General features: G+C 62.7%; 40 protein-coding genes and 1 pseudogene. 16 read left to right on the top strand and 25 right to left on the bottom strand.

All coding sequences use genetic code 11. The features are described 5' to 3' along the window. Positions 1-664: 664 nt before the first annotated feature. From EC919_RS26705 to EC919_RS26650, 12 genes are all read right to left on the bottom strand, one after another. Positions 665-1756: a tartrate dehydrogenase gene (locus EC919_RS26705; RefSeq protein WP_133777358.1), complete on the bottom strand. Its 1092-nt coding sequence runs from the start codon at positions 1754-1756 to the stop codon at positions 665-667. Positions 1757-1776: 20 nt separating this feature from the next. Next, the gene (locus tag EC919_RS26700) at positions 1777-3237 is read right to left on the bottom strand and encodes an NAD-dependent succinate-semialdehyde dehydrogenase (protein WP_133777356.1); all 1461 of its coding nucleotides are present in this window, start codon (positions 3235-3237) and stop codon (positions 1777-1779) included. A 117-nt stretch (positions 3238-3354) separates the two neighbouring features. Further along, positions 3355-4524: an acetylornithine deacetylase gene (gene argE / locus EC919_RS26695; protein ID WP_133777354.1), complete on the bottom strand. Its 1170-nt coding sequence runs from the start codon at positions 4522-4524 to the stop codon at positions 3355-3357. Then, positions 4521-5675, bottom strand: coding sequence for an NAD(P)/FAD-dependent oxidoreductase (locus EC919_RS26690; protein ID WP_133777352.1), 1155 nt, complete (start codon positions 5673-5675; stop codon positions 4521-4523). The genes argE and EC919_RS26690 overlap by 4 nt, the downstream gene beginning before the upstream one ends. Beyond that, a complete protein-coding gene (locus tag EC919_RS26685) occupies positions 5672-7063 on the bottom strand; it encodes an NAD(P)/FAD-dependent oxidoreductase (protein WP_133777349.1) in 1392 nt (463 codons plus the stop codon). The genes EC919_RS26690 and EC919_RS26685 overlap by 4 nt, the downstream gene beginning before the upstream one ends. Then, positions 7045-7353: a (2Fe-2S)-binding protein gene (locus EC919_RS26680; protein WP_133777347.1), complete on the bottom strand. Its 309-nt coding sequence runs from the start codon at positions 7351-7353 to the stop codon at positions 7045-7047. Before EC919_RS26680 ends, EC919_RS26685 begins: the two co-directional genes overlap by 19 nt. After that, a complete protein-coding gene (locus EC919_RS26675) occupies positions 7350-9191 on the bottom strand; it encodes an ABC transporter ATP-binding protein (protein ID WP_133777345.1) in 1842 nt (613 codons plus the stop codon). Before EC919_RS26675 ends, EC919_RS26680 begins: the two co-directional genes overlap by 4 nt. A gap of 1 nt (position 9192) precedes the next feature. Further along, positions 9193-10068 carry an ABC transporter permease gene (locus EC919_RS26670; protein ID WP_108123039.1) on the bottom strand — a complete coding sequence of 292 codons (876 nt, stop codon included), beginning with the start codon at positions 10066-10068 and terminating at the stop codon, positions 9193-9195. Further along, on the bottom strand, positions 10065-11021 hold the full coding sequence (locus tag EC919_RS26665) for an ABC transporter permease (RefSeq protein ID WP_122624287.1): 957 nt from the start codon (positions 11019-11021) through the stop codon (positions 10065-10067). The genes EC919_RS26670 and EC919_RS26665 overlap by 4 nt, the downstream gene beginning before the upstream one ends. Positions 11022-11033: 12 nt before the next feature. Continuing rightward, positions 11034-12671, bottom strand: coding sequence for an ABC transporter substrate-binding protein (locus EC919_RS26660; RefSeq protein WP_133777343.1), 1638 nt, complete (start codon positions 12669-12671; stop codon positions 11034-11036). A gap of 96 nt (positions 12672-12767) precedes the next feature. Beyond that, positions 12768-14042, bottom strand: a complete 1275-nt coding sequence (locus EC919_RS26655; protein ID WP_133777341.1) for an NAD(P)/FAD-dependent oxidoreductase — start codon at positions 14040-14042, stop codon at positions 12768-12770. Between the two features lie 54 nt (positions 14043-14096). After that, positions 14097-14765, bottom strand: a complete 669-nt coding sequence (locus tag EC919_RS26650) for a haloacid dehalogenase type II (protein ID WP_133777339.1) — start codon at positions 14763-14765, stop codon at positions 14097-14099. A 611-nt stretch (positions 14766-15376) separates the two neighbouring features. Here EC919_RS26650 and EC919_RS26640 point away from each other — a divergent pair. After that, entirely contained in the window at positions 15377-16228 is an 852-nt protein-coding gene (locus EC919_RS26640; RefSeq protein ID WP_133777335.1) for a GNAT family N-acetyltransferase, read from the top strand. Between the two features lie 21 nt (positions 16229-16249). Continuing rightward, a complete protein-coding gene (locus tag EC919_RS26635; protein WP_133777333.1) occupies positions 16250-16963 on the top strand; it encodes a cupin domain-containing protein in 714 nt (237 codons plus the stop codon). A 628-nt stretch (positions 16964-17591) separates the two neighbouring features. On the opposite strand, the gene EC919_RS26630 is transcribed toward EC919_RS26635, so the two are convergent. Continuing rightward, the gene (locus EC919_RS26630) at positions 17592-18476 is read right to left on the bottom strand and encodes a LysR family transcriptional regulator (RefSeq protein ID WP_133777331.1); all 885 of its coding nucleotides are present in this window, start codon (positions 18474-18476) and stop codon (positions 17592-17594) included. Between the two features lie 95 nt (positions 18477-18571). Here EC919_RS26630 and EC919_RS26625 point away from each other — a divergent pair, with 95 nt between their 5' ends. From EC919_RS26625 to EC919_RS26605, 5 genes are all read left to right on the top strand, one after another. Next, positions 18572-19708 (top strand): DSD1 family PLP-dependent enzyme, encoded by a 1137-nt coding sequence (locus EC919_RS26625; protein WP_133777329.1) that lies wholly within the window; start codon positions 18572-18574, stop codon positions 19706-19708. Continuing rightward, on the top strand, positions 19698-20132 hold the full coding sequence (locus tag EC919_RS26620; RefSeq protein ID WP_133777327.1) for a RidA family protein: 435 nt from the start codon (positions 19698-19700) through the stop codon (positions 20130-20132). Before EC919_RS26625 ends, EC919_RS26620 begins: the two co-directional genes overlap by 11 nt. After that, complete coding sequence (locus EC919_RS26615; RefSeq protein WP_133777325.1) at positions 20129-21310, top strand: NAD(P)/FAD-dependent oxidoreductase; 1182 nt, start codon at positions 20129-20131, stop codon at positions 21308-21310. Before EC919_RS26620 ends, EC919_RS26615 begins: the two co-directional genes overlap by 4 nt. Next, positions 21307-22149 carry a GNAT family N-acetyltransferase gene (locus EC919_RS26610; protein ID WP_133777323.1) on the top strand — a complete coding sequence of 281 codons (843 nt, stop codon included), beginning with the start codon at positions 21307-21309 and terminating at the stop codon, positions 22147-22149. The genes EC919_RS26615 and EC919_RS26610 overlap by 4 nt, the downstream gene beginning before the upstream one ends. A gap of 444 nt (positions 22150-22593) precedes the next feature. Further along, positions 22594-24057, top strand: a complete 1464-nt coding sequence (locus EC919_RS26605) for an aldehyde dehydrogenase family protein (RefSeq protein ID WP_133777321.1) — start codon at positions 22594-22596, stop codon at positions 24055-24057. Positions 24058-24296: 239 nt separating this feature from the next. Here the strand turns inward: EC919_RS26605 and pepN are convergent, their stop codons facing one another. Genes pepN through EC919_RS26575 form a run of 6 tightly spaced genes read right to left on the bottom strand, consistent with a single transcriptional unit; the run spans position 24297 to position 30870 of the window. Next, positions 24297-26993, bottom strand: coding sequence for an aminopeptidase N (gene pepN, locus EC919_RS26600; RefSeq protein ID WP_133777318.1), 2697 nt, complete (start codon positions 26991-26993; stop codon positions 24297-24299). 29 nt (positions 26994-27022) lie between these two features. Further along, on the bottom strand, positions 27023-27853 hold the full coding sequence (locus EC919_RS26595; protein ID WP_166650641.1) for a DUF2797 domain-containing protein: 831 nt from the start codon (positions 27851-27853) through the stop codon (positions 27023-27025). After that, on the bottom strand, positions 27850-28110 hold the full coding sequence (locus EC919_RS26590; protein WP_065986146.1) for a YeaC family protein: 261 nt from the start codon (positions 28108-28110) through the stop codon (positions 27850-27852). Before EC919_RS26590 ends, EC919_RS26595 begins: the two co-directional genes overlap by 4 nt. Positions 28111-28139: 29 nt before the next feature. Next, positions 28140-29012, bottom strand: a complete 873-nt coding sequence (locus tag EC919_RS26585) for a rhomboid family intramembrane serine protease (RefSeq protein ID WP_133777314.1) — start codon at positions 29010-29012, stop codon at positions 28140-28142. Beyond that, positions 29009-29980 carry a metallophosphoesterase gene (locus EC919_RS26580; RefSeq protein WP_133777312.1) on the bottom strand — a complete coding sequence of 324 codons (972 nt, stop codon included), beginning with the start codon at positions 29978-29980 and terminating at the stop codon, positions 29009-29011. Before EC919_RS26580 ends, EC919_RS26585 begins: the two co-directional genes overlap by 4 nt. Continuing rightward, the gene (locus EC919_RS26575; RefSeq protein ID WP_133777310.1) at positions 29980-30870 is read right to left on the bottom strand and encodes an NAD(+) kinase; all 891 of its coding nucleotides are present in this window, start codon (positions 30868-30870) and stop codon (positions 29980-29982) included. The genes EC919_RS26580 and EC919_RS26575 overlap by 1 nt, the downstream gene beginning before the upstream one ends. A gap of 514 nt (positions 30871-31384) precedes the next feature. On the opposite strand from EC919_RS26575, the gene EC919_RS26570 reads away from it, so the two are divergent. Then, positions 31385-32371 (top strand): DUF1853 family protein, encoded by a 987-nt coding sequence (locus EC919_RS26570; RefSeq protein WP_133777308.1) that lies wholly within the window; start codon positions 31385-31387, stop codon positions 32369-32371. Here EC919_RS26570 and EC919_RS26565 read toward each other — a convergent pair. From EC919_RS26565 to EC919_RS26545, 5 genes are all read right to left on the bottom strand, one after another. After that, the gene (locus EC919_RS26565) at positions 32334-33617 is read right to left on the bottom strand and encodes an arsenic transporter (RefSeq protein WP_133777306.1); all 1284 of its coding nucleotides are present in this window, start codon (positions 33615-33617) and stop codon (positions 32334-32336) included. The two genes, EC919_RS26570 and EC919_RS26565, sit on opposite strands and share 38 nt — an antisense overlap. Further along, positions 33611-34858, bottom strand: coding sequence for an MFS transporter (locus tag EC919_RS26560; protein ID WP_133777303.1), 1248 nt, complete (start codon positions 34856-34858; stop codon positions 33611-33613). The genes EC919_RS26565 and EC919_RS26560 overlap by 7 nt, the downstream gene beginning before the upstream one ends. A 150-nt stretch (positions 34859-35008) precedes the next feature. Continuing rightward, positions 35009-36349: an MFS transporter gene (locus tag EC919_RS26555; protein ID WP_133777301.1), complete on the bottom strand. Its 1341-nt coding sequence runs from the start codon at positions 36347-36349 to the stop codon at positions 35009-35011. 141 nt (positions 36350-36490) lie between these two features. Continuing rightward, the gene (locus tag EC919_RS26550) at positions 36491-37330 is read right to left on the bottom strand and encodes a hypothetical protein (protein WP_133777299.1); all 840 of its coding nucleotides are present in this window, start codon (positions 37328-37330) and stop codon (positions 36491-36493) included. Positions 37331-37345: 15 nt separating this feature from the next. Beyond that, entirely contained in the window at positions 37346-38359 is a 1014-nt protein-coding gene (locus tag EC919_RS26545; RefSeq protein WP_133777297.1) for a 1-aminocyclopropane-1-carboxylate deaminase/D-cysteine desulfhydrase, read from the bottom strand. A 241-nt stretch (positions 38360-38600) separates the two neighbouring features. Between EC919_RS26545 and EC919_RS27550 the strand changes: the two are divergent. The 4 genes and pseudogenes from EC919_RS27550 to EC919_RS26525 form a co-directional block, all read left to right on the top strand. After that, positions 38601-40991 (top strand): annotated as a pseudogene (locus EC919_RS27550) (type VI secretion system Vgr family protein); the annotation flags it as partial. A 72-nt stretch (positions 40992-41063) separates the two neighbouring features. Further along, positions 41064-42626, top strand: a complete 1563-nt coding sequence (locus EC919_RS27545; protein ID WP_347876995.1) for a T6SS phospholipase effector Tle1-like catalytic domain-containing protein — start codon at positions 41064-41066, stop codon at positions 42624-42626. After that, positions 42623-43261: a DUF2931 family protein gene (locus tag EC919_RS26535; RefSeq protein ID WP_133777293.1), complete on the top strand. Its 639-nt coding sequence runs from the start codon at positions 42623-42625 to the stop codon at positions 43259-43261. Before EC919_RS27545 ends, EC919_RS26535 begins: the two co-directional genes overlap by 4 nt. Before the next feature lie 70 nt (positions 43262-43331). Next, positions 43332-44060 carry a DUF2931 family protein gene (locus EC919_RS26525; protein ID WP_243842352.1) on the top strand — a complete coding sequence of 243 codons (729 nt, stop codon included), beginning with the start codon at positions 43332-43334 and terminating at the stop codon, positions 44058-44060. 94 nt (positions 44061-44154) lie between these two features. Here EC919_RS26525 and EC919_RS26520 read toward each other — a convergent pair whose 3' ends face one another. After that, on the bottom strand, positions 44155-46194 hold the full coding sequence (locus EC919_RS26520; protein WP_133777289.1) for an NADPH-dependent 2,4-dienoyl-CoA reductase: 2040 nt from the start codon (positions 46192-46194) through the stop codon (positions 44155-44157). A 285-nt stretch (positions 46195-46479) separates the two neighbouring features. On the opposite strand from EC919_RS26520, the gene EC919_RS26515 reads away from it, so the two are divergent. The 4 genes from EC919_RS26515 to ilvA all read left to right on the top strand — a co-directional run. Further along, entirely contained in the window at positions 46480-48120 is a 1641-nt protein-coding gene (locus EC919_RS26515; protein ID WP_133777286.1) for a methyl-accepting chemotaxis protein, read from the top strand. 209 nt (positions 48121-48329) lie between these two features. Next, a complete protein-coding gene (locus tag EC919_RS26510) occupies positions 48330-49481 on the top strand; it encodes a carbon-nitrogen hydrolase family protein (protein WP_133777284.1) in 1152 nt (383 codons plus the stop codon). 3 nt (positions 49482-49484) lie between these two features. Further along, on the top strand, positions 49485-50525 hold the full coding sequence (locus EC919_RS26505) for an AraC family transcriptional regulator (protein ID WP_133777283.1): 1041 nt from the start codon (positions 49485-49487) through the stop codon (positions 50523-50525). A gap of 767 nt (positions 50526-51292) precedes the next feature. Beyond that, a partial coding sequence (gene ilvA, locus EC919_RS26500; RefSeq protein WP_133777360.1) for a threonine ammonia-lyase, biosynthetic occupies positions 51293-52167 on the top strand: 875 nt, incomplete at its 3' end.

The raw sequence follows: 52167 nt of genomic DNA, 5'->3' as shown, positions 1-52167 counted from the left end.
TCCGACGACGCTCCGTGGGCCCGCGCCGAACGGACATCCATGTCCTGACGGCGCTCTCGCCGCATCCCTGCGGCTCGGCCCACTGCGCGTCGTCTACGTTCGGCCTGCACCCAAGTCGCGATTGGTGTCGTCTGGGCTTTTTGCGTACGGAGATCAAGAGCGAAAGCAAAAGCTTCCCGGCTAAAGCCGGTCCTACTGGGGTCGCCGCCAGTCCCGCTGACTGCATGCATTGTAGGACCGGCTTTAGCCGGGAAGCTTTTGATTTGATCGTTCCCACGCTCCGCGTGGTAATGCCACCCCGGACGCTCTGCGTCATCGATCTCACTCATATACGCGCCCTCATAGTGGGACCGGCTTTAGCCGGGAAGAGGCCCGTGCAACCGCTATCAATTTCTCGGTGTGACAACTGACGCCTTCCCGGCTAGAGCCGGTCCCACTGAGATCAAAAACCTGTCACCGTTGAGCCAGACACGTGCAGATCGTTCCCACGCTCTGCGTGGTAATGCAGCCTCGGACGCTCCGCGTCCCTGTGGGACTGGCTTTAGCCGGGAAGAGGCCCGCGTAATCGATATTAATTTCGCGGTGTGGCCGCTGACGCTTTCCCGGCTAAAGCCGGTCCTACAAACGTCAAAAGCCTGCCCGCGGTGTTCCAGGCAAACTCCCTCTATCGCGTAAAGGCAAACCTCCCCGCAATCGCCGCCCCTACATCTTGCGTCGAGCCCTTCCCGCCCAGGTCGGGGGTAATCGGGCCTTGCGCAATCACGTCTTCAATCGCCTGCAATATCCCGTCGTGAGCCGCCCGGTAGCGTTGGTCGCCGTTGCCGAGGAAGTCGAGCATCAGCGCGCCGGACCAGATCATCGCGATCGGGTTGGCGATGTTCTGTCCGTAGATGTCCGGCGCGGAGCCGTGCACCGGTTCGAACAGCGAGGGGAAGCGCCGTTCCGGGTCGAGGTTGGCCGAGGGGGCGATGCCGATGGTGCCGGCGCACGCCGGGCCGAGGTCCGAGAGGATGTCGCCGAACAGGTTCGATGCCACGACCACGTCAAACCGGTCCGGCTGCAGCACGAAGCGTGCGCACAGGATGTCGATGTGCTGCTTGTCCCACGTCACCTCCGGGTAATTCGCCGCCATCAAGGCCGTGCGTTCGTCCCAGTACGGCATGCTGATGGAGATACCGTTGGATTTGGTCGCCGCCGTCAGGCGTTTGCGCGGGCGGGTTTGGGCCAGTTCGAAGGCGAATTTGAGGATGCGGTCGACGCCACGGCGGGTGAACACCGATTCCTGCAGCACGAACTCGTGTTCGGTGCCTTCGAACATCTTGCCGCCCACCGAGGAATATTCGCCCTCGGTGTTTTCCCGAATCACCACGAAGTCGATATCGCCCGGCTTGCGTCCGGCCAATGGACAGGGCACGCCGGGGAACAGGCGCACCGGGCGGATGTTCACGTACTGGTCGAAGTCACGGCGAAACTTGAGCAACGAACCCCACAGGGAAATGTGGTCCGGCACCTTGTCGGGCCAGCCCACGGCGCCGAAGTAGATCGCGTCATAGCCCTTGAGCTGCTCGAACCAGTCGTCGGGCATCATCTTCCCGTGGGCGAGGTAGTAGTCGCAGTGGGCCCAGTCGAGCACGTCGATGCTCAGGTTGAGTTCCCACTTTTTTGCCGCCTGTTCCAGTACCCGCAGCCCTTCGGGCAGGACTTCCTTGCCGATGCCGTCGCCCGCAATCGCGGCGATTCTGAATGCCTTGCTCATGGTGCGCCCCTCGGGATGAATCAGTTCAAGCCGCCGATGTGGAAGGCTTTGACTTCAAGGTACTCGTCCAAACCGTACTTGCTGCCCTCGCGGCCGAGGCCCGATTGTTTGATGCCGCCGAACGGCGCAACTTCCATCGAGATGATCCCGGTGTTGAGGCCGACCATGCCGAACTCCAGCGCCTCACCAAAGCGCCATGAGCGCTTGAGGTCCTGGGTGAAATAGTAGGCGCCCAAACCGAACGGGGTGGCGTTGGCCAGGGCCAGCGCTTCGGCTTCATCAGTAAAGCGCATCAACGGCGCCACCGGGCCGAAGGTTTCTTCGTTGGCCAGCAACATGCCGGCGTGGGCGTCAGCCAGCACGGTGGGTTGCACGAACTGGCTGTCGCCCGAGGGAATCCCGCCGCAGAGCAGTCTGGCGCCCTGACTCAAGGCATCGTCGATGTGCCGCGCCACCTTGGCGACCGCCGCCGGGTTGATCAGCGGGCCGATGGTCACGCCCTCTTCCAGGCCGTTGCCGACCTTGAGCTTAGCCACCTCCTCCACCAATCGCGCGGCGAATCGGTCGTAGATGCCCGCCTGCACGAGGATGCGGTTGGCGCACACGCAGGTTTGTCCGGCGTTGCGAAACTTGCTGATCATCACTCCGGCCACGGCCTGTTCGAGGTCGGCGTCGTCGAACACCACAAACGGCGCGTTGCCGCCCAGCTCCAGGCTAAGGCGCTTGATGTGCTCGGCGCTCTGGCGCATCAGCAGGCGGCCGACGGCGGTGGAGCCGGTGAAGGAAATCTTGCGCACCGCCGGGTTGCCGGTGAGTTCTTCGCCGATGCCGGCGGGCAGCCCGGTGATGACGTTGAACACCCCAGCCGGAATGCCGACGCGCTCGGCCAGCACTGCCAGAGCGAGGGCCGACAGCGGCGTGAGGTCCGACGGTTTGACGATGATCGGGCAGCCGGCCGCCAGCGCCGGCGCGCATTTGCGGGTGATCATCGCATTGGGGAAATTCCACGGGGTGATCGCGGCGCAGACGCCGACGGGTTGTTTGAGGGTCAGCAGGCGGCGGTCGCCACTGGGGGCCGGCATGGTTTCGCCGTAGACCCGGCGCGCTTCTTCGGCGAACCATTTGACGAAGCCGGCGCCGTAGCGGATTTCGCCCTTGGCCTCGTTCAGCGGCTTGCCCTGCTCGCAGGTCATGATCAGCGCCAGGTCGTCGAGGTGGTCGATCATTGCCTGGAACCAGCGCTCCAGCAGCACCGCCCGTTCTGCCGCCGGGCGCGCGCGCCACGCCGGCCAGGCACGTTCGGCGGCTTCAATGGCGCGGCGGGTGTCCACGGCGTCCATAGCCGGGACCTGCGCAAGCAGTTCGCCGGTGGCGGGGTCGCGGACGTCGAGGGTGGCGCCGCTGTCGGCAGCGATCCACTGGCCGTTGACGTAGGCGCGTTCGGCCAGCAGGCCGGGGTCTTGCAAGCGATTCTTGAGCATGGTCGAGTCCTGATCCGAGACAGATTCCAGTCTAGGGATCTGCCTCGAACGAGGATGCCGAAAGCGTCTTCAAACCAGCGTGCCGTGCTGAAATTCACGTCAGGACGGCAGGCTCTGCTACGCCTTCAGCGAGCCGAGCAGCCCTTGCAAAAAGCGCTCGCCAGCGTCCATCTGGCTGACCTCGATAAACTCGTCCGGCTTGTGCGCCTGCTCAATGGAACCCGGGCCGCACACCACCACCGGTACATCCAGCCGCTGCTTGAACAGGCCGCCTTCGGTGCCGAATGACACCTTATTCATGCCGGTGTCCGGCGCGGCGAATTGCTTGAGGAAGCTCACCGCTTCGACCGTCGGGTGGGTGTCGAGGCCGGGGTAGACGTTGATGGTCTCGATCTCGATGGCCGCGACGCTGGAGAGCTTCTGCGCTTCACGCACGATCACTTCGGCGCGCTCGCGCATCTGCTCGATGAACTGTTCCAGGTTGTCGGCGGGCAGGTTGCGCACCTCGAAATCCAGGGTGCACAGGTTCGGCACGATGTTCAGCGCCTTGCCGCCGCTGATCTGGCCGACGTGCACGGTGCTGTAGGGCACGTCGTAGTCGGTGTCCCGGGCACCGTGATGTTGTAGGTGCTGCTGGCTTTCACGCAGGGAGGCAATGAAGTCGCAGGCCACGTGAATGGCGTTGACCGAGCGCGGTGCCAGGGACGAATGCGCCTCCTGGCCCCGGCAGTAGGTGCGATAGGAGCCCTTGCCCTTGTGGCCCAGCACGAATTGCATGTTGGTCGGCTCGCCGATCACGCACAGAAACGGCCGCACCGGTGCCAGGTGCAGCACGTCGAGCAAACGCCGCACGCCGACGCAACCGATTTCCTCGTCATGGGACAGGGCCAGTTGCAGCGGGCGGTTGAGTGGGCGTGTGAGTGAGTGCTCTGCCGCGTCGAGCATGGCGTCGATGGCCAGCGCAATGAAACCCTTCATGTCGCAGCTGCCGCGCCCATAGATGCGCCCGTCCTGCACGGTGGCGGCGAAGGCCGGAAAGGTCCACGCCTGCCCCGCGGCGGGCACCACGTCGGTGTGCCCGGAGAGCAACACGCCGGGCTGGTCTTTCGGGCCGGTGCTGGCGAACAGGTTGGCCTTCTTGCCACTCTCGTCTTTGACGATCAGCGACTCGATGCCCTTGCTCAGCAGCAGGTCGCGGACGTAGTCGATCAGGGCCATGTTGGACTCCGACGACACCGTTTCGAAGGCCATCAGCCGTTTCAGAATCTCGATAACGCGGGGTTTCATGAGGCGTGGCTCCGTTGCGCGGCAGGAAGGGCAAAACGTGTGATGGAGAATGCCTCGATCGGGGTCGTGGTGCGACCGGTGTCGAGCAGTTCGGCCATCACGTCACCGACGCCGGGGCCGAGCTGAAAGCCGTGGCCGCAGAAACCGAAGGCGTAGAACAGGCCGTCGATGGTGCCGCTGGGGCCCATGATCGGCAGTGAATCCGGCAGGTAGCCTTCGATGCCGCTCCACACGCGGATGATGTTCAGATTGCCGACGCCCGGCAGCAGGCGGCGCATCTGTTCGGCCTGATTGAGGATGCTGCGCGGCTCGACAGCGGCGCGACGGTTGAGCATGTCCGGTTTGCTGCGAAAGCCGCCGCCGATGACGATATTGCCCCGGGGAATCTGGCGGAAATAGATCACCTCTTCGGCGATCTTGGTGTACACGCCGATCACCGTCGGCAACGCGTAGGGCACCGGTTCCGTGACCGCCATCTGCGGGCCGTGGGTGTCCAGCGGCACCGGCTCGCCAAACTGCGCCGAGAGTTTCTGGCCCCAGGCGCCGGCGGTGATCAACAGCTGCGCGGCCTGAAACTGGCGGCCGTCGGTGGTGGTGACATGGAAATCACCGCCGAACTTCTCGACCTCGGCCACTTCAGTGCGCTCCTCGATCTGCGCCCCCAGCCGCCGGGCGGCGCGGGCAAATGCCGGCGCAGCGAGGCGCGGGTTGGCGTGGCCGTCGTGGGGGGCGTAGGAGCCGCCTTTGACGTCCGCGCCGAGAAAGCCAAAACGCCGATGCAGCTCGGCGCCTCGATACACTTTCAGGTCCAGTTGCTCGGCTTCCGGCGCGGCGGCATAGGCCTCCAGCTCGGCGACTTCATCTTCGCGGTAACACACGCGCATGTGCCCGCTGGGAATGAATTCCAGGTCATCGTCGATCAGCTCCGGCAGGCGTTTCCACAGCGCCCACGACCGGTTGGCCAGCGCCAGTTGCCCGAGGAATCGCCCTTGACGGCGCACGTTGCCGAAGTTGACGCCGCTGGCGTACTGGCCGATCTGATCGCGTTCCAGGAGGATCACCGACTGCCCGCGCCGACGCAGAAAAAACGCCGTCGCTGAGCCCATCAAACCGCCACCGACAATCACCACATCTGCTTTTTGCACGCTCATGGCGACACCTCCTCGATGAGCATCGACAACGGTTTGACCGGCGCTTGCCCGCGCTGGCGACCGACTTCCTGCACCTGCACGCCGGCCTCGGCCGCGATCACTTCGGCACCCGCCTGGGAGCAATAACGCCCCTGACAGCGCCCCATGCCGACGCGGCTGAAAGCCTTGGCGCGGTTGACTTCACAGGCGCCCTTCTCGTTGACCGTGCGGCGCAATTCGCCGGCCGTGATCATCTCGCAGCGGCACACGATGGCGCTGTCGGGCAACGCCTTGGCTTGCTCGCCGGGCCAGGGAAACGCTTCGGCCAGGCCCAGACGAAACTGGTCCATCACTGCCAGCGCCTGCTGCTGTTCATCGCGCAGTCCGGCATTGAAGGGTTGCTTGAGGTCTTCGAGCAGTGCCAACGCCACTCGGCGCCCGGCGTGCTCGGCGGCATCGGCGCCGCGAATCTTCGCACCGTCACCGGCGGCATACACGCCGTTCACCGAGGTACGACCGGCCTCGTCCGTCGCCAGCCACCATTGGCTGGAAGCCTGATCGAAGGCCATGGCGCAACCGGCCAGATCACCCAATTGGGTTTCCGGGCGCAAGTGATAACCCAGCGCGACGGCATCCGCCTGCACAGTCACGGCCTTGCCACTGCCGGTGGTGAAGCGCACGCCTGCCACACCATTGGCGCCATCGCCCAGTACCTCTAACGGCTTGACGCCGAAATGCACGGGCACTTTCGCCCGGTACAGCTGCGCCAGAAATTTCATGCCGGTCCACAGCAAACCCGGTCGCGCCAACAGTTTGGGCAGGGCTTTGAGGCGCAGGCTGAAGGGCGAGGTATCGAGGACCGCGGCCACAGTCGCGCCGGCTTTGACGTACTGACTGGCGACCAGGTACAGCAACGGCCCGCTGCCCATGAACACTACGCGATGGCCGATGGAAACCGCCTGATTTTTCAAGGCGATCTGCGCCCCGCCCAGGCTGTAGGTGCCCGCCAGCTGCCAGCCTTCAATGGGCATCAAGCGGTCGGTGGCGCCGGTGCAGAGGATTAGCGCGTCGTAGTCCAGCGTGCTGTGGCGGCCCTGATTGGCGCAGCACAACTGCCCCGGCGTGAGGTTCCACACCAGGGTGTCGGGGCGGTAGTCAATGGCGCCATGGATGCGGTCGAAGGTCTGGTGCAGGTGCCTGGCCTTGTCGGCTTCGCTGCCATACAAGGTGCTGTAATCGCGGGTGAAGCCGTCTGGCTGGCGGCGGTAGATCTGCCCGCCGTCGCGGCGGTTTTCGTCCACCAGAATCGGTTTGATGCCGGCCGCCAGCAAGGTTTCGGCGCAGCGCACGCCGGCAGGTCCCGCACCGACGATGACAACGCGATGAGTGCTCAGCTGTGCAGTGGCCATGTCGCCTCCGGTTGTGTGGTGACGATGTCCAGCCCGTCGCGGACTTCGTTGGAGCAGGCGCGCAGGCGTTCACCGCCGCGGGTCCAGACCCAGCAATCCTGGCACGCGCCCATCAGGCAGAAACCGGCGCGGCGGCCGCTGTCGAATTCCGACTGGCGCAGCGAGGTGCCTTGGGTGAGCAACGCCACCATCAACGTGTCGCCCTGCAACGCTTCGATTGGCGCGCCATCCACGGTCAGGTTGACCGTCGGCCGGCCCTGTTCGGCCAGCCTCACAAAACGCCCTTTCATGCATAGGCTCCAAAGCTTGTGGGGGTAACGCCGCGCTGGGTCGCCAGCAAATCGGCGGCGTCGCGGTGGCAAAGGATTGCGCTGCCATTGTCCAGCGTGCGGCGGTTCGGCGCGGTGCGGTTGCACAGGCCGTCGATGCGCATCGGGCAACGGTTAAGGAAGGTGCACAGTTCCGGCAGATTGGCCCGCTCGCCGATCGGAGGCAGCTCGCCGCTGGTGGCGCCGCAGGTTTCCAGCCAACCCTGACGCAGTTCCGGCACCGAATGAATCAACAGGTCGGTGTACGGGTGATACGGCGCTTCGGCAAAGGACTCGCGGCGGCCGGCATGGACTTTGTGGCCGCTGTACATCACCACGATGTCATCGCACAGCGCGCGCACGGTGGAAATGTCGTGGCTGATGAACAGGTAGGACACGCCCAGTTGCTGACGCAGGTCGCGGAGCAGTTCGAGGATCGCCGCGCCGACCACGGTGTCAAGGGCCGAAGTCACTTCATCGCAGAGGATCAAATCGGGCTTGGCCGCCAGCGCCCGGGCCAGATTGACCCGCTGTTTCTGCCCGCCTGACAGTTCATTGGGACGGCGATCAGCCATGTCTCGCGGCAGGCGCACCAGGTCGAGCAGTTCGCCGATGCGCGCCTGCAACGCCGCGCCCTTGAGGCCGAAATACATTTTCAGCGGACGGCTGAGGATGTTCGCCACGCTGTGCATCGGGTTGAGCGCGGTGTCGGCGTTCTGGAAGACCATCTGAATGCGCCGAAACTGCTCCGGCGTGCGCTCGGACAGGCTGCCGCCCAACGGCTGACCGTCGAAGGTCAGGCCGCCAAGGGCCGGGGTCAACAGCCCCGCCACCACCCGCGCCAAAGTGGACTTGCCCGAGCCCGATTCACCGATCACGCCGATGGCCTGGCCGCGCCGTACGGTCAGGTCGATGTCTTCCAGCACACGGATCGCCGGCATGCCATGCAGGTTCTTGTTGCCGTAGCCGGCAGTCAGGCCGGTGATGGTCAGCAATGGAGTCTCTTCGGCGATACCGCAAGGCGGTCGAATGCGCGTGTCAGGACGCGCGGCCGCCAGCAGGCTGCGGGTGTATTCGTGGGACGGTGCCTTGAGCAGGGGCGCGGTGGCGCTTTGTTCGAGAATCTGCCCGCCGTTGAGCACGACAATCTGGTCGGCCATTTGCGCCACTACGGCGAGGTCGTGGGACACGTAGACCGCCGTGGCGCCCCGTTCACGCACCACACGCTTGAACGCCCGCAGCACGTCGATCTGGGTGGTGACGTCCAGGGCGGTGGTCGGTTCGTCGAGCACCACCAGCAGCGGGTCGCTGATCAGCGCCATGGCGGCCATCACCCGTTGCAGTTGCCCGCCAGAGACCTGGTGCGGATAGCGACGGCCAATGCGCTCGGGGTTTGGCAAAGCCAGGTCGCGGAACAGGCCGATGGCCTTGGCTTCCAGCTCTGCGCGAGTGCCGAGGCCATGGATCAACGGCCCTTCGACCACTTGATCGAGGAGTTTTTTTGCCGGGTTGAACGCCGCCGCCGCGCTCTGGGCAATGTACGAGACGCGATTGCCACGCAGGCCCTGCAGCTGTTTTTCGTTCAGGGCGAGCATGTCGTGTTCGCCGACCTGCACCACGCCGCCGGATAACCGGCAACCCCGCCGCGCATAACCGAGCAAGGCCAGGGCGATCGTGGTTTTGCCGGAGCCGGACTCACCGATCAGCGCCAGCACTTCGCCTTTCTCCAGGGCAAAACTCACGCCCTTGACGATCTCCACTTCGCTGCCCGGATCACCGGCCACCACGCGCAAGTCTTCGACGCGAATCAACTGGGTCATATCAATGGCCTCCCGAGCGTCGACCGCGTCGCGATGACAGGTAGTCGATCAGCAGATTGACGCCGATGGTCAGCGTGCCGATGGCCAGCGCCGGAATGATGATCGCCATCGCGCCCTGATTGAGGCCGCCGATGTTTTCCCGCACCAGCGAGCCAAGGTCGGCGTCCGGCGGCTGCACGCCAAGGCCGAGAAAGCTCATGCCGCTGAGCAACAGCACGATGTAGCCAAAACGCAGGCCCAGGTCGGTGAGCACCGGGTTGAGCATGTTCGGCAGGATTTCCCGGCACGCCACGTACAACTTGCCTTCGCCCCGGGTGCGCGCCACTTGCACGTATTCCAGCGCCTCGATATTGACCGCCATGCTGCGGGCCACTCGGAACGAGCCAGGGATGTAGCTGATCACTGCCGTGCAGATCAGCAGCGTGACCGAGGAGCCGAAGGCCGAGACCATGATCAGCGCAAGCATTTTGCTCGGAATCGAAATGAACGCGTCCATGATCCGGCTGATGATTTCGTCCAGCCACTTGGGCGAAACCACCGACAGCAGCGCGCAGCCGGTGCCGAAGAAGCTGGCCAACAGCGCCGCCACCAGCGACAGGCCAACGGTGAAGCGCGCGCCCACCAGCACCCGGCTGAGCATGTCGCGGCCCAGGTAATCGGTGCCGAACGGGTGCGCCAGGCTGAAGCCTTCGAAGATGTTGTCGGAAATCACTTCCCCGACCGGGTGCGGCGCCAGCCACGGGCCGAACAGCGCCACCAGCAGCCAGATCACGCAGACGGCAGCGCCGACCAATCCCAGCCAGGACGGGTTGCCGGAGACCTTGGCCAGTGCCAGGGCTGAAGACGCAGGCCTGGATTTCGCAATGAGCGGGTTCATTGGTTTCTCAGCCTCGGGTTGGAGAGGATGGCGCAGAGGTCGGCAAGCAACACCAAGGCCAGATAGGCCGCGCAGAACAGCATGGTGCAGGCTTGCACCAGGGCCATGTCGCGGTTGGTCACGGCATCGACCATCAGGCTGGCAATGCCGGGGTAGTTGAAGATGGTCTCGACGATCACCACCCCGCCGAGCAAGTAAGACAGGCTCAGGGCGATGGCGTTGGCAATCGGCCCGATCGCGTTGGGCAAGGCGTGGCGCAACACGATGCGGATCGGGCTGACGCCTTTGAGCCGGGCCATTTCCACGTACGGGCTGTCGAGCTGGTCGATGACGGCGGCGCGGGTCATCCGCGCCATCTGCGCCACGATCACGCAGCACAGGGTCATCACCGGTAACGCGTAGGTGCGCAGAAATTGCAGCGGTGAGGTGATGTCGGTGGCATAGGACAGCGCCGACAGCCAGCCGAGGTTGACCGCGAAAATCAGCACCGCCAGGGTCGCCACCAGAAACTCCGGCACCGCGACCATGGCCAGGGTGATGAAGCTCAGGCAACTGTCGATGCGCCCGCCCCGCCCCATCGCCGAACCGATACCGAGGATCAACGCCAGCGGCACCGACACCAGCGCCGTGGCGCCCGCCAGCATCAGCGTGTTCGGCACCCGGCCCGCCATCAATTCACCCACCGGCATGGCGTTGGACACCGACTGGCCCATGTCGCCGGTGAGCAAATTCATCAACCAGTGCAGATAGCGCAACACGCCGGGTTGATCGAGCCCCAGTTTCAGGCGCAGTGCCGCCACCTGTTCAGGGGTGGCGAACTGGCCGAGGGATTGCTGCGCCGCGTCGCCCGGCAGCACGGCCGTGATCGCGAACACGACCATGGACACGATCAACAGGGTCACGACCCCGGCACCGAGGCGCCGGCAGATCAACCACAGCGTATGGCTATTCATCGCACTGCCTCCTCAAGCGTCCAGCCACACCTGCTCGGCGAACATGTAGCCCATGAAGCCGCCCAACGGGTTGGAGTCGTAGCCCTTGATGCGCTGGTCGACGCCGTCGATGTTGCTGATGAACACCGGCACGCCGATGCCGCAGTGATCGTGCACCAGGGTCTGCATGTCGCCGTACATCTTGGCGCGCTTGGCGTCGTCGGTTTCACCCCGGGCCAGCATCAGCAACTGGTCGAACTGATCGTTCTGCCAGCCGGACTCGTTCCACGGCGCCTTGGACTGGAAGAACTGCGAGAACATCACGTCGGCGTTCGGTCGCGGGTTGATGTTGCCGAAGCTCAACGGGTGCTTTATCCAGTGGTTGGACCAGTAGCCGTCGCTCGGCAGACGGTTCACGTCCAGCTTGAGCCCGGCCTGTTTCGCCGATTGCTGCAGCAGCACGGCGATGTCCACCGAACCTGTCGCGGCAGGCGACGCCATGACCGGCATGGTGATGCTTTCCATGCCGGCTTTCTTCAGCAGGAATTTGGCTTTTTCCGGGTCGTAGACCGTCTGCGGCAGGTCGGTGTTGAAGTAGCGCGAACCTGGCGCAATCGGGTGATCGTTGCCGACCACGGCGAAGCCACGGAAGACCGCGGATTTAACCTGTTCGCGGTCCAGCAGCAGTTTCATGGCCTGGGTGAATTCCGGGCTTTTGCCGGGCAGCTGGTCCTGGCGAATGATCAAGTCAGTGTAGTTGCCCGACGGTGCATCGACGACGCGGTGTTTGGGGCTGGCGGCAATGCGCGTGGTGGAGCGCGGGTTGACCTCGTTGATCATGTGCACGTCGCCGGACAGCAGCGCGTTGACCCGCGACGGCTCGTCGGCAATGGCGATGAATTCGATCTCGTCCAGGTACGGCAGGCCCGGTTTCCAGTAGTTCTTGTTGCGCACGGCCACCGAACGCACACCCGGCTTGAACTCGCCGACGGTGAACGGCCCGGTGCCGATGCCTTTGTTGAAATCGGTGGTGCCCTCGGGAACGATCAACAGGTGCGACACGGCGAGAATGGACGGGAGTTCGGCGTTCGGCGCGCTGAGGCGAATCTGCACTTCGTTCGGGCCGGTGGCCTTGATCTCGGCGAACTGCTCCATCAGCGGCATGACTTTGGAACCGGTGAGCGGGTCCTTGTGCCGGCTGAGGGAAAACACCACGTCGGCGGCGCTGAGGCTCTTGCCGTTGTGGAAGGTCACGTCCTTGCGCAGGGTGATGGTCCACAGCGTGGCGTCAACGTTATCGATGCGCTCGGCCAGTTCCAGCTGCGGCACCAGGTGCTTATCGAAACGGGTCAGGCCGTTGTAGAACATGTAGTGACGGGCATAGTCGGTGGACAGCGCGCCCTTGGCCGGGTCGAGGGTGTCGGCGGTGGAACTGGACATGCCGGCGACGCGGATCTTGCCGCCCGGCTTGCCCTTGCCGCCAGCGGTGGCTTCTTCGGCGAACAGTTTGCCGGCGCTGCCGAACAGGCTGCCCGCCCCCGCTGCTGCGACTCCGGCAAGGCCGAGCATCTGCAGGGCGTTGCGCCGCGACATGCCGCGATTGAGGCCTTCGAATACCCGCAGGCTGTCTGGGCCGGAGATAAGCTCGGGGGTGTCTTTGTGGTCAGTCATGTCAAGGCTACCTGTCGATGATCGGGATATTCGAGTGCTCACGGATGTCCGGAGCGTCCTGGAAACGCAGACGACGGTGACGCTACAGCGGGCGGCTCAGTGCAAATAGTCCTGCAAGCGGTAATACGCGCCCACGAACGGCAGAAACCATGGCTTGCCGAAGTGACCGGGGATCGCCGGCCACTCCAGTTCACGCCAGGGGTTGGCCGCCGCGTTGCCGGCCATGACCTCGGCCATAACCTGGCCCATGTGCACGGACATCTGCACGCCATGGCCGCTGTAGCCCATGGAATGGAACACGCCGCCGTGCTGGCCGGCGCGGGGCAGACGGTCGGACGTCATGTCCACCAGACCGCCCCAGCAGTAATCGATTTTCACGTGGGCCAACTGCGGGAACATGTTCAGCATTGCCGCCTGCAGCACCTTGCCGCTCTTGGCGTCGGAGACGCCGTCGGACATGGCAAACCGCGCACGCCCGCCAAACAGAAGGCGGTTGTCCGGGGTCAGGCGGAAGTAGTTGCCGATCATGCGGCTGGTCACGTATGCCCGATGCTGCGGCAATAACTCGTCGATCAGCGCCTGGGGCAAGACTTCGGTGGCGATGACAAAACTGCCCACCGGCACGATCCGCCGGCGGTACCAGCCGAGGTCGCCGTGCTGGCAAGCGCCGGTCGCCAGCAGCACTTGCCCGGCGTGCAGCGAACCCTTGGCGGTGTTGACCTGATAACCCCCTGCCTCGGGCTTCCAGTCCTTGACCGCGGTGTGTTGGTAAATCATGGCGCCGCGCCGGGCAGCCGCTTCCGCCAGACCGACACCGAAGCGGCCGACGTGCATCTGCACGCCGTTGCGCTGCAACAAGGCGCCATGGAACTGCGCCGAGTTGACTTCGTCGCGGGTCTGCTCGGCATTCAGCAGCTCGACGTCGGCGTCCACCTCTTGGCGGATCAGCTCGCAGGTGCGGGCCAGGCCGTCGTAATGCAGGGGTTTGGCGGCCAGTTTGAGCTTGCCGTTGCGCACCAGATCGCAGGCGATCCTCTCCTGCTCGACCAACGAAACCACCGTCTGTACCGCGCTTTCATAGGCCTGGTAATAGGCACGCGCTTTGGCTGCACCGAGGCTGGCATGCAGCCCGGCGTAATCCTGCGCCACGCCGGTGTTGCACTGCCCGCCATTGCGACCTGAGGCTTCGCCGATGACCCGGCCGGCGTCCAGCACCACCACGCTGGCACCCTTGAGCGCCAAGGCCCGCGCCGCCGACAGGCCGGTGAATCCACCGCCGATCACGGCCACGTCGACCTGCCCGGGCAAGCCGCCGAGTTGGGCACCGGTGAACGCCGGTGCGGTGTCGAGCCAGTAGGATTCACTGCCCATCTTTAACCCCTTGTGTCCAAACCTGCGTGGCGGAACCGCTAGACGGCGTTTGAGTTACAGGCCCACGAGCGCCGGCAGTCCGCCGATGTCGGTGATCTGCTGGTACTCGAAGAACGCATTCGCCGGCACTTCATGACCGCGGGCGACGAAGGCCTTGTGCTTGATCTTCATGTCGTGGGCCGACATCAGGTCGTAACGGAAGCTCGAAGACACATGCAAGATGTCTTCCGGGCCGCAGCCGAGGTTGTCGAGCATGAATTCAAAAGCCGCCAGGCGTGGCTTGTAGGCCTGGGCCTGTTCGGCGGTGAAGACCTTGTGGAACGGCGCGCCGAGTTTGTCGACGTTGGACATGATCTGGCTGTCGCTGGCGTTGGAGAAGATCACCAGGGGAATCTTGTCGGCGATCTTCGACAGACCGGCCGGCACATCGGCATGGGGACCCCAGGTCGGCACGGCGTCGTAATACAGCTGGCCTTCATCGCGGTACTCCACGCCCCAGCGTTTGCAGGTACGGGCCAGGGCGGTCTTGAGGATCACGTCGTACGGCTGCCAGTCGCCCATGACCTGATCAAGGCGATAAGCCGAAAAGTCTTTGACGAACTGGTCCATCTGTTCAGGGGTGACGCGGTCAGCGAACAGCTCGCGGGTCATGGTGCCCATGTGGAAGTTGGTGAGCGTGCCGTAGCAGTCGAACGTAATGAATTTGGGACGAAGAAAGCTCATTGAGTGCGGTCCTGAAGTCAGTTGAGTGTGGCAAGCGTTCGCTGCCCTGGCGGCGCGGCGGCCTCGTTGCAGCACAGGTTCATTACAGCACTGTGAAATCAGCATATGCCGTCTAAAACGCCCCGTGCTCAATACAAACCACCGTTTTGGTGGCTGGCCTCAGCAGAGTTTGCGGTGCGCGCCAGCCTTGGGCAGGGCCTGTGTTTGTGCGCTTTTAGGGGGCTTTTCCGGGGATTGCACGGTGGGAAGGCTTAAGAATGGGGCTTGCGGCGGCAGATAATGTTGATCGTTCACACGCTCCGCGTGGGAATGCCGCCCAGGACGCTCCGCGTCCCAACGCAGGCAAAGATTCTGCGGCGTGCGCAAGCTGACGCAGAGCGTCAGGGGATGCATTCCCACGCAGAGCGCGGGAACGATCATCGGGGCTGAAGCGATCCAATCCGTCCCTGGCATTTGCTGCCGCCCTCGCCCCGGATTTAAGTACGAAGTAGGGTCGCGTCCCCCGCCGTGCGACGAATCTGCCGAATATCCCGCGCCCTCTTGTCAGCCCTTTAATCAGGTGGGATACAGGCGTTCAGCGCTACTTGAATAATGCATAACGGAGCCTCGCCATGTCCGCCCTGCCGCACCCTTCTTATACCTACCGCCGAATGACCGTCGCCGACCTGACCGCCGCCCATGACCTGTCGGTGCAACTGAAATGGCCCCATCGCCTGGACGACTGGGCGATGCTGCACCGGGTCAGCGACGGCTTTGTGGTGATGGACGGCGGCCGCCTGATCGGCAGCGCGTTTGTCTGCACGCAAGGGGATTTCGCGACCATCGGCCTGGTGATCGTCAGCAACGATTATCAGGGCCAGGGCATCGGCCGCCGACTGATGGAGATGGCCCTCGCCGCGTGCGAGCCGCGCACGCCGATTCTCAACGCCACCGTCGCTGGCAAGCCGTTGTATGAAAGCCAGGGTTTTATTGAGTTTGGTCGGGTGCAGCAGCATCAGGGGCAGGCCATTGTGCCGGCGCTGGTGGAGCTGGCTGACGGTGAAACCTGCCGCGCCCTCACCGCCGACGATCACGCCGCCCTGCTCGCCCTCGCCAAAGCCGGCAGCGGCCTGGACCGCCGCGATGTGTTGCGCGACCTGCAAGTCGAGCACGCCGTGGGCATCGAGCGTGACGGTCAACTGCGCGGTTTCGCCCTGCTGCGGCCATTCGGGCGCGGGCGCTGCATCGGGCCGGTGGTGGCGGAGAACATCCATCAGGCCCAGCACCTGATCGCCGTCTTGCTGGCCCAGGTGCCGGACACTTTTGTGCGCATCGACATCCCCGTGGCCTGCGGCCTCAGCGACTGGCTGGAAACGGCGGGCCTGAAGAACGTCGACACCGTGGTGCAGATGGCACGGGGCACGCCGCCCCAGGCCAGTCAGGGCGTCCAACCTTTTGCGCTGATCACTCAAGCGATCGGCTGACTTTTTAACGGAGCGTTAACCATGTCATCTCCCGGTATTTTGCTGTTGGCGCGCGCTGATGGCAGCGGCGTTTCAACGTCTTTCAACTCGGCTCCGTTGAGCGCCCTTGATCCCTTTGCCGAGGCGCGACAGGTGGCGTGGCGCGGCGATGACGGGGTGTCGGCCGGGCTGGTGCGGTTCACCGGCGACGCGTTGATCGAGGACTTTCCCTACAGCGAGACGTTGGTGGTGCACGCGGGGCATGTGGTGTTGAGCAGTGCGGAGCAGACGCTGGAGTTGGGCGTCGGCGGCAGTGCGGTGATTGGCCGTGGCAGTCGGGTGGCGGTGCATGCCAGCAGTGGCAGTGAGTGGGCGTTTTGTGCGGTGGATGTTGAGAACGCGCCTGCGCGCGCCGGTTTAACGCTGTTGCCGGCGCATCTGTGGCTGAATCCGTCTGCGACGCTGGAGCCGCCGATTTTGATCGGGCCTGCGCCGCAGTGTCGGGCGTTGAGTCTGTTCGATGATGAGGTGACGGCGTTGAAGGTGGGGATTTGGGATTCGACGCCTTATCAGCGCCATGGTCGTGCTCATCGGTTGCATGAGTTGATGCATCTGTTGGAGGGGAGCGTGACGCTGGCCGATGATGAGGGCGGTGAGGTGACGGTTAATGCGGGGGATACGGTGTTTGTGGTGAAGGGGGCGTTTTGTGCGTGGACCAGTAGGGTTTACGTCCGCAAGGTCTATGCGGTGAAGTGATTTTTTCAGATCAAGATCAAGATCAAGATCAAGGGCGTCTGCCTGGGGGCAGACTGTTTCGCCTTCGGCGAGTTACTTGGAAAAGCACCCCAAGTAACCAAGGGTGCTTGCTCCTGGTTGGGTTCCTCCTTCGTCGGAATACCCTCACTCCGACGACGCTCCGTAGGCCCGCGCCGAACGGACATCCATGTCCTGACGGCGCTCTCGCCGCATCCATGCGGCTCGACCCACTGCGCGTCGTCTGCGTTCGGCCTGCACCCAAGTCGCGTTCTGCGGTGTCTGGGCTTTTTGCGTATGAAGATCAAAAGCGCTTGGTAGGACCGGCTTTAGCCGGGAAGCCTTTGATCTTGATCGTTCCCACGCTCTGCGTGGGAATGCATCCCCTGACGCTCCGCGTCGACAGTCTCACTGGTCTACGCGCGCTTTTAGTGGGACTGGCTTTAGCCGGGAATAGGTCATTTTGGACGCCGGCGATTTTGTGGTGTAACGCCTGACGCCTTCCCGGCTAAAGCCGGTCCTACAGAACGCGCGGTGCTTTTTAGTGGGACCGGCTTTAGCCGGGAAGAGGCCAGTCGCGGCGTCGCCGATGTTGCTGTGTAACGCCTGCTTCCCTATCAAACTTCCCCACTCACACTTTCAACGCATCTTCCAGAAACGCCACCAGCGCCTGCACCCTCGGGCTGCGCAGTTTGCGGGAGGGTACGAGGAGGTTGACGGGGGCGCTGTCGAAGTTCCAGTCGGCGAGGACGCGGACGAGGTTGCCGCTGGCGATGGCGTCGCTGACGTCCCATTGTGAGCGCAGGACCAGGCCCAGGCCTTGCTCGGCCCAGCGGCGGGCGACGCTGCCGTCGTTGGTCAGCAGGGCCGGTTCAATGCGCAGGGTTTTGCGGGCGGGGCCTTTGCGCAGGTGCCAGAGGGTGACGTCTTCGTCGTTTTCACGGATGCAGATGCAGCGGTGGGCGCTGAGTTGGTCCGGCGAGGTCGGCTCGCCGTGTTCTTGCAGGTAGGCCGGGCTTGCGCACAGCCAGCGTTCGTTGGGTGAGAGTTGCCGCGCGGTCCACAGGCTGTCGTTGAGGTGGCCTATGTGGATCACCGCGTCGCTGTCGTGCCGATCCGGCCAAGGGGTTTCGCGCAGATCGAGGTGCAGGCACAACTGCGGGTGCAGGCGGATGAAACGCGCCAGCAGCGGTGCCAGTCGCTGGCGTCCAAAGCCAAACGGCGCCGCCAGCCGCAAGGTACCCACCAACCTTTCGTCTTTTTGCCGGAAGGATTCCGGGAGCGCTTCCAGCTGTTCCAGCAACAGCGCGCTTTCCCGGGAGAAGCGTTCGCCATCGGCGGTCAGGCTGAGGCGGCGGGCGTCGCGGTTAGCCAGGGTCAGGCCCAGCAGCGTCTCCAGTTTACGCAGGCGCATGGACAACGCTGGCGGCGAGACATTCAGGGCTCTGGCCGCCGCGCTCAGGGATTCGGCACGGCTCAGGGCGACCGCCAGGCGCAGGTCTTCGATGGAAATCATTCACTTTTACTTAATGATTGATGAGGCTGGATTGAACCACACCTTAACGACAGCTGAGTAGAGTGCAGCCTGTCCCTCGCCACCCGAGTTCCGTCATGTTTACGCCGATCGCCTCTCTCGACACCCCCGCCGCGCTGGTGGACGTCCCGCGCATGCAGCGCAATATCCAGCGCATGCAGCAGCGCATGGACAGCCTCGGCGTGCGTTTGCGTCCCCACGTCAAGACCAGCAAATGCCTGCCGGTGATTCAGGCGCAGATCGCGGCCGGCGCCAGTGGCGTGACGGTCTCGACCCTGAGAGAAGCCGAACACTGTTTTAACCAGGGCATCGGCGATGTGTTGTATGCGGTCGCCATCGCTCCGGGGAAATTGTTCCAGGCGCTGGCGTTGCGGCGGGCTGGCTGCAACCTGAGCGTGCTCACCGACAGCGTTCAGGGCGCACAGGCCATCGTCGCGTTTGCGCGCGAGCATGACGAACGGTTCCCCGTCTGGATTGAGGTCGACTGTGACGGTCATCGGTCCGGTCTCGCTGCCGAAGATCCGGCGCTGATCGACGTGGCGCGCATCCTCACCGAAGGAGGCCTTCAATTACGCGGCGTCATGACCCACGCCGGTTCCAGCTACGAGCTGGACAACCCCGAAGCCCTGCAAGCCCTCGCCGAACAGGAACGCGCCCTCTGCGTTCGCGCCGCTCAACGCATCCGTGACGCCGGGATGGACTGCCCGGAGGTCAGCATCGGCTCCACGCCCACCGCGCTGTCAGCTCTGCGCTTGGATGGCGTGACCGAGGTGCGTGCTGGCGTGTATGTGTTCTTCGATCTGGTCATGCACAACATCGGCGTCTGCCGGGCCGACGAGTTGGCCCTGAGCGTACTGACCACCGTGATCGGCCATCAACAGGACAAAGGCTGGATCATCACCGACGCCGGCTGGATGGCCATGAGTCGTGATCGCGGCACCCAGCGTCAGCGCCACGATTTCGGGTACGGCCAGGTGTGTACCGAAACAGGCGAGTGGATTGATGGCGCGTTGGTCACCGGCGCCAATCAGGAGCACGGGATTATCACCTTGGGCGAAGCCGGCAGTGCCGACTTGGCCAAGCGCTTCCCCATCGGCAGCCGCCTGCGCATTCTGCCCAACCACGCCTGCGCCACCGGCGCGCAGTTCCCGGACTATCACGCCCTCGACGCCGACGGCGCGGTGCACACCTGGAGTCGCCTGCATGGCTGGTAATCTCGAGATCATTCACACGGCCCACGCGGCGGCGCCGGGCGGGCATTACTCCCAGGCGGTTGCCTACGGCGGCCTGGTGTACGTGTCCGGGCAATTGCCGGTGCGCGCCAATGGTGAGCACAGCGCCGATCAACCGTTCGAGGTGCAGGCCTCGATTGCCCTCGACAACCTGGTCGCGATCCTGAGTGAAGCGGGCCTGAGCCCCAGCGACTTGCTGAAAGTCACGGTCTACGTCGTGGGCATTGAACACTGGCCGGCGTTTGACCGACTCTATGCGCGGTACCTAGGTGAGCATCGGCCCGCCCGCGCCGTGGTGCCGGTCCCGGTCTTGCATCACGGTTACCTGGTCGAGATCGAAGCCGTGGCGCGCAACCTGCAACCCCGTGGCCTGCAACCCCATAACCTGGGAGAGGACCCTTCATGAACCCGCAAAAAAGCGATGTGCTGGTGATCGGCGGCGGCGTCATGGGCGCCTCGTCGACGTTTTTTCTTCAACGGCGCGGCCGCTCGGTGACCCTGCTGGAGCGCGACCAGATCGGTCAGTACGCCAGCGGCGTGAACTTCGGCAACGTGCGCCGCCAGGGGCGCTATCTGGGCCAGCTCGAGCTGGCGAACCGGTCGTGGGGCTTGTGGAAACGCCTGCCGGAGTTGATCGACGATGACCTGGAATTCATCCCCAGCGGGCACATGCGCGTGTGTTACCGCGAGGACGAGATCGCCGAGTTGGAAGCCTATGCCGCGGCCCCGGAAGCCGAGCAACTGGACCTGAAAATCTATCGCGGCGCCGAGCTGCACGCGCGTTTTGGTTTCCTCGGGCCGGAGGTGAAAGGCGGCTCTTACGCGCCCCATGACGGTCACGCCAACCCGCGTCTCGCGGCGCCAGCCTTTGCCCGCGCGGCCCGACGCCTCGGCGCACGAATAGAAGAACGCACCGAAGTCGCCGACGTGCAAAAGGTCGGCGGCGTGTTCCATGTCACCACCACCGATGGGCAATTGTTCGTCGCCGAGCAGCTGTTGATCACTGCTGGCGCGTGGGCGACCAGGCTGTCCCAACAGTTCGACGAACCGGTGCCGCTAGAGCCCAACGGCCCGCAGATGTCGGTGACCGAACCTGTGCCCTACGCGTTGCCGACGGTGATCGGCGTGTTCACCAAGATCAAGGAAGAGGTGATCTATTTTCGGCAGATTCCCCGCGGCAACATCATCATCGGTGGCGGCGCCCGCTGCGCGCCGGACATGGTCAACCGCCGGGCGTTTTTCAAGCCTGAAAGCCTGATCAACCAGATGCGCCAGATGAAGCGGCTGGTACCCGGCGCCGAGAAGCTCAACATCATCCGCACCTGGAGCGGCATCGAAAGCTACACGCCGGACTCGCTGCCGGTGATGGGCCGCAGCGGCATGGTCGACGGGCTGTTTTACGCCTTCGGCTTCTGCGGCCATGGCTTTCAGCTCGGCCCTGGCGTCGGCGACGTGATGGCCGAACTGATCAGCACCGGCAGCACCCGCACTTCCATCAGCCCCTTCGACATTCGCCGGTTTACTCAGCCATCACTTGTACCGCAGTTGGCGACCAGCCTTCTCAGCACAGGAAAACTCATATGAGCGACGCCTACGTTTATCGCATGGCCACGGCGGCCGACATGCCCGCCGCCCACGGGCTGTCCGTGCAGTTGAAGTGGCCCCACCGCGAGGATGACTGGGCGATGGTGCAGCGCACCTCCGAGGGCTTCGTTGCTGAACATGACGGGCAGTTGGTGGGCGTGGCGTTCGCGTGCCATCAGGGTGCTTATTCTTCCATTGGATTGGTGATCGTTAGTGATCAGCACCAGAGCAAAGGCATTGGCCGCCAGTTGATGAACCTGTGCCTGGACGCCACCGCGCCGCGCACGCCGATCCTCAATGCCACTGAATCGGGTGCGCCGCTGTATGTGAGCATGGGCTTCGTCGAATACGCGCGGATTCAGCAGCATCAGGGCGTGCCTCAGACGCCGCCTATGTCTGCAACTACAGGCGCGCACTGTCGCGAAGTGACCGAGGCCGAGTACCCGCAGGTGATCGAACTGGCCAATGCCGGCAGCGGGCTGGATCGCACGGCGGTGCTCAATGATCTGCTGCCGACGGCGGAGTGTGTGGTGGGCGTCGAGGTGCAAGGGCAGTTGAAAGGCTGCGCCCTGCTCCGTCGTTTTGGTCGCGGGCATCTCATCGGGCCGGTGGTTGCGCAGAATCTGGAGCAGGCGCAGCAGATGATCACCCACTTGCTGGGCCTGATCCCCGGCGCGTTCGTGCGCTTCGACATTCTGGCCGATTGCGGGCTGGTGGAGTGGCTGGAAAGCCTGGGGCTGTCGTGCGTTGATCGCGCGCCGCGCATGGTGCTGGGTGAACCGCCGCGGTCACGGGATGGGATTGCCCAGTTCGCGATGGTGACCCAGGCGATTGGATGACTGTTGGCAAGCGCTCCGCGATTTGTAGGACCGGCTTTAGCCGGGAAAGCGTCAGGCGCCACACCGCGAAATTGATGGTGCCCACACTGGCCTCTTCCCGGCTGAAGCCGGTCCCACTAATTGAACGAGGTCATCCCGTAGGACCGGCTTCAGCCGGGAAAGCGTCAGGCGCCACGCCGCAAAATTGATGGCGCTCACACTGGCCTCTTCCCGGCTGAAGCCGGTCCCACTATTTGAACGTAGTCATCCCGTAGGACCGGCTTTAGCCGGGAAAGCGTCAGGCGCCACGCCGCAAAATTGATGGCGTACACGCCGCAGGATTCAGCAGATTCTCCCTTGCAGATTGCAACAACGGCATCTTTCGCCGGGGCCGGTTTGTTAGCGTATCGAGACGTCGGGACTCGCTGTTCGCAGCCCTTATCACCGCTCCAGGGAGCTAGCTGGATGACCTCACACTCTTCAAATACCCACGGCATCGAGCTGCACAACGCCGGGCATTTCTACATCAACGGCGAGTGGATCTCCCCTGCTGTTCCGGCCCTTCTGTCGGTGGTCAATCCCGCCACTGAAGAGGTTGTGGCCGAGGTCGCGCGGGGTTCGGCCGAGGACGTTGATCGGGCCGTGGCCGCAGCCCGTGCTGCCTTCCCTGGCTGGTCGGCAACGCCGGTCAAAGAACGTGCAGCGATCCTGGGAAACATCCACGCGCTGATCCTTGAACGCAAAGAAACGCTCGCCCAGGTCCTGTCACTGGAAATGGGCGCCGCCATCAGTTTCTCCCGCGCCATGCAGGTGCCGCTGGCCGCCGAACATGTGCGGGTCGCCCGCGATCTGCTGTCCACCTACCGCTTCCAGACCGTTGAAGGCACCACCGCCATTCAGCGCGAAGCCATCGGCGTCTGCGGCCTCATCACGCCGTGGAACTGGCCGCTGTACCAAATCACCGCCAAAGTCGCGCCGGCCCTCGCCGCCGGTTGCACCGTGGTCCTGAAACCCAGCGAGCTGTCGCCGTTGAGCGCCCTGCTGTTCGCCCAACTGGTCCACGACGCCGGCCTGCCGCCCGGCGTGTTCAATCTGGTCAACGGCAGCGGCCAGGACGTCGGCGCCGCCATCGCCGCGCACCCTGACATCGACATGATTTCCATCACCGGTTCAAACCGTGCCGGCGCTCTCGTTGCGCAAGCGGCGGCGGTGACGGTGAAACGGGTGACCCAGGAGCTGGGCGGCAAGTCGCCGAACGTCATGCTGCCTGACGCCGACTTCGCCAAGGTCGTGCCGATGGGGGTGATGTCGGCCTTGCGCAACGTCGGCCAGTCGTGCAGCGCACCGACCCGCATGATCGTGCCCCGCGCCCGCCTCGCCGAAGTCGAAGCGCTGGCCGCCGACACCGCCAACGCGTTGATCGTCGGCGATCCGCAATCCCCTGAAACCCAACTCGGGCCGATTGCCAACGAAGCCCAGTTCAGCCGCGTCCAGGCCATGATCCAGACTGGCATCAGTGAAGGAGCAAAGCTGCTGTGCGGCGGCCCGGGCCGTGTGCCGGGTTTTGAAAAAGGCTTCTACACCCGGCCCACAGTGTTTTCCGAAGTCGACTCGGCGATGCGCATCGCTCAGGAAGAAATCTTCGGCCCGGTGCTGTGCATCCTGGCCTACGACACGATCGACGAAGCCGTGGCCATCGCCAACGACACGGTCTATGGCCTGGGCGCCCACGTGCAGGCGCGGGACCTCGAACTGGGCCGCGCCGTTGCCTCACGCATCCGTGCCGGACAAGTGCATCTGAACCATCCGGCGTGGGACCCCTTGGCGCCCTTCGGCGGCTACAAGCGCTCGGGCAATGGTCGGGAATACGGCGTGCAGGGCTTTGAAGAATATCTGGAGACCAAGGCGATTATTGGCTTCAACGCCTGATCGCCCGCTCGCCGGAATCATTGGACGGCTCGACTTGTGGGACCGGCTTCAGCCGGGAAGGCGTCATTCGTTACACCGCAAAATGGATGGCGCACAAACCGGCCTCTTTCCGGCTAAAGCCAGTCCTACCAAGGTATCGCGTGCAAGACAGCATCCGAAGCCGCTAAAACCATCAATCAGCACCCACAAAAAAAGGGCCGTCCGCGCAAACGGACAGCCCTTTTCAACATCCGCCCGACTTACGCCAGGCTTTTGCTCACCACTTCATACACGTCCGGCGACAGCGGGCCGGAGGCGAGGATGCGCTCCAGTTCCGCTTTCATCAGCGCCTGGCGGGCGCTGTCGTATTTGCGCCAGCGGGTCAGTGGCGCCAGTTGGCGGGAGGCGATCTGCGGGTTGAAGCCGTTCAGTTCGATGACCAGATCGGCCAGGAAGCGATAGCCCGAACCATCCGCCGCATGGAAGTTGATCAGGTTCTGCCCGGCAAAGGCGCCGATCAGGGCACGCACCTTGTTCGGGTTCTTCATCGTGAACGCCGGGTGCTGCATCAGCGCTTTCACACGCTCCAGCCCGCCCGGCAAGGTGCTCCCGGCCTGCACGCTGAACCACTGATCCATGACCAGCGCGTTGTCCTTGAAGTTTTCCGCGAACACTTCCAGCGCCTTGGCCTTCTCGGCGTCGAACGGCGAATTCACCAGCACGGCCAGCGCGGTCAGGCGCTCGGTCATGTTGTCGGCGGTGTCGAACTGATCGATGGCGGCGGCCAGGACTTCCGGCTTGCCGGTCAGCATCAGGTACGACAGCGAGATGTTCTGCAACGCACGGCGAGCGAAGTGCTCGGACGCGGCCACATACGGTGTCTGCTTCGACAGCTCGCGGTTAGTCTGATAACGCTGCCACAACGCGTCGCTGAGGTTGTCGGCCAATTGCTGACGGGCAAACTCCCGCGCGGTGTGGATCGCATCGACGTCAGCCACTTCGCTGATTTCGATCAGATACGCCTCGCCCGGCAGCGAGAGCATTTCCGCGACCATGGCCTGGTCCAGGCTTTCGTCGGTGAGCACGGTGTGCAGCGCGGTAATAAGACGCTGATCCATGACCAGCGGCTTGCCCTTCTGGTGCTGGGCGATGAGGTCCTGCAGCACTTGAACGGACAGTTGCTGACCAGCATCCCAGCGATTGAAGCCGTCGCTGTCGTGCTGCATGAGGAACATCAGCTGATCGCGGTTGTACGGGAAGCTCAGTTTCACCGGCGCCGAGAAGCCGCGCAGCAGCGAAGGCAGCGGCTGCTCGGCAATGTCGATGAAGGTGAAGGTCTGCTCGGCTTCGATCACCGACAGCACGCGGGACGTGTTCACCGCCGGGGCCTCGCCGTGCAGGCGCAGCGGCAGTTCCTGACCCTGGGCGTCCAGTAGGCCCATGGCGACCGGAATCACGAACGGCAGCTTCTGATCCCCCGGCTGGCCCGGCGTGGTCGGCGTGCTCTGGCGGAAGGTCAGGCTGTAGGTCTTCGCGGCAGCGTCGTAGGACTCGCTGACCACAAGGCGCGGCGTGCCGGCCTGGGAGTACCAGCGCTTGAACTGCGTGAAGTCGACACCGTTGGCGTCTTCCATGGCCTTGACGAAGTCGTCACAGGTCACGGCCTGGCCGTCGTGGCGCTCGAAGTACAGATCACTGCCCTTGCGGAAGCCTTCGGCCCCCAGCAGCGTGTGGATCATACCGACCACTTCCGAACCCTTTTCGTACACGGTCAGGGTGTAGAAGTTGGATATCTCGATGAAGCTGTCAGGGCGCACGGCGTGGGCCATGGGGCCGGCGTCTTCTGCGAACTGGTGGGTGCGCAGGTAGGCGACGTCCTGGATGCGCTTGACCGTGGCCGAGTTCATGTCGGCTGAGAAGCCGGAATCACGGAACACCGTGAAGCCTTCTTTCAGCGACAACTGGAACCAGTCGCGGCAGGTGACGCGGTTGCCGGTCCAGTTGTGGAAATACTCGTGGGCGACGATGGCTTCGACGCGCTGGTGGGCGGCGTCGGTGGCGGTTTCGGCGCGCGCCAGCACGGCGCTGGAGTTGAAGATGTTGAGGCCCTTGTTCTCCATGGCGCCCATGTTGAAGTCGTTGACAGCGACGATCATGAAGATGTCCAGATCGTATTCGCGGCCGTAGACCTCTTCGTCCCAGCGCATGGACTTCTTCAGGCTGTCCATGGCGTGCTGGCATTTGTCGACGTTTTCCGGCTCGACGAAGATGCGCAGCGTGACGTTGCGCTGGCTCATGGTGACGAAGGTGTCTTCGATGCACCACAAGTCTCCGGCCACCAGCGCGAACAGGTAGGCCGGCTTCTTGAACGGGTCTTCCCACGTTGCCCAATGGCGGTCGCCGTCCTCGGACGGGCCGGCGGCGATCAGGTTGCCGTTGGACAGCAGGATCGGGAAGGCCTGCTTGTTGGCGCTGACGGTCGTGGTGAATTTACTCATCACGTCCGGACGGTCGAGGTAGTAGGTGATCTTGCGGAAACCCTCGGCCTCGCACTGGGTGCAGAACATGCCGCTGGATTTGTACAGGCCTTCCAGGGCGGTGTTGGTTTCCGGGTGGATCTTCACGGTGGTGTCGAGGGTGAAGGTCTCGGACGTCGGCTGCACGGTCAGGCTGTCGGACGTCAGCCGATAGCCGTTCTGTGCAAGGTCGCCCTCGGACAGATCGACATCCGCCAGTTTCACCGACAGCAGCTCAAGCTGCTGGCCGTCGAGTTCCAGCGGTGGCAAGGCTGCGCCCTGAGCAAGTGCGGCGCGGTCCGGGTTGCGGCGCATCACCAACTGGGCGTGGACCAGCGAGTGGTCGTCGAACAATTCGAACGTCAGGTGGGTCTCGTCAATGAGGTACTCAGGCGCCTGGTAATCCTTCAGGTAAATCATTTTCGGCTGGTCGGTGCGCATGCTGTGGTCCCTTCTTCTGCTAATACGGGCTACTGATGCACGGCGAGTTGATACGCCGTGTATTTGCGAATATTGATCACACCGGTGTCGAAGATCAGGTACTGCCCTTTGACGCCCAACAGGGTGCCTTCGGCGATCGGATCCTTGTCCAGATTGAAGCTGACGATCTTGGTCGGATACGCCTCAACCGGGTATCGGATCTCGATGGGCTCGACATCGTTCATCACCTGAATGGCCTGCAAGCCAAAGCGCATTTGCAGCGCGATCAGGCCTTCGGCGCAGGACTCGAACAGTTGCTGACGAATCGCGGCCAGGTCAACCGCCGGCGCGTCACCCTTGAGCAGCGCGCGCCAGTTGGTGCGGTCGGCCACCTGACTGCGGAACAGGTCTTCCACGAAACCGGATTGCTGGCGCGTAGCGCAGCGCACGATCGGCAGTGCCTGGCTGGCGCCTTGATCGAGCCAACGCGTTGGCAGCTGGGTGGCGCGGGTGATGCCGACTTTCACGCCCGACGAGTTGGCCAGATAGACCACGTGGTCGGTCATGCAGAACTGCTCGCCCCACGCCGGATCGCGGCAGGTGCCATGCTCGTGATGGCAGCGCTCGGGGCTCATAATGCACAGGTCGCACTGCGCCAGCTTGAGCATGCACGGGTAGCAATAACCCTGGCTGTAGCTGGTTTTGGTGCGCTTGCCGCAATGGCTGCAATGAATCGCACCCAGAAATTCCAGGCGCACGGTCTTGCCGATCAGCGGGTTGACCGGGATCTGTGAATCCCCCAGCCGGAACGAGTATTCCACCCGCGAGGCTTCAAGCCGCGCGGACATTTTGTTGACGGAGCCTCTGCCGATTTCAATCAATGAATGGAGTCCGATTTGAACAGGATATTGGGCACCGGCGCCGACTTCGACGCGCACTCTTGCGGGCCCATGTAACCGATGCGCTGTTCTTCGGGCACGTTGCGCACTTCCCAGGCAATCAGCGCCTGGAGCGACAGCTCACGTTGTTCCTGGGTCAGCTTGCGGCCGTCGGACCATTTGCCGATTTCCACCGCCAGCTTCAGGCTTTCGTAGACGTCGGGGGTGATGTTTTCGATCATTTCGACAAAAGAGGACATTGGGTTCTCCCAGAATTAAGCGGGCGATTTTAATGTCTGCGGCGGGCCAGTGCACCGCCCACAAGACCTGTAGCACAACCGATGATCAGTCCGCCGACGTGGGCGCCGTTGGCGATTTCGCCAAACCCCAGCACACCGACGACGCCAGACAGGCACACCACCAGCCAGATCAGCATCATCCCCAGCACACCGCGTGGTAAACGATACATGGGGTTGGGGGCGAGCAATTGAAAGATCCAGCAATGACCAAGCAAGCCATACAGTACGCCGGACAGCCCGCCGAACAGGCTCGGGCCGCTCCAGACATACTGGGCGTAGTTGGAAAACGCACTGAAGGCCAGGGTCAGCCCGAGCAGTTGCCAGCGGCCCTGGCGCATTTCGATGCGCCGCCCCAGCTCCCAGAACCACAGCGCGTTCATCACCAGGTGCAGCAGACCGAAGTGAATCAGCATCGGCGTGACGACCCGCCACCACTGCCCCGCCGCCAGGGACGTTTCAACCGGCAGAAAGCTGATGTACTCGCCGTTGATGCGGAAGTCGTTGAAGGTCAGCCAGCTCAGCGCCTCGAAGTTATCGCCCAGCAGGGTGACGCCGGCGACGATCAGGCACAGCAGCAAGATCACGCTGGTCACCGGACTGTTGCGCACCTGGACCAGCGGACTTGGCCGGCTCACTGCAACCACTTCGCGGCCCGGCGGCAATTGCGCCGTAGGGTCGCCTTCCGGGTATTGCTGATACAGCTGGCGGATGTCATCGGCCAGTTGCGGCGCATTTGGCACCCACAATACTTGCTCGCCGGCCTCCTCGCTGACCCGGTGAGGGACGTTCAGGCGCCGGAGCAACTCGACAAAACCGCTCAGGTCGGTTTGAAGCGGCAGGCGTAAGACAGCAACCGGACTCATTGACCTATCTCCGGTCGGGTGACGTCGACCCAGACGAACTTCTCAGGGTCAATTTGGGTTTCCTGATCCAGCCGGTAGGCGACCAGCTTGCCGTAGAGCACGGCGCTGTAATCCAGGCAGGCCAGATTGGGGCGGATCGGGGCGGGAATGCCGCTGCGCCAGTAGTGACCGACGAATAACAGCGGTTCATTGGCGCCGTACCGCAACAGCGCGTTTTTCTCGCTGGGGGACAGCGGCCGCCGCGCCACCGGTTCCGGCAGCGCGTCTGGCTGAAACACCACGTCGCCATAGGTCTGCGGGTCGTCTTCCCAGAACTTGGTGCGGAACGAGGCGCGAGTCAGGCCATCGCCGCCAGTCAGGGTCATGCCGTGGGGCAGGCGCATGTCGGTGCCGCGCAGCAGGCGATCAAACACCGCGCTGGCAAAACTGCCCGGCTCGGCCGACGCCTGTACGAAGGCCTGGTCGATGCGACCGTCGCCATGAACGCTGCGCAACGGCTCGATCAGGCTGGCATCCCAACAGGCGTGGACCACACGGAAGCGCTCGGCGTCGATGAACAGCGGCAGTTGGTAGAACCATTTGAGAAAGTCGTTCCAGTCACCGGGATGCTGCTCGAACTGCGCCAGCGTTTCGCCCAGCAGACGGGCATGGCGCGGCGTGTGTTCGCGCACCCACTCATGGCCGCTCTCGGGCGGCGCCGGCGTGCTCCAGCCCAGCGCGTTGAATTCATGGTTGCCCATGATGCAGAACGCCTGGCCGGCCTCGACCATGTCACGGACGATGTGCAGCGCTTCGCGAATGCGCGGGCCGCGGTCGATGATGTCGCCGAGGAACACGGCGATGCGTTCAGGGTGGCGCCAGACGCCGGCCTGAAAGCGGTAACCAAGGGTGTCGAGCAAGTGCTCAAGGGTCTGGGCACAACCATGCACGTCACCGATCAGATCGTAGCCACGCGCGGGATCGAGCATCAGTCGCTCCCGCCGCCAAGCCGACTGCCCCAACCGAGTTTGGTCCGGCAGACTTCGTAGTAGTTGTGATCGAGGGGGTGAATGAGTCGCAGCTTCTGCGGCTTCTTTTTCACGGTCACGGTGTCACCCGGCGCGCAGGTGAAGTGGTTCTGGCCATCGCAGGAAACCTGTGGATAGATCGTCATGTCCTTTGAGACAACGATTTTCAGCTCACTGTTTCCGTCCACGACAATCGGCCGGCCGGACAGCGTGTGCGGGTACATCGGCACGATGACGATGGCGTCGAGTTTGGGGTGCATGATCGGGCCGCCCGCCGACAGTGCATAGGCCGTGGAGCCGGTCGGCGTGGCGACGATCAGGCCGTCGGCCTTCTGGCTGCAGACGAACTGGCCGTCGATGTAGATTTCGAACTCGATCATCCGCGTGGATTTGCCGGGGTGCAGCACGACGTCGTTGAGCGCGTCGCCCTGTCCGATCGCTTCACCGTGACGGCGCACTTCGGCCTGCAGCAGGAAGCGGTTTTCCACCAGATAGTGGCCGTCGAGGACTTCGGCGACTTTGACTTCCAGCTCGTCGGGGCGGATATCGGTCAGGAAGCCCAGGCTGCCGCGGTTGATGCCCAGCACCGGCACGTTGTGCTTGGCCAGCGCACGGGCAGCGCCGAGCAGACTGCCATCGCCGCCAACGACGATGACCATGTCGCAGACTTCGCCGAGCATCTTGCGCGTGGAGGTCTGCAGACCATGCCCCGGCAGGACCTCGGCGATGGCGTCTTCGAGGATCACATGCAGGTGCCGCGATATCAGGAATTTCTTGAGTCGGCGAACGGTCTCCACCACCTGGGTACTGCCCAGGCGGCCAATAATGCCGATATTTCGAAATTGCTCCATGGGGCTCCCGCAGGCGTGATGCGTGTAAAGAACGCGATTATGGGGCGAAGGGGTCGGGTGCGGCAAATGCGCCGCCATTTGCACCTCGTCCACACCCGCTTCGGGTATGCGAATGAGTGATCCTCTTGCGGTTAATTCACGTGGGAGCCGGCTTGCTGGCGAATGCAGTGTGCCAGTCGGCGCATTGGGTGCTGATCAACCGCGTTCGCCAGCAAGCCGGCTCCTACAGCGCACTCGCGTCAAACACGCCATTGGCGTCGGACACAAAACCTGTAGGAGCGACCGGGGTGGCGCTCCACCTTGCCCGCGAATGCGGTGTGTCAGCTGTCATCTGTGCCGAACCTGCCGACGTCTTCGCGGGCAAGCGCGCTCCTACAGTGGATCTCGGCAGGGGTCATGAGATTCGGCGGACGCAGAATCTGCAGGATCCGCGTCAAACGGACGGTGGGTGTGGGCATCGACGGCGCTGACGATCAGGTGGCCGCAAGCGCCTATCACCCGCTATCCTGCCCCGATGAATACCCCGTTCCCGACCCTGAGCGCCCTGCCCCGTCAGCTTCGTACGCCCACCGTGCGTGACCTGGCGTGGGTGATCTTGTCGCCTCCCCTGCTAGCTGAGACCCAGTGGCCTCAACGTCACCCCCTTAGCGGCAGCAACTGGGTGCAGCACCCTGAAGCGCTGGAAGCTTTTTTAAAGCAGCTGGACCAAGACGACAGCGCACTCAGCGACTGGCTGGCGAGAAGCTCGACGCGCCGGCTGGGGCTGTATTACGAGCGGCTCTGGCAATTCGCAATCCAGCACGCGCCCGGCGTCGAGCTGCTCGCGGCGAATCTGCCCATTCAGGGTGACGGTCGTACGCTGGGCGAGCTGGACCTTCTGCTGCGGGATAATGACGGCGTTCACCATGTCGAACTGGCGATCAAGCTCTACCTTGGGCAGCAGGATCAGGACGGCAAAGATCCGGCCCACTGGCTGGGTCCCGGTTCCCTCGACCGCCTGGACTTGAAGCTCGCCCACTTGAACCAGCATCAGTTGCCCATGTCGGCGCGCCCGGAAAGCGCAGCGATGCTTGCCGAACGCGGTGTGAACACCTTCAGCGCTTCGCTTTGGTTGGGCGGTTATCTGTTTTATCCGTGGCCCAGCACCGCAGCTTCGCCCCTAGGTGCCCACCCTGAGCATTTGCGGGGAAAGTGGCTGCACCAAAAAGACTGGCCGGGCTACGCTGAACAAACGCTGGAAGGCCGCTGGCAATTACTGCCGCGTCCGGCCTGGCTGGCGCCGGCGCGCTGCGAGGAGGCCTGGACACCGCGCCAGTTTCAGGACTGGCTGGACGCCCTCGACCCGCTGGCGCCGGCGCAACTGCTGGTGCGCCTGATGCGCCACGTCGACGGCCACTGGGAAGAGGCCGAGCGGCTGTTTCTGGTGTCGGACCTGTGGCCGAACCTGCCAGACACGCGCCGGGTTACAGGCTCAGTCGAAGCACCAGCGCCGCGAGGGTAATCAACAGCACCGGCACCGTCAGCACGATGCCGACGCGGAAGTAATAGCCCCAACCGATGGTCACGCCCTTCTTCGCCAGCACATGCAGCCACAACAAGGTCGCGAGGCTGCCGATCGGGGTGATTTTCGGGCCGAGGTCGCTGCCGATGACGTTGGCGTAAATCATCGCTTCCTGGAGCACGCCGTGGGCGTGGCTTGCATCAATGGACAACAGGCCGATCAGCACCGTCGGCAGGTTGTTCATCACTGACGACAGCAGCGCCGTCAGCACGCCCGTGCCCATCGCCGCGCCCCACAAACCATGTTCGGCAAAACGATCGAGCCAGGTCGCCAAGTAATCGGTCAGGCCCTGATTGCGCAGGCCGTACACCACCAGGTACATGCCCAAGGAGAAAATCACGATCTGCCACGGCGCGTCTTTCAGTACCTTGCGCGTGGAAATGCGGTGGCCCTTGGCGGCGATGCCCAGCAAGATCGCGGCGCACACGGCGGAGATCGCGCTGATGGGAATCCCCAGCGGTTCCAGGGCAAAGCAGCCCACCAGCAAGATCCCCAGCACCCACCAACCGGTCATGAAGGTCGCGCGGTCCTTGATGGCCGAAGACGGCTCGGCCAGTTGCGAGGCGTCGAAGGTTTCCGGGATATCGCGGCGAAAGAACAGCATCAGCACCGCCAGCGTCGCCGCCACGCTGACCAGATTCACCGGCACCATCACCGAGGCGTAGCGGTTGAAACCGATGCCGAAGTAGTCGGCAGACACGATGTTGACCAGGTTGGAGACCACCAGCGGCAGGCTCGCGGTGTCGGCGATGAACCCTGCCGCCATCACGAAGGCCAGGGTGGTCGCCGGCGAAAAGCGCAGCGCCAGCAGCATCGACATGACAATGGGCGTGAGGATCAGCGCCGCGCCGTCGTTGGCGAACAGCGCCGACACCAACGCACCGAGCAGCACGATAAACGCGAACAGCCGCCGGCCCTTGCCGTTGCCCCAACGCGCCACGTGCAGCGCGGCCCAGTTGAAGAAACCGGCTTCGTCGAGCAGCAGGCTGATGATGATCAGCGCGGTGAAGGTGCCGGTGGCGTTCCAGATGATGTGCCAGACCTGGGGGATGTCACTCAGGTGCACCACCCCGAAAAGCAGCGCGAGCACGGCGCCAAAGGTTGCACTCCAGCCGACACCAAGGCCTTTGGGTTGCCAGATCACCAAGGTGATGGTGACCAGAAAAATCGCGACGGCTATCAACATCTTTTTGAAGTTCTCGGAAGCAGGATGGCGAGAATGCCCAACAGCGGCAGGTAGGAGCACAGCGTGTAGACATAAACGATGCCGTGAAGATCCGCGAGGTGACCCAATAATGCCGCGCCGATGCCGCCGAAGCCGAACATCAGGCCGAAGAAGATCCCGGCGATCATGCCGACGTTGCCCGGCACCAGTTCCTGGGCGTAGACGACAATGGCCGAAAACGCCGAGGCCAGAATGAAACCGATGATCACGCTGAGGACACTGGTCCAGAACAGGTCGGCGTAAGGCAGCGCGATGGTGAACGGCGCCACGCCCAGAATCGAGAACCAGATCACCGCCTTGCGGCCGATGCGATCACCGATCGGCCCGCCGAAGAATGTGCCCGCCGCCACCGCCGCCAGGAACATGAACAAGTGCAACTGCGAGCTGGCGACCGAGAGCTGGAATTTGTCGATCAGGTAAAACGTGAAGTAGCTGGTGAAGCTGGCCATGTAGAAATACTTGGAGAACACCAGCATTGCCAGCACCACCAGCGCGCCGGTGACCCGACGTTTCGACAGCCCGTGGGTCGCCGCCTGGCCGGCCTTGATTTTGAACAGCGCCAAATGCGCCTTGTACCAGCGACTGATGGCGTACAAGAGGCCCACGGAAAACAGCGCCACCAGCACGAACCAGGCGATATGGCCCTGACCGAAGGGGATGATGATTGCCGCCGCCAGCAGCGGGCCGATGGCCGATCCACTGTTGCCGCCCACCTGAAAGGTCGATTGCGCCAGACCGAAGCGCCCGCCTGAGGCCAGCCGGGCAATGCGCGAGGCTTCGGGGTGAAAGGTCGACGAGCCAATGCCGATCAACCCTGCGGCGAGCAGGATCAGCGGGAAACTGCCTACGGTCGCGAGCATTATCACGCCGGCGAGAATGCACAGCGAACCGACCGGCAGCACCAAGGGGTTGGGATGGCGATCGGTGTAATAGCCGACCCAGGGCTGCAGCAACGACGCCGTGACCTGGAACGTCAGCGTGATCAGCCCCACCTGGGTAAAACTCAGGCCGTACGAGGCCTTCAGCATGGGATAGATCGAGGGGAGGATCGACTGGATCAGGTCATTGAGCAGGTGCGCCAAGGCCACTGCACCAATGATGCGCATGACCAAGGGGCTTGATTGCGTTGGTTGCGTTGATTGAGAAGCGGGAACGGGTTGGGTATCGGTCGCGGGCACGGTTGCAGAGCTGGTAACGGCCATCGGGTCCATCCATCGAACGTTGACGCGCCGTCGGACTCGTTACAGAACATGTCAGCGGCACAAGGGGTCGCCAATGTGCCATTTTTTGGGGCGCCGCTGCCATGTTTTGTTGCGGATTTGTGAGTGGGTGGCGTGAAGGAAGAACCTTCGTCAAATCGCCGTCTGCAATCTCCCCCGCGCTGTCAACGAGCCTTCCACCTCATGCAACGACACTTTTGACGTCTCCGGCAAGGCCAGCCCGCCCGCCAGCGCCAGCAGCGCGATCACGATCAGGTAAAACGCCGGCGCCAGGTTGCTGCCCGTTGCGCCGATCAGCCAGGTCGCCATCAGCGGTGCCGTTCCGCCGAAGATGGTGTACGCCATGTTGTAGGTGATCGCCGAAGCGGTGTAACGGGTACGCGTGGGAAAGGTCTCCGACAGCAACGCCGCCGTGACCACGCCGCACAGGACAGCGCCAATCGCCAGCAACATCACGCCGACGATCGACGCCACAAACGAACCGGAGCTGGCCATCAGAAACGACGGATACACCACCACGATCAGCAGGACACAGGTGCTGAGCACCGTCTTGCGTCGCCCGACTTTGTCGGAAAACGCCCCGGCCACCGGACAGATCGCCGCCGCGAACAGCAAAGCGATCAACGACACCAGCAGCGCGGTCGCACGACTCAACCCTCCCGCCACCTGCAAGTACGTCGCGAAATAGGTGGTGAACATGTAGAACGACAGCGCCGTCAGCGACACGAACGCGCCAAGGCAGCAAATCGCCGCGCCGTGGTTGCGCAGGGTTTCCTTGAGCGGCGAATGGGCGACTGCGTGTTCCTGCTTGACCGCCTGAAACGCGGGGGTTTCGTCCAGTTTCCAGCGCAGGTACAGCCCGACCAGCCCCAACGGCGCGGCGATCAGAAACGGCAGCCGCCAGCCCCAACTGCCCATGGCGTCGGTGCTCAAAGAGGCTTCCAGCGCGTAGGCGATGATCGCTGCTGCCGCGAAGGCCGAAAAGGTCGAGACCGGCACGAAGCTGCCGTACCACGCCCGTTGCGTGCGTGGCGCGTGTTCCATCAAGTAAGCGCACGCGCCCGCGTATTCACCCCCGGCGGAAAAGCCCTGGGCGCAGCGGATGAGGGTGAGCAGGATGGGTGCGATAACGCCGATGGCCGCGTAAGTCGGCAGCAGACCGATGATCGTCGTCGCCCCGGCCATCAACAGAATGGTGAACGCCAGCGTGCGCTTGCGGCCGATGCGGTCGCCCAGCATGCCGAAAAACACCCCGCCCAGCGGCCGAAACGCGAAGGCCACGGCGAACACTGCGAAGGTTTTCAATAGCGCCGCGCTGGCATCGCCGCTGGGGAAGAACTGCTGGGCGATGGTCGTGGCCAGAACGCCGTACACCGCGAAGTCGAACCATTCGACGAAATTGCCAATGGCCGCCGCCACGATGACTTTTCTCAGGGTGGCAGGATCAACCTGCTCAAGGACGGGAGTGGTCATGGAAACCTCGGCGCGCGTGGGAAAGATCCGATTATCGGCACAGCGCCCTGCCCGCCTGACTCCAGAAATGTCGCCGACGTACTCAGGACCGACCTGTCGGAGGCTGTGGGCCGCAGGATTCATGCCAGTGCGTGGATTGGGTCATTTGCTCCCCTTCAGACCAAACGCCCGTGGGCACAACCTTGGTTCGTATTTCACATCCCATTTATCCGCCGTAGCGACGAGCACCACATCGTCATCCACGCGCACAATGCGTTCGCGAGGCTTGGCGCACGCATCCTGGGCATAGGTTTCCAACCGGTACGCAAAAATCTCGGCCACGCCCAGTAGCGCCCTGTCGAACCACGGCGACGCGAAGGTGATGACCAGAAACAACATCGCCATGGCGATCAGCCGTGCGAATTCGAGCTGCACCCGCCGGCCTAAGCGCGCTCGCGAGCGCTTGAACGAAGCACGCCCTGAAAACACAACAAACAGAAGGTTGTTGACCAGCGCAGACCACACGCCGTAGCCAAAAGCGCGAATGGCAACACTGATATACAGCAGCGTGAGAAACGCAACGGCCACAACGACAGTGGCGGGTACTGCAATAAAGGCGGTGGTATACGGAAAGGGATTCGACACCGTTTTCGAGAATTCATTGATCAGCGTAGAAGCGTAGCCGGCGGACACCGAAGCGGACATGGTCAACAGCCCGGCCATCAGGGCTTTGCCATATAAAGAGCGCTTCGCCCATCGATCCACGGCTCCGATCCAGCCGTTGATCTCAATACACAGGGCAATAATCAGCGGGATACCTGACATCGCCATGAGGCTATGGGCCGCCGCTCCCAACTCACCGGTGTACGCCGCGACGAGAAGTGACAACACAGCAATGAGCAGGCCAGCGTCATACAAGCTTACTTTGAGCGAAAGACGCCGACGCTTTTTAACGAACCTGACTTTTTTGGCGTGCAGATAACCCATGAACTTCAACAGCATTGGAACTCCCTTGTTTTACGTGAGTGACGACACACAAAGATCAGCGGCCTCGTCACTGGAGCGCCTGCCTTGCAGCCCGCCCGAATGTATAAATATCAACCGGGTGCCGATCGCGAATCGCCCCTCCTGTACGTACTGCTTCAACGCCAACAGCGCCTTGCCGGTGTAGATGGGCTCGAACGGGATTCCGGATTCGCGCTCGCAGCAACGGATGAAGTCGAGCAACTGAGCATCAGTCCTGGCAAAGGCGCCGCGGGATGCATCAAGCAACGAATAAGGCACCCTTGACTTCAAACAGCTGCTTTTTTCAGGGTCCACATATTCCGATATTGCCGTAGTCCATTTCTCACACGTTCGCGTACCCTCCCGGAGCAATGCGTCGACGTTACCTGCCACCCCATGATCCCCAGGCACCGCCATGGCGCCAATCACCGCATGCTGCCCCGCCTCCGCCAGCACCAGCCCCGCCAACGTTGTGCCGGTGCCACACGCCAGCCACCAGGCGTCGTAATCTTCCCAACCCAATTGACCCATCTGGCTGCGCGCCTGCTCGACGATTTCAGCACAGCCCTCAGCGCCGTCGAGCCCACCGCCGCCTTCAGCCACCGGAAACAGATGCGGATAGCGCTCGCGCCACGGCACCCAGAAATCCGCGTCATGCCGCGCGCGATAACCGGCGTAACCCAGCCAATGCAACTCCATGCCGAAAGCCTGCATATCGAGCACCGTCGGCGTCTCGACTCTATGCCCGCGCACCAGCCCGACCGTGGTAAAACCGAAGCGCTTGCCCGCCGCCGCCAGCGCATGCAGGTGATTGGAATGCGCGCCGCCCAGGCTGATAACGCCCTGTGCCCCGGCCTGTTCAGCCGCCGCCAGATGGTGCTTGAGCTTGAACCATTTATTGCCGCTGATCAGCGGGTCGACAAGGTCCAGCCGCAGGATCGCCGCCTTCACGCCGGCTGCCTGGAGCCAGTCGAAATTGAGCAATTGCAGCGGTGCGGGAGGGAGTGGTGAGGAGAGAGGGAACATGAAATCGGTCGGGCAATGGACAGTGCGGGAGTCTAGCACTCGTCGCGCGGGGTCTCGATTTAGGAGGCCGTGTAGGGCATTTCCTGATCTCCATTAGGACGCGTCCGGTTCGTGTTTTGCCTATGGAATGACGCTTTGAAATGCCTCATCTTCGCCCGCTTCAGCCCTCTCTCATGGACGAGTTGATCCGGTTTTCTGCAGACCGGTCAGGGGCGCTTTCTCCTGCCAGGGACGCTCATTCATGATCACCGCATTGCCGCCTTTCTTCGATCACAGCCGCCACACACTTGTTATTCATCGTCTGCCCATTGCGCTCGATGTTCTTGCCTTCGAGGGCGAGGAACAGCTGAGTCAGCCGTTTCTGTATCGCGTGGAATTTACCTCCGTCGAGCCGGACATCGGCGCCGAGCGGGTGCTGGGGAAGACCGCTCAGTTCAGCCTGCATGCTGCGCCTCACACCCTGCCGGTGGCGGTTCGTGGTTTGCCGGTCCCGTCGGTTAAACCGTTGCGAACGCTGCATGGGGTGGTGACAGGCTTTAAGCGGCTTTCCGGCTCTGCTGACGAGGCCAGATACGAGATTACTTTGCAGCCGCGCCTGGCGTTGCTGGCCCGTGGGCGGCAGTTCCGGATCTATCAGCATCAGTCGGTGCCGCAGATTGTCGAGAGCATTCTGCGGACTCGGCATGACTTTGAGGGGCAGGATTTTCTGTTCACGCTGGTTCGGGAGTATCCGAAGCGCGAGCAAGTGATGCAGTACGGCGAGAGTGATCTGGCGTTTATCTCGCGGCTACTGGCGGAGGTAGGGATCTGGTATCGCTTTACCAATGACGAGCGATTGGGTATTGCGGTCGTCGAGTTCCATGATGATCAGCGTCATTACGCTCGCCCTCGGATCAGTTTGCCGTTCAGGCCTCAGTCGGGGTTGGGCAGCAGCGGCGCGGATGGGGTTTGGGGGCTGCAGGTCAGTCATGAGGTGGTGGAGAAGAGCGTTCACTTTCGGGCTTATCACCATCGGGATGCGAACGCATGGCTGGATGGGGATGTTGATCAGACGCGCGGTGATACCACGACTTACGGCGAGGCTTATCACTATGCCGAGCCGTACAAGGTGCTCGGCGACAAGCTGGATCAGGATGAAGATTTAGAGGGTGAAAGCGGGTTTTTCTATGGACGGTTGCGGCATGAGCGGTATCTCAATAACCAGACTCGGCTGACCGGAATTAGCAGCAGTGCTTCGTTGGGGTTGGCGCAGGTGCTGCAGATTTCGGGTGGTGCGCCGCAAGCGTTTGAGCCGGGTGCGGTGATCACTGGATTGAAGCTGCGCGCTGCGCGGGATCGCAGTTTTGAACTGAGTTTTGAGGCGATTCCGTATTCCGAGAGCGTGTGTTTTCGGCCGCCGTTGCTGGCCAGGCCCGAGATAGTGGGCACTGTTCCGGCCCGTGTCACCAGCTCGCTGGCCAACGATCCGTACAGCCACATCGACAGCGAAGGCCGCTACAAAGTCAGCTTTCTGTTTGATCGCGACAGCTGGAAGCTGGGTGAGGAAAGCCTGTGGCTCAGATTGGCTCGATCCTATGCGGGCGATACCCACGGCTTGCACCTGCCGCTGATCTGCGGGACCGAAGTGGCGATTGCCTTCGAGCAAGGCGACCCGGACCGGCCGTATATCGCTCACGCGCTTCATGACAGTTGCCATCCCGATCATGTGACGCTGCTGCGCAGCGATTACAAACGCAACGTGCTGCGGACCCCGGCGAACAACAAGCTTCGCATGGAGGACGAGCGCGGCCAGGAACACATCAAACTCAGCACCGAACACAGCGGCAAGAGCCAGCTGAACCTTGGGCATCTGGTCGACAACGAGAAGGATAAGCGCGGCGAAGGGTTTGAGTTGCGTACCGATGGCCGGGGCGCGATTCGGGCGGGAAGCGGGCTGTTTATCAGTGCGGATGAACAGACCAGGGCCCACGGGATGCAGCTGGACATGGATGATGCAATCGACCAGCTCGAAACCGCGCTGTCCCTGGCCCGCACCATGGCCCTGGCTGCAAAGAGTGCGGGCGCCATTCCCGCCGATACGAGCGGCCAAACTCAACTGAACGATGCGCTGACTCACCTCACCGAGCCCGGTCTGCTGCTACACGCACCGGCCGGCATCGGCATCGTCACTCCTGAAGCGATCTGCCTGTCCTCCGGTCGCGAAAGCGTCGCCATCACCTCATCACGCTCAACCGACCTCAGCGCCGGACGCAGCATAACCGGCACCGCCGAGGGTGCGATCAGCCTGTGCGCTGTGACCAAGGGTCTGCAATTAAAAGCGGTTCAGGGCGACGTCCAGCTTCACGCCCAAAGTGCCGCACTGCATGCACTGGCCAACAACGACATCAAGATTGAAAGCCTGGCCGGCCGGATCGAAATCAGCGCCCCGGAAGAGCTCCTCCTGAATTGCGGTGACGCATTCATCCGCATCAAAAACGGCGAGATCGAGCTGGGCGCGCCGGGGAATATCTATCACCGGGCCGCTTACGTGCTGAAGGCCGCTGCCACCACGCTGACGACGCCGGTGACGCCAATACCTTATGGCTATGGGGCGGGGTATACCCTGGTCGACGCGCAACAGGCCGCAGCACGCTTTGTTCGTTACCGGATCACCACGCAGGACGGCGAAGTATTCAACGGCGTGACCGACAAGGACGGCAGAACCATGCCCGTCCACACGATGTTGCCCGGACGCGTGGCGATCGACTTTCCGCAGCCCGAAGAATGGCTGACGCCGCGTCCGAAGCCTGAACCTGAGGAGGAAGAAGAGGAAGAGGAAATCACCGAAGGCATCACCCTGCGCATTGGGCTGTTCTTTGACGGGACCGGTAATAATCAGAGCAACGCGGCAGCGACGGAGCGTTGCCGACGGCAGGATCTGGAGACCTTTAGCAGTGAAGAGCTGGAGAGCATTGCCGCGACGTGCAAGCAGTATGGGTTTGGAGAGTTTGACGGGAGTGCGTTCAACAGCGCGCCGAATAACAGTTACGGGAATGCGCCGAGTAACGTGGCGTATTTGTATGACTTGTATCCGGATAACAGCACTACTCTGCTTAAGGCAGACCAAGAGATCGCCTATTTAGCTGTCTATATGGAAGGCATCGGTACTCGCAGTGGCGGCAAAGATGACAGGCTGATTGGTCAAGGCCTCGGGCAGGGTGAGACTGGGGTGGTGGCTCGCGTCAGACAAGCACCAATGTCCATCAAGAGCCAGTTGAGCCTGTTTGAAGAAAACAATGCGGGAACTTTTATTAAAAAAGTTGAGGTCGATATTTTCGGATTTAGCCGCGGAGCGGCGGCGGCGCGTCATTGCGCAAATGAATTCATCAAGCCGCAGTGCGGCATATTTGCCGAAGTGCTCAAGGCTGGAAACTTCGGTCTTAGGAAGGGATTTGATGCTTCGGCGGACGTATCCATCAACTTGATCGGCCTGTTCGATACCGTTGCAGCCATCTCAGATCCTCTACATGGTGACTTCAGTCCTGGCAACGACCTTAATCGTGGCGTTAATCTCTACCTTCCACCTGACTGCGCGCGGCAGGTTATTCACCTTCAAGCCCTTGACGAATATCGAGCGGACTTTTCTCTTAATAACGTCCACCACACGCACCTCCAGATCGGACTGCCGGGCGCTCACTCCGATGTCGGCGGGGGCTACCTGCCACGAGCACGAGAAAAGTTGTGGATGATGCAGCCATGCAAGGCCAGCGTTCCGACCGGTCAAAGGGTTGAATCCCACACCGCCTGGGCCCGTGCAGAGGCGGACGCCAAGACATTGCGCGAATCAGGCGTGGCCCGCGATGGCTACGTTGCGGTGAAAGCCTGGCTTGCAGCAACTAACCCCCGCGGCAAAGCTGAGCCGGTCGTGCAGGACTACTGGATAACCGTGCTGCTCGAACGCCCAGTACATGGCGAACTGAGCCAGATTGCATTGCGCGTAATGCGTGAACTAGCGGTACGTCACGGCGTTCCATTCAAGGGTCTGGAGGAGCGGCCTGAACTCGCAATGCCCGACGAGCTCATGCCTATCGCAAAGCGAATCTTGCAGCAGGTAATGACGGACCGACTCGTACGCCTTGAGCCTGCTCAAGAGGCGTTGCTGCGAGCGCGTTACATCCACATGTCCGCTCACTGGACCCCTGAGGGTCCCTTTCTATTGAGCAAACCGGCGCCGCTGAATCGTAGGAACGTGCACCTCAATCGTCCGCAAGAAGGTTACCCAGAATGAGACGGCTAATTTGCTTAGCCGGCATGCTGCTGAGCCTTACCGCGTGCGCGAGTGGGCCCAGACTCCCCCCGTTTCCTAAACTGCCGTATCCAGCGTGGTACATAGGGTTGGCTGCGCCAGAGCACATGGAAGTGTGGGTGGAGACCGTAGATGTTTTAGATCAGCGTGGCCTTGCATTTTTCCGAGTCCATGGCGGGGTCGCAAGCTACACCGGAAAGGTCGAGGGCTGGCATCAAGGAGGGGGCAAGTCGAAGCCTATAAATAACGTAGATCTGCCTGCCCAAATCTTTCTGCGCTGGCAGTCACTAGTTGAGCCGCAAGCTTACAAGGCCAGAATTCCCATCCCTCAGTGGGTACGCGCTGAAATGGTTAGGCCAGAGCGGGTCTACTGCCGCGGCTCAAAAGAATGGATAGATGGCTACCGTTTCTCGATTGCGCTGGGAATGGCTCCGGGAGGCATTGTGAAAGTCTGGGTTGGCGGGCCATGTTTAGGCTTCACAGAAGTCGGCCGTTACCAAGCCGAAGTCGAGCCGCTCGGCCCCTACTGTGGCGCGAGCAAGGGCAAGTACATCCCGCTCGAACCGGAGAACAAAGCTTACGTAGAACAGCACGGCATTCCCTATGGCAGTTGGTAATTGGTAATTGGTAATTGGTAATTGGTAATTGGTAATTGGTAATTGGTAATTGGTAATTGGTAATTGGACCATGAGTGCTAACAAGGAGCATCACGACACGCGACGGCTAGCGCATTTGCGGCTTTGTTCAAGGCTTCAAGTTGCAGACTGGGTTTCCCGAATGAGGCGTCTGGTCTTGGCGGTCGGATACCTGATCAGCTTGAGTGCCTGTGCAACGGGAGGGTCAGTACCCCCGCCCGTCAAGCTGCCCTATCCGGCGTGGTATGTAGGCTTCGCCGCGCCCAAACACATGGAAGTGTGGGTGGAAAGCGTCGATGTGCTCGATCAGCGAGGATACGTTTTCTTCAATGTGCATGCTGGGGTGGCCGGTTACACGCGTAAGCCCGAGGGTTGGCATAAAGGCACATCAGGCGGCAAACCCATCAACAACGTTGACTTACCAGACCAACTCCTTCTGCGTTGGCAGTCAATAGTGGAGCCTCAAGCTTACAAAATCAGCATTCGGATACCGCAGTGGGTCCGTGATGAGATGATCAAACCAGAGAAAGGATTTTGCCTCTGGGCTGGCGAGTGGAAAGAAGACTTTCGCGACACCGTCACCTTAGGAATGGCGCCAGGGGGAATTGTAAAAGTGTGGTTAGGCGGATCGTGCCTGGGCTTCAAAGAAGTCGGCCGTTACCAAGCTAAAGTAGAGCCGCTAGGCCCCAACCAAGACGGAAAAGGGCTGTTTTACCGAGCCCCAAATCCAGCAGCCCAAGCCTGGATTGACCAGCACGGAATCCCCTACGGCAGCTGGTAACCGTCCCACCCGCCAGAGTCCCCACAGACCCTGGCGGCACGCGATCCAACCCCGTCCAAACCCAGCAGCAACATCACCCGCCAGAAACCATCCCTTACAACCCCGCCGCCAACCGCGATCCCTGATCAATCGCCCGTTTGGCATCCAGTTCCGTCGCCACATCCGCCCCGCCAATCAGATGCACGCTCTGCCCCGCCGCCTGTAACCCGTCATACAGTTCACGCAGCGGATCCTGCCCGGCGCAGATCACCACGTTGTCCACCGGCAGCAGTTTCTCCTCGCCCACCGCGCCGATGCGAATGTGCAGACCAGCATCGTCGATCTTCAAATACTCCACGCTGTTGAGCATCTGCACCTGCTTGTTCTTAAGCCCCGTGCGATGAATCCAGCCGGTGGTTTTGCCAAGGCCGTCGCCGACCTTGGTGGCCTTGCGCTGCAGCAGGAACACCTGACGCGCTGGCGCATGAGGATGAGGCTTGATTCCGGCGACACCGCCTCGCGCCGCCAGATGCGTGTCGATGCCCCACTCGTCCCAGAACGCATCGCGATCCAGGCTGGTGTAGACGCCCTGGTGCACAAGGTATTCCGACACGTCGAAGCCGATGCCGCCCGCGCCAATCACGGCGACGGACTTGCCAACCGGTTTGCGGCCGAGGATCACGTCGAGATAGCTCAGCACTTTGGGGTTGTCGACGCCGGGGATGGCGGGCGTTCGTGGCGCGATGCCGGTGGCGAGAATCACTTCGTCATAGCCTTTGCCGAGCAGGTCAACGACCGTGACGCGGGTGTTCAGGCGCAGGTCGACGCCGGTGGTCTGCAGCTTGCGGCCGAAGTAGCGCAGGGTCTCGAAGAACTCTTCCTTGCCCGGAATGCGCTTGGCAATGTTGAACTGCCCGCCGATTTCGCTGGCCGAGTCGAACAGCGTCACGTCATGCCCGCGCTCGGCCGCAACGGTGGCGGCAGCGAGGCCTGCAGGACCGGCACCGATGACGGCGATTTTCCGGACCTGGGTGACCGGCAGGTAATTGAGCTCGGTTTCATGACAGGCGCGGGGGTTGACCAGGCAACTGGGGAGCTTGCCGCCGAAGGTGTGATCCAGACACGCCTGATTACAGCCGATACAGGTGTTGATCTCGTCGCTGCGACCCGCCGCGGCCTTGTTGACGAATTCCGGGTCGGCGAGAAACGGGCGCGCCATGGAGACCATGTCGGCGTCCCCTTCGGCGAGTATCTGCTCGGCAACCTCGGGGGTATTGATGCGGTTCGTGGTGATCAGCGGGATCGACACCGAGCCGCGCATTTTCGCGGTCACTTTGGCGAACGCAGCGCGCGGCACCTTGGTGGCGATGGTCGGAATGCGCGCTTCGTGCCAGCCAATGCCGGTGTTGATCAAAGTGGCGCCCGAACGCTCGATGGCCTTGGCCAGTTGCACCACTTCTTCCCAGCTGCTGCCGCCCTCAATGAGGTCGAGCATCGACAAGCGATAAATGATGATGAAATTCGGGCCGACGGCTTCACGCACGCGGCGCACGATCTCCACCGGCAGGCGCATGCGGTTTTCGTAGCTGCCGCCCCAACGGTCGCTGCGATGGTTGGTGTGGGCGACGAGAAACTGGTTAATGAAATAGCCTTCGGAGCCCATGATCTCGACGCCGTCGTATTCGGCGGTCTGCGCCAAGGTCGCGCAGGTGACGAAATCCTGAATCTGTTTCTCGATGCCCTCTTCGTCCAGCGCTTTGGGTGTGAAGGGGTTGATCGGCGCCTGAATGGCGCTCGGTGCCACTTGCTTGGGGCTGTAGGCATAACGCCCGGCGTGGAGGATCTGCATGCAGATCTTGCCGCCGGCCTCGTGCACGGCTTGGGTGACAATGCGATGGTTGGCGGCTTCTTCAGGCGTCGACAGCTTGGCCGCCCCCGAATACACGCCGCCTTCGTCGTTCGGCGCGATGCCGCCGGTGACCATCAGGCCTACCCCGCCCCGTGCGCGCTCGGCGAAATACACCGCCATGCGCTCGAACCCGCCCGGTTTCTCTTCGAGCCCGGTGTGCATCGAGCCCATCAGGGTACGGTTGCGCAACGTGGTGAAACCCAGGTCCAGGGGAGCGAGCAAATGCGGGTAGTGAGGGGCGGCCATAAAAACTCCATCGAGCATCATCACGGGGCGCGGGCGCTCTGTGGCGCCCGTCGAGTCAGTCAGGGCCTTGGACCAGCGCCTTGTACATGGCGCAAACAGTAAACAGCCGCCCGGCCTTGCTCAATGACTGGAAGTGACAAATCAATGATCGAGCGGTGCACCTCATCGTTCATCGGACCGCCCTCCAGACTTGGACGTCGGTGCCGATAGACCTGTGACGACCTTGCCGCACCGCCCCGATGGCTGAGCAATGTCCTTCTTCTCAATACCTCGGCAGGACGATCAATGAGCTGGATCAATGATGCAAAAATTTCGACCAAGTTGATCACAGCCTTCACGCTGTGCGCATTCATCACTTTGGGAGTGGGTGCGCTGGGAAGCCGTGGCGTTTCCGACCTGTCGGACAGCTTGAAGCTGGTGTTCAGCAACAACCTGGTGTCCGTCGCAAAGACCGCCCAGGCCAAAACAAACGCCGTAGGACAAAGCCGCGATCTTTATCGGCTATATACGGCCACGGCCGCCGGTCTGCCCCAGGGCGTGAAAGACGAAGTGATTGCCTCGATAAGCGCCAATCAACAAGAGAGCGAAAAAGCCTTCGCCGAGTACCGCAAGACCCCGCTGGCCGACGATGAACGCGCGGCGGGGGACCAGATGGAAAAGGATTGGCCGACCTACCAGGCGATGGTTCAGAAATACATTGGCCTCATGAAGGCCGGCGACCTTGATAACGGCCGCGCTCTGTTGTTCGGCGATCTGCAGGCGGCCTACCGCGTTGTGCTCGATGAGCTGACCCTCATGGTTAACTCCAATAACCGGCAGATCGGCGAAGGTGCGGAGGATGCATCCCGGATGGAGTCATCCGCCAAGACCGCGCTGTACATCGGCATCGCCATTGCCTTTCTGGCGGCGATCTTGCTGGGCATGTTCATCAGTCGCCTGATCAGCCGTCCTCTCGCCTATGCAGTCGCGAGCGCGCGGAGCATTGCCGGCGGTGATCTGACTCAACCTATTGTCAGCACCGGCCGTGATGAAGCCGGGCAATTGCTGACAGCACTGGGCGAGATGCAGGGCAGCCTGAAAAGCACCATTCAGCAAATTGCCGATGCGTCCAATCAACTGGCCTCTGCCGCAGAAGAGCTGACCGCCGTCAGCGATAACGGCAGCCGAGGGTTGGTTCGCCAGAACGATGAAATCCAGCAGGCCGCAACCGCTGTCACGGAAATGACTTCCGCTGTGGAAGAAGTGGCGCGTAACGCCGTGTCCACGTCCGACGCGTCGAGGACCACCAGCAAACAGGCCAGCGAGGGCCGCGACCAGGCCCGTGGCGCGGTCGAAGCCATCAACAGCGCAACCACCGAAATCGCCACCTCGACCAACATGGTCCGCGACCTCGCCGTGCAGGTTCGGGACATCGGCAAGGTGCTGGACGTGATTCGCGGCATCGCCGAGCAGACCAACCTGTTGGCCTTGAACGCCGCGATCGAAGCCGCCCGTGCCGGCGAGCAGGGCCGGGGCTTTGCGGTGGTCGCCGACGAAGTCCGGGCCTTGGCCGCGCGCACCCAGGCCTCCACCGGTGAAATCGAAGGCATGATCAACAGCGTCCAGGCCAGCGCCGATCAGGCGGTGGGGGCGATGGGCAAAAGCCAGTCGCTGGTGACCGACACCCAGGCACTGGCGCAGGCAACGGGCCGTGCACTGGAGCAGATCGCCGACGGCATCGCCCAGATCAACGACCGCAACATGGTCATCGCCACGGCCTCGGAAGAGCAGGCGAATGTCGCGCGCGAGGTGGACCGCAATCTGGTGAACATCCAGGATCTGTCGACCCAGACGGCGGCCGGTGCGCACCAGACCAACGCGTCGACTCAGGAGCTTTCCCGCCTGGCCGTGTCGTTCAACACGCTGGTCAGCCGCTTCCGCCTGTAAAACGCAGCGCCCGTGATGCCTGCAAATTGCGGACATCACGGTTGATCCAGGCAGCTCAGGCGCCCGCCGACGCTGCCTCGCGTCAACCCATTCGCCGAATGGCCGGCCTGGCCGTTGGCACACCTTCTCCAAATCGCCGTTTTGCCGTAGCCTTCCGGCAACGTCATGGCGCCCTGCGCGCTTTCTTCAGAGGCAGTCCTCCTTTCTTCATGCGCAAAGTTCTCGGCTCACTTACCGCTGCAGTGCTGGTGATTCTTCTCGTCAGCTACGGGCTGTGGACGGGCAAGCGTCATGTCGGGCATTACCTGACGGACCTGCGCATCCAGTTGGTGATCAACGACGGGCAACCCGGCGAACGCGGCAATCTGCTGGGCATTCAGCCCGAGCTGTTTCCTTCCGATTATTCAAGCGTCAAACGCCTGCATCGCAAGCTGGCGTCCTATCTGGTGCAGGCCCGCGACCAAGGGCTGCTCAACGACAAAACCATCGTGGTGCTGCCGGAGCACATCGGCACCTGGTTGTTGGCGGTGGACGAAAAGACCCAGTTCTATCAGGCCACCACCCTCGAAGAAGCCATGAACTGGCTGGCGTTCAGCAATCCGCTGCTGTTCATCGACGCCGTGTTTCACGCGCGGGGCAGCAGCCGTTTCGAGGATGCGCGCCTGCGCATGAAGGCGCACAGCATGGCCCAGGATTATCAGAACGTGTTCGGCGGGCTGGCGAAGGAATTCGGCGTGACGCTGGTGGCCGGCTCGATCGTACTCCCCAGCCCGCAAGTGGAAAACGGCGAACTGCGCATCGGTCGCGGCGCGCTCTATAACAGCAGCCTGGTGTTTGGCCCCGATGGCCTGCCCTTGGGGCAGCCCCAGCGTCAGTTATTCCCGGGCTGGAATCAGCGGGGTTACATCCGTCCTGGCAAGGACGCGCCGCTCAACGTGATCGACACCCCCGCCGGCCGGTTGGCGACGCTGATCGGCAGTGACAGCTGGTACCCCGACAACTACGCGCGCCTCAACGCCAGCGGCGTCGAGCTTATTGCAGTACCGGCCTACGTCGCCGGCACGGACGGCTGGTCGCAACCCTGGCGCAGCGACAAGCACCAGGCGCTGGCCGCCCATTTGAACCTGGGCGCCAAGCCAATCACCCAGGGTGAAGCCTGGCGTCGACTGGCCCTGACACCGGCCAGCACGGCGAAGGCCGGCATCAGCGTGTTCATGCGCGGGCAATTCTGGGACAAGGGCAGCGCGGGCCACAGCTTCGCCAGTCGCGGCGGGCAAAGCATTGCCGAGCAATCCATCAGCGCGGCCCCGAAAGGCGTTCGGCCCGGGCATGGTGCGCGCCTGATCAATCTGTGGCTGTGACCGATGACCTCCCCTCGCGTGCGTCTGGGCGATCTGTCCGTGGGTTTCGTCCACAGCCTCGCCGACGCTGTTCGCAACGAAGGCAAGGACCCGCAACCCCTGCTTCAGCAATACGGCCTGGATGCCGCTCGACTGGGTGAGGCCGGCGCCCGCCTGTCGATCCCGCGCTACATGCGCCTGGGCCATGCTGCCATCGAGCTGACCGGCGTGCCTGCGTTGGGCCTGCGGATGGGGCAATCCAGTCGTTTGAGCCACGCGGGTCTGGCCGGCATCACCGCCGCGCAGGCGCCGACCGTGCGTGAAGCGGCGCGCACACTGATTCGTTTTGAACCGCTGTACGGCTCCAATTATCGCGGCCAGTCGAGCCTGCACGAAGACAGCGAAGGCGCCTGGCTGCGCTTCTATTCCATCAGCCCGTACAACGACTACAACCGCTTCGTGGTGGATTCGATTCTCAGCGGCTGGCTGCACCAGCTGTCGACCCTGAGCGGGACGAAGCTTGTGGCCGAACGTCTGGAAATCGAGTTCGACGCCCCCGCCTATGCCGCTGGCTACGCCGCGCTCTGCGAGCAGCCGGTGAGCTTCGCAGCGGGCCTCAATCAGCTGCGTCTCAACCAGCGTCAGTTGGGCCTGCGCAACCCGGATCACGTGCCCAGTACCTGGCGGCATCTGCTGCAGGTGTGTGAACGGGAACTGGAACAGCTCACCCGCACCCGTAGCCTGCGCGAGCGCATCACCCAACTGCTGGGGCCGTTGTTAAATGGGGGACGGGAGCCGGATCTGGAAGAAGTGGCCGCGCGGCTGAAGCTGCCGACCTGGACCCTGCGCCGCAAGCTGGCGGACGAAGGCACACAGTTTCGCGCGATCCTCAATGACACCCGGCGTGACCTCGCCATGACCTACATCCGGGACACCGAACTGGCCTTTGGCGAAATCGCTTACTTGTTGGGGTTTGCGTCGGCCGAAGCCTTTCAGCGGGCCTTCAAACGCTGGACCGAACAGACGCCCGGTGCGTTTCGTCGCAGCCAGCGCCAGTCGCTCTGACTGGCAGGCGTGGGTTTTCCTACAACTCGGTGGCGTCTTCAGCTGGTTCCAGCGGGTCCAGTTCGTACGCTTGGTATTCCAGCAGCTCTTCTTGGTACTCGTCCATTTTTGCGCCCTCGTGGCGGGTTCTTGTGATCGATGGGGTACTGGCGCCGCTGAGTCATTCAGCGGCAGATTCACTGACTACGGGACCCACCCTAAAGTGCCCTCATGAACAAAAAATGAAGGCCTGTTGAACACTCGACGACACTGAGGTCTTTGTAGGAGCGCGCTTGCCCGCGAAAGCGTGAGTTCAGTCACATCAACGTCACCTGACCCTCCCTATTCGCGGGCAAGCGCGCTCCTGCATTCAAGCCATCCAGCCTCGGCGTTGGGACGGCAATGATTCGCGCGGCGTTGCTAAGCCTTGCCTGCTGTTTGCCGTGCTGCCGATTTGCTCCGCGAAAGCAGCGTTCATGACAGCGGCCCACTTGACGACCGCGTCGTGTTCGCCATAGTCTCGACACCATGAACGCACCCCAGCATTTCTTCGGCCAGATAATTATTACCGCCATTCCAGTCATGGCGGGTTAGCCGACGTTTGCACCCAACCCGCCCTAGAGGCGGGTTTTTTCTCTCTGTCTCCCGGGCCAAAAACCACACCAGGAGCCAGACATGATCATTCGCCCTTCCCTCGCCGTCTTCGCCGCCCGCTTGATCATCGCAAGCGTTCCGACGAGGCCTACACGATGAGTCAGACGCCAGCCTACCCGCTCGCTCAGGGCGACCTGCTCAATCACTATGTCAAAAAGATCCTCAACTCCCGCGTCTACGACGTTGCCGTGGAAACCCCGCTGCACGTCGCCCGCCAGCTCTCCGAGCGCCTGGGCAACAACGTGTTGCTCAAGCGCGAAGACCTGCAGCCGGTGTACTCCTTCAAGATTCGCGGTGCGTACAACAAGCTGGCGCAGTTGAGCCCGGAAGAACTGGCGCGGGGCGTGGTGACGGCCTCGGCGGGTAATCACGCCCAGGGCCTGGCGCTGGCGGCGAAGACGCTGAACGTGGCGGCGACCATCGTGATGCCGAAGACCACGCCGGAGATCAAGGTCGAAGGCGTGCGCTCCCGAGGCGGAAAAGTCGTACTCCATGGCGACTCGTTTCCCGAAGCATTGGCGTATTCGCTGAAGCTGGTTGAAGAACACGGCTACGTCTACGTCCACCCGTACGACGACCCTGACACCATTGCCGGGCAAGGCACCGTGGCGATGGAAATCCTGCGTCAGCATCAGGGGCCGCTGGACGCGATCTTTGTACCGGTGGGCGGCGGCGGGCTGATCGCCGGCATCGCGGCGTATGTGAAATACCTTCGCCCGGAAATCAAGGTAATCGGCGTCGAGCCAGACGATTCCAACTGCCTGCAGCAGGCCATGGCCTATGGCGAGCGCGTGGTGCTGCAACAGGTCGGGCTGTTCGCCGATGGCGTCGCCGTGGCGCAGATCGGTCAGTACACCTTCGAGATCTGCAAGGATTACGTCGACGAAGTGATCACCGTCAGCACTGACGAGATTTGCGCGGCGATCAAGGACATCTACGACGACACCCGCTCGATCACCGAACCCGCTGGCGCCCTGGGCGTGGCCGGGATCAAGAAGTACACCGAACA

Source organism: Pseudomonas graminis (assembly GCF_004364335.1).
GTDB lineage: Bacteria > Pseudomonadota > Gammaproteobacteria > Pseudomonadales > Pseudomonadaceae > Aquipseudomonas > Aquipseudomonas graminis_D.
Note: the sequence above shows the minus strand (reverse complement) of the source record. Positions and strands in the feature narration are given on the sequence as shown.

What these genes read in the sequence shown, in the direction of transcription:
- EC919_RS26705 (WP_133777358.1), bottom strand. Translation starts at nt 1,756, where the DNA reads ATGAGCAAGGCATTCAGAATCGCCGCGATTGCGGGCGACGGCATCGGC.
- EC919_RS26700 (WP_133777356.1), bottom strand. Translation starts at nt 3,237, where the DNA reads ATGCTCAAGAATCGCTTGCAAGACCCCGGCCTGCTGGCCGAACGCGCC.
- argE (WP_133777354.1), bottom strand. Translation starts at nt 4,524, where the DNA reads ATGAAACCCCGCGTTATCGAGATTCTGAAACGGCTGATGGCCTTCGAA.
- EC919_RS26690 (WP_133777352.1), bottom strand. Translation starts at nt 5,675, where the DNA reads ATGAGCGTGCAAAAAGCAGATGTGGTGATTGTCGGTGGCGGTTTGATG.
- EC919_RS26685 (WP_133777349.1), bottom strand. Translation starts at nt 7,063, where the DNA reads ATGGCCACTGCACAGCTGAGCACTCATCGCGTTGTCATCGTCGGTGCG.
- EC919_RS26680 (WP_133777347.1), bottom strand. Translation starts at nt 7,353, where the DNA reads ATGAAAGGGCGTTTTGTGAGGCTGGCCGAACAGGGCCGGCCGACGGTC.
- EC919_RS26675 (WP_133777345.1), bottom strand. Translation starts at nt 9,191, where the DNA reads ATGACCCAGTTGATTCGCGTCGAAGACTTGCGCGTGGTGGCCGGTGAT.
- EC919_RS26670 (WP_108123039.1), bottom strand. Translation starts at nt 10,068, where the DNA reads ATGAACCCGCTCATTGCGAAATCCAGGCCTGCGTCTTCAGCCCTGGCA.
- EC919_RS26665 (WP_122624287.1), bottom strand. Translation starts at nt 11,021, where the DNA reads ATGAATAGCCATACGCTGTGGTTGATCTGCCGGCGCCTCGGTGCCGGG.
- EC919_RS26660 (WP_133777343.1), bottom strand. Translation starts at nt 12,671, where the DNA reads ATGACTGACCACAAAGACACCCCCGAGCTTATCTCCGGCCCAGACAGC.
- EC919_RS26655 (WP_133777341.1), bottom strand. Translation starts at nt 14,042, where the DNA reads ATGGGCAGTGAATCCTACTGGCTCGACACCGCACCGGCGTTCACCGGT.
- EC919_RS26650 (WP_133777339.1), bottom strand. Translation starts at nt 14,765, where the DNA reads ATGAGCTTTCTTCGTCCCAAATTCATTACGTTCGACTGCTACGGCACG.
- EC919_RS26640 (WP_133777335.1), top strand. Translation starts at nt 15,377, where the DNA reads ATGTCCGCCCTGCCGCACCCTTCTTATACCTACCGCCGAATGACCGTC.
- EC919_RS26635 (WP_133777333.1), top strand. Translation starts at nt 16,250, where the DNA reads ATGTCATCTCCCGGTATTTTGCTGTTGGCGCGCGCTGATGGCAGCGGC.
- EC919_RS26630 (WP_133777331.1), bottom strand. Translation starts at nt 18,476, where the DNA reads ATGATTTCCATCGAAGACCTGCGCCTGGCGGTCGCCCTGAGCCGTGCC.
- EC919_RS26625 (WP_133777329.1), top strand. Translation starts at nt 18,572, where the DNA reads ATGTTTACGCCGATCGCCTCTCTCGACACCCCCGCCGCGCTGGTGGAC.
- EC919_RS26620 (WP_133777327.1), top strand. Translation starts at nt 19,698, where the DNA reads ATGGCTGGTAATCTCGAGATCATTCACACGGCCCACGCGGCGGCGCCG.
- EC919_RS26615 (WP_133777325.1), top strand. Translation starts at nt 20,129, where the DNA reads ATGAACCCGCAAAAAAGCGATGTGCTGGTGATCGGCGGCGGCGTCATG.
- EC919_RS26610 (WP_133777323.1), top strand. Translation starts at nt 21,307, where the DNA reads ATGAGCGACGCCTACGTTTATCGCATGGCCACGGCGGCCGACATGCCC.
- EC919_RS26605 (WP_133777321.1), top strand. Translation starts at nt 22,594, where the DNA reads ATGACCTCACACTCTTCAAATACCCACGGCATCGAGCTGCACAACGCC.
- pepN (WP_133777318.1), bottom strand. Translation starts at nt 26,993, where the DNA reads ATGCGCACCGACCAGCCGAAAATGATTTACCTGAAGGATTACCAGGCG.
- EC919_RS26590 (WP_065986146.1), bottom strand. Translation starts at nt 28,110, where the DNA reads ATGTCCTCTTTTGTCGAAATGATCGAAAACATCACCCCCGACGTCTAC.
- EC919_RS26585 (WP_133777314.1), bottom strand. Translation starts at nt 29,012, where the DNA reads ATGAGTCCGGTTGCTGTCTTACGCCTGCCGCTTCAAACCGACCTGAGC.
- EC919_RS26580 (WP_133777312.1), bottom strand. Translation starts at nt 29,980, where the DNA reads ATGCTCGATCCCGCGCGTGGCTACGATCTGATCGGTGACGTGCATGGT.
- EC919_RS26575 (WP_133777310.1), bottom strand. Translation starts at nt 30,870, where the DNA reads ATGGAGCAATTTCGAAATATCGGCATTATTGGCCGCCTGGGCAGTACC.
- EC919_RS26570 (WP_133777308.1), top strand. Translation starts at nt 31,385, where the DNA reads ATGAATACCCCGTTCCCGACCCTGAGCGCCCTGCCCCGTCAGCTTCGT.
- EC919_RS26565 (WP_133777306.1), bottom strand. Translation starts at nt 33,617, where the DNA reads ATGTTGATAGCCGTCGCGATTTTTCTGGTCACCATCACCTTGGTGATC.
- EC919_RS26560 (WP_133777303.1), bottom strand. Translation starts at nt 34,858, where the DNA reads ATGGCCGTTACCAGCTCTGCAACCGTGCCCGCGACCGATACCCAACCC.
- EC919_RS26555 (WP_133777301.1), bottom strand. Translation starts at nt 36,349, where the DNA reads ATGACCACTCCCGTCCTTGAGCAGGTTGATCCTGCCACCCTGAGAAAA.
- EC919_RS26550 (WP_133777299.1), bottom strand. Translation starts at nt 37,330, where the DNA reads ATGCTGTTGAAGTTCATGGGTTATCTGCACGCCAAAAAAGTCAGGTTC.
- EC919_RS26545 (WP_133777297.1), bottom strand. Translation starts at nt 38,359, where the DNA reads ATGTTCCCTCTCTCCTCACCACTCCCTCCCGCACCGCTGCAATTGCTC.
- EC919_RS27545 (WP_347876995.1), top strand. Translation starts at nt 41,064, where the DNA reads ATGCCCGTCCACACGATGTTGCCCGGACGCGTGGCGATCGACTTTCCG.
- EC919_RS26535 (WP_133777293.1), top strand. Translation starts at nt 42,623, where the DNA reads ATGAGACGGCTAATTTGCTTAGCCGGCATGCTGCTGAGCCTTACCGCG.
- EC919_RS26525 (WP_243842352.1), top strand. Translation starts at nt 43,332, where the DNA reads ATGAGTGCTAACAAGGAGCATCACGACACGCGACGGCTAGCGCATTTG.
- EC919_RS26520 (WP_133777289.1), bottom strand. Translation starts at nt 46,194, where the DNA reads ATGGCCGCCCCTCACTACCCGCATTTGCTCGCTCCCCTGGACCTGGGT.
- EC919_RS26515 (WP_133777286.1), top strand. Translation starts at nt 46,480, where the DNA reads ATGAGCTGGATCAATGATGCAAAAATTTCGACCAAGTTGATCACAGCC.
- EC919_RS26510 (WP_133777284.1), top strand. Translation starts at nt 48,330, where the DNA reads ATGCGCAAAGTTCTCGGCTCACTTACCGCTGCAGTGCTGGTGATTCTT.
- EC919_RS26505 (WP_133777283.1), top strand. Translation starts at nt 49,485, where the DNA reads ATGACCTCCCCTCGCGTGCGTCTGGGCGATCTGTCCGTGGGTTTCGTC.